Here is a 56,989-nt window from a genome sequence, read left to right as displayed (position 1 = left end):
GAGCGGTACGCCGGGCGGGCCGACGTCGACGTCGGCCCGCTGCACTGGCACGTGGCACTCGGCTGTTTCAAGCTCGCGGTGATCTGCGAGGGCATCCACTACCGGCACACGCTCGGGCAGACGCTGGGCGAGGGTTTCGACCGGATCGGCGACATGGTGGCGCCGCTCGTGGCACACGGGCTGCGCGCGGTGAGGGAGAGCTAGATGGAGTTCGCGTACGACGACAGGACGGTCGAGCTGCGGCAACGGCTGGAGGCGTTCCTCACCGAGTGCGTGTACCCGGCCGAGCCGGTGCACCACGAGCAGGTGGCCGCCGCCGGAGATCCGTGGGCCCGCCCGCCGGTGATGGAGGAGCTGAAGGCGCAGGCGCGGGAGCGCGGGCTGTGGAACCTGTTCCTGCCCGACGCCCGCTACGGCGCCGGGCTGACCAACCTCCAGTACGCGCCGCTGGCCGAGCTGACCGGCCGCAGCCCGCACCTGGCCCCGGAGGCGCTCAACTGCGCCGCACCGGACACCGGCAACATGGAGCTGCTGGCCGAGTTCGGCTCCGAGGCGCAGCGCAAGCAGTGGCTCATGCCGCTGCTGGCCGGCGAGATCAGGTCCGCGTTCTGCATGACCGAGCCGGAGGTGGCCTCCTCGGACGCGACGAACATCGCCACCCGGATCACCCGCGACGGCGACCACTACGTGATCAACGGCCGCAAGTGGTGGTCGTCCGGGGCGATGGACCCGCGCTGCGAGATCTTCATCGTGATGGGCAAGACCGACCCGGACGCCGACCGGCACCGCCAGCAGAGCATGATCCTGGTCCCCCGGGACACCCCCGGCGTGACGGTACGGCGCGGGATGCGGGTCTTCGGCTACAGCGACGCCCCGCACGGCGGCCACGCCGAGATCGACTTCTCAGACGTACGGGTGCCGGTGGACAACCTCGTCGGCGAGGAGGGCACCGGGTTCGCCATCGCCCAGGCCCGGCTCGGCCCCGGCCGGATCCACCACTGCATGCGCCTGGTCGGCATGGCCGAACGGGCCCTGGAGCTGCTCTGCCGGCGTGTGCTCGACCGGATCGCGTTCGGCCGCCCGCTCGCCGAGCAGGGCGTGGTCCGCGAGTGGATCGCCGAGTCGCGGGTCCGGATCGAGCAGGCCCGCCTGCTGGTGCTCAAGACCGCGTGGCTGATGGACACCGTCGGCAACAAGGGCGCGCACACCGAGATCCAGGCCATCAAGATCGCCACGCCGCTGATGGCCGAGTGGGTGATCGACAAGGCCATCCAGGCGTACGGCGGAGCCGGGGTAAGCCAGGACACCCCGCTGGCCGAGCTGTGGGCGGGGGCCCGCACGCTGCGCCTGGCCGACGGCCCCGACGAGGTGCACCGCGCCTCGCTGGCCCGCCGGGAGCTGCGCCGCTGGTCCTGACGGGCTCCCCCGCCGGACGGGTCAGGCGGAGGCCCGGTGGATGAGTTCGGTGTCCAGCAGCACGTGCGGGGAGGGAACATCCTCGCCGCGGATGCGGGACACCAGCAGCCGGGCCATCTGCCGGCCCATCTCCTCCACCGGCTGGAACACGGTGGTCAGCGGCGGCTCGGCCTGACGCGCGATCGGGGCGTCGTCGAAGCCGATCACCGCCACGTCCTCGGGCACCCGGCGGCCGGCCTCGCGCAACGCGCGCAGCGCGCCGAAGGCCATCAGGTCGGAGGCCACGAACACGGCGTCCAGCTCCGGGCAGACGTCGAGCAGCCGGCGCATGGCCGCGGTGCCGCTGCCCTCGCTGAAGTCCCCGTACGCGATCAGGCCCGGGTCGACCCGGCCGCCGGCCGCGCGCACGGCCTCCTGGTAGCCGGAGAGCCGGGCCAGGCCGGCGCCCATGTCCTGCGGGCCCGCGATGGTCGCGATCCGCCGGCGGCCCTGGCGGAACAGGTGCTCCACCGCCTGCCGCGCACCGCCGACGTTGTCCATGTCGACGAACCACGCCGGCTGCGCGTTCGGGTGCAGCATCCGCGCCGGACGGCCGCCGAGCACAGCCGGCAGGCCGCGCTCCTCCAGCAGCGTGGGCAGCGGGTCGGCGTCGTGCAGCGACAGCAGGAGTACGCCGTCCACGTGCTGGTTGGTCAGGTGGTGCTCGACCCGTTCCCGCTCGATCGGCGACTGCACCATGGCCAGCCAGAGCTGCATCGGCGTCTCCACCAGCCCCGAGCTGACGCCCCGGACGATGGCCGCGAAGAACGGCTCGGTGAAGACCCGCTCCCCCGACTCGGAGACGACCAGGGCCACCGAGTCGGTCCGCTGGGTGACCAGCGCACGGGCGGCGCGGTTCGGCACGTACCCCAGTTCGGCGATGGCCTGCTGGACGGCGGCCCGGGCCTCCGGGCTGACCTGCGGCGAGCCGTTGACCACGCGGGAGACCGTGCCGCGCCCGACGCCGGCGCGGGCCGCGACCGCGTCGAGGGTCGGACGCCCGAGCGAGCGGGTGCGCTGCGTTGTCATCGTTGTGCTCCTCCGACGGTCGGGCGGGCCCGGCACCGATTGAGGCGTCGGCGCCGGGCCGCCCGTTACTGGCTGGCCCAGCTTATTGTGCGGGCAGACCGTTGCGTCGGATCACGTCGGCGTACCACCTGGCGCTGGACTTCGCGATCCGGGCCTGGTTGTCGTAGTCGACATAGACCATGCCGAACCGCTTCGTGTAGCCCCAGGCCCACTCGAAGTTGTCCAGGAGCGACCAGGCGAAGTAGCCCTTGAGCGGCACGCCGGCCTCGATCGCGGCGTGCGCCGCGCGCAGGTGCGCGGCGAAGAAGGCCAGCCGGTCCGGGTCGTCCACCCGGCCGTCGACGAGTTCGTCGACGAACGCCGACCCGTTCTCGGTGACGTAGAGCGGCAGGTCGGTGTACTCCCGGTGGACTCGCTCCAGCGTCTCCACCAGGCCCGGGGCGTCGATCTCCCAGTTCATGTCCGTCACCGGGACACCGCGGGTGACGAACCGGACGTCCTCGCTGCCCGGCCAGCAGGACGGCGCCCGCCAGTAGGGCTCCGGCTCCGCGCCCTCGACCGGCGCGGCCACCACGTGCCGGCTGTAGTAGTTGATCCCGACCATGTCCAGCGGCGTGGAGATGGTCGCCAGGTCACCGTCGCGCACGTGCCCCATGTCGGTGACCTGACGCAGGTCCGCGACGAGGTCCGCCGGGTACACGCCGCGCAGCACCGGGTCGAGGAAGAACCGGTTCGCCAGCGCGTCGATCCGGCGGGCCGCGTCGGCATCCGCCGCCGACCCGGTCGCCGGGGTCACCGGGTACAGGTTGACGGTGATGCCGAGCTGCGCCTCCGGGCGGGCCGCCCGGACCGCCTGCACGGCCAGGCCGTGCCCGAGCATCAGGTGGTGCCCGGCCCGGACCGCGTCCGCGCCGTCGGAGCGGCCCGGCGCGTGCACGCCGGAACCGTAGCCGAGGAACGCCGAGCACCACGGCTCGTTCAGCGTGGTGAAGTACTTCACCCGGTCACCGAGCGCCTCGGCGACCAGGTGGGCGTACTCGGCGAAGCGGCCGGCGGTGTCCCGGGCCGGCCAGCCGCCCGCATCCTCCAGCGGCTGCGGCATGTCCCAGTGGTAGAGCGTCAGCCAGGGCTCGATGCCGTGGCCGAGCAGTTCGTCGACCAGCCGGCGGTAGAAGTCCATGCCCCCCTGGTTGATCCCGCCGGTGCCGCCCGGCTGCACCCGCGGCCAGCTCACCGAGAAGCGGTACGACCGCAGGCCCAGGTCGGCCATCAGGCGCACGTCGTCCGGCATCCGGTGGTAGTGGTCGCACGCCACGTCGCCGGTGTGCCCGGCCACCGTCCGGCCCTCGGTGTGGCTGAAGGTGTCCCAGATCGACGGGGTACGGCCGCCCTCAGTCGCCGCGCCCTCGATCTGGTACGCGGCGGTGGCCGCGCCCCAGAGGAAGCCGGGCGGGAAGGAGAGGGCCGGACCGGCGTCGAGGACGCCGACGGCGGGCGGGCTTGCTGGGTTGCTCACGACTTGACGGCGCCTTCCATGATGCCGCCGATGATCTGGCGGCCGAACAGAACGAACACGACGAACAGGGGCAGGGTCGCGATCAACGTACCGGCGAAGATCTGCGAGTTGTCGGCGAAGTAGGCGGTGTTGAGGCTGCGCAGCGAGATCTGGACGGTCGGGTTGGACGGGTCCGCCAGCACCACGAACGGCCAGAAGAACTGGTTCCACTGCTCCATGAAGGTCAGCAGGCCCAGCACCGCGGCGGCCGGACGCAGCGCGGGTGCCACCACGTGCCAGTACACCCGCCAGGTGGAGCAGCCGTCCACCCGGGCGGCCTCGATCAACTCGTTCGGTACCGCCTGCTCGGCGTACTGGCGCATCATGAAGATGCCGAAGCCGCCGATCAGGAACGGGACGGTCACCGACGGCATGGTGTTCAGCCAGTCGAGCTTCGCCATCAGGATGTAGAGCGGCAGCACGCCGAGCTGGATCGGCACCATCATCGAGGTGAGGATGATCAGCAGCAGCGCGTTCTTGCCCCGGAAGCGCAGCTTGGCGAACGCGAAGCCGGCCAGCGAGCCGAAGAACACGGTCGCGACGGTGATCGTCCCGGAGACCAGGAACGAGTTCATCAGGCCCTTGACGATGTTGGCGTCGCTGTTGGCGAGCACCCGCTCGATGTTCTCGCCGAGATTGCCGCCGGGCAGGAACGGCGGCGGCCAGGAGTTGGCCGCGTCGTTCGTCCGGCTGGCGATCACGATCATCCAGTAGAACGGGAACAGGGACAGCAGCACGCCGAAGATCAGGCCGATCATGGTGAGCGGGCTGGCCTTCCAGAGCCGCTCGGCCCGGTGGGCGGTCTTCACCGGCGGGCTCTGCCGGGTGGGCGGGCGGACGGCGGTGGTCGTCATCTCGTCACCTCACTTGTCGGAGCTGATGCGGCGGGCGAGCAGGTAGTTGATCGCCGACATCAACGCGATGAGCACGAAGAGCACGAGCGCGACCGCCCCGGCGTAGCCCCACCGGAAGCGCTGGTTCATCACGTCGAGCAGGTACATCGTGATGGTCTGGAACTGCCCCTCCGAACCACCGGAGAGACCGCCCGAGCCGCTGGTGAACAGCAGGGGCTCGGTGAACAGCTGGAGGCCGCCGATGGTGGAGATGATCAGCGTGAAGATGATCGTGGGACGCAGCTGCGGCACCGTGATGGACCAGAACTGGCGCCGCCGGGAGGCGCCGTCCAGCGCCGCGGCCTCGTACATGTCCTTGCTGATCGACTGCATGGCGGCCAGGTAGATCAGCGCGTTGTAGCCGACCCAGCGCCAGTCGACCATGGTGGAGATGGCGAACCAGGAGGCGAAGCGGTTCGCCCGCCAGTCGATCGGGTCCAGGCCGACGCTGTCGAGCAGCCAGTTGACCAGGCCGAAGTCCTTGGCGTAGATCATCGAGAAGATCAGCGCGACCACTGCGGTCGAGGTGATGATCGGCATCGCGATGGCCATCCGGAAGAACGTCTGCGCGCGCAGCTTCCGGTTCAGCGCGTTGGCGAGCATCAGCGCCAGCAGCAGCTGGGGCACCGTGGAGAGCAGGAACATGCCGAACGTGTTGACCACCGCGTTCCAGAACTGCGGGTCCTCGGTGATCAGTTCGACGAAGTTGTCCATCCCGACGAAGGAGATCGTCGAGTTCAGCGGCGACCGGTCGGTCAGCGCGATCCAGACCGTGTACGCGATCGGGTACACGCCGAACACGGCGAAGATCACGAAGAACGGCAGGACGTACAGGTACGGCGAGTACTTCAGGTCCAGGCGCGTCAGTGAGGCGGCACGGCGGCGCGTGTGACGGGCGGCCCGCGGCGGGCCGGGTTCGGGCGGCGCCGCGGCGTGCAGGTCGAGGCTCATGGGGAGTCCTTCTCCTCGGCCGGTGTCACCCGCCACACGGGCGACGCCGGACTCTGCGGGCACCGCGGGTGGCGCCGGCAGCCTGGGCTGCCGACGCCACCCGCGGGCGGCTCAACCGGTCACTTACCGGCGGCCGCACCGTTCTTCAGGGCCGTCTGCCACTGCTCTTCGGCCGACTTGCCCTGCTCCACGGCGCGCAGGCTGTTCTCCACCGCGGTGCGGACCGCGTTGTTCTTCGGGCCGAGGTAGACCGGCTTCAGGTCGGTGGCGCCGGCGGCGAAGATCTTGCCGACCGGGGCCTTGCTGAAGTAGTCGTTGGTCGAGTCGGCCACGGCCGGGTCGGTGAGCGCCTGCGGGTTCGAGGGCAGGTTGCCGACCGCCTTGTACGCGCCGATCTGACCCTTGGCGCTGGTCAGGAACTTGGCCAGCTCCGCGGCCTCCTTCTGGTGCTTGCTCGACTTCGGCACGCCGAGGAAGGAGCCGCCCCAGTTGCCACCGGCGCCCGGCGCCTTGGCGATGTCCCACTTGCCGGCCGCCGCGTCACCGGCCTGGCCCTTGATGACACCGGTCATCCAGGCGGGGCAGGCGATGGTGGCGAAGGTGCCGTTCTTGAAGCCGGCGTTCCACTCGTTGGAGAACGACTGGAGGTTGTTGGACAGCCCGGCGGCGATCATCTTGGTGGTGAGGTCGTACGCCGTCTTCACGTCCGGGTTCTGGTCGATGACCATCTTGTTGCTCTTGTCGTAGTACGTGTAGCCGGTGCCCTGGCCGGCGACCTGCATCAGCACGACGTTGTAGAAGTTGGTCGCCGAGTCGACGAACTTGTGCTTCTTGTCGGCGGCGGCGAACTTCTGGCCGGTGGCGATGAACTCGTCCCAGGTCGGCCAGAGCGCGCCGACCTGCTCACGGTCGGTGGGCAGCCCGGCGGCCTTGAACAGGTCGCTGCGGTAACACAGCGCCATCGAGCCCACGTCGGTGCCGAGGCCCAGCACCTTCCCGTCGGGGGTGGTGCCCTGCTCCCACTTCCACGGCAGGAAGTTGCCCTTGAGGTCGTTCGCGCCGTGGTCGGCGAGGTTCACGAACTTGTCGGCCTGGGCGTAGAACTGGACGATGGTGCCCTCTTCCAGGGCCACCACGTCGCCGGCGCCCGAGCCCGCGGTGATCTGCTGGGTGAGGCGGGTGTTGTAGTCACCGAGGCCGAGGCCCTTGCCCCGCTCCTGGATCTTGACGTTCGGGTGCTCCGCTTCGTACTGCTTGTACAGCTCTTCGTAGCCGAAGCCCTGGTCGCCGAAGACGTCGACGACCAGGGTGACCGGGCCGCCGTCGCTGCCGCTGTCGCCGCTGTCCGAGTCGTCGCCGCAGGCGGCGGTGGTGCCGAGCACGACGACGGACGCGAGCGCGATGGCCGCGAAGCGCCGACGACGGATTGGGACGCTCATCCGAGACCCCTCTTTCGGTGGTGAGGCGATATCTGCTGTGGTGGGGGGTGCGTCGCGCGGGCCGGAGCGGGCAGGAGGGAGATCCGCACCACTCTCGGGAGCGCTCCCATGAGGTTGCCGGGAGGTGACAGGGGTGTCAATAGACCGTTGGGAGCGTTCCCATTTCGTTACCGCGCCGACGGTCGGGCCCTGTCCGAGGCCGCTCGGTCAGCAGCGCGGGCGTCGCTTGATCAGCAATGCGGCGGTCGCTTCGGTCAGCGGCGCGGGCGTCGCTTGGTCAGCAGCGCGACGGTCGCTTCGGTCAGCAGCGCGGCGGTCGCTTCGGTCAGCAGCGCGGCGGTCGCTTTGGCAAGCGGCGCGGGGTCGCGCGGTCAGCAGCAGCGGCGCAGCAGGACGGTGGCGCGGTCCGGGTCGAAGGCGGCCGGGTCGAACGCCGCGCCGGCCCACTCCCGCATCGCCACGTGCTCCGGGTGCGCGGGGTCGGCGAGCGCGGCCAGCAGAACCGCGTAACCGGCCGGACCGCCCACGTCCTCCGGCGGGCAGGCCCGCTCCCCGTCCAGGCACAGCGGGTAGCGCTCGTCCGGATCGGCGGCGCAGCAGTCCTCCACCACCAGGTCGTGCTCCCACCAGTCACCGAAGTCGTACGTGTAGCGGAACCTGTCGCCCTTGCCCATGAGCGCGTCCAGCCGGACGTCCAGCTCGTCGCGCAGCGCCAGTTCGCCGCCCGGGTCGGGCTCGCCGTACTGCCGGCCGTCCACGTCGAACGAGTGCAGGTGACAGTCGCGCCAGCCCATCGCGTGCTGGATCACCCGGTGCAGCCGGTCCAGCGTGTAGCCGCCGGGCACCAGCACCCGCCGCCACACCGGCGGCCGGACGCCGGCCAGCGACACCATGAGCTGGAAGATCTGACGCGACACGACGTCCCATCCTTCCTGGGCATAGGCTGCGTGCATGATCTGCCGAGCCTGCCGGGAACGGCGGCACGACGACTGTCCTGGCCGGAAGTGGTGCGACTGCCAGCACCGTACCCCCGAACCCACCCCTCCGGTCACCGGTCCGGCCGGCGAATGAGCGTCGGAACCCCGATCGAACGGATCTGGCCCGCACCCGTCACCGGTGCGCTCACGGATCCGCAGCTCACCGCGCTCTACGGCCGGACCACCGGCCCGCACCTGCGGGTCAACTTCGTGGCCAGCGCCGACGGCGCGGTCACTCTGGACGGCTACTCCGCCGGGCTGTCCGGCGAGCCGGACAAGCGGGTCTTCGGGTTGCTGCGGATGCTCTGCGACGGCCTCGTGGTGGCCGCCGGCACGCTGCGGCACGAGCGCTACCGGGCGGTCCGGCTGAGCCCGGAGCGCCGGGCCTGGCGCCGCGAGCAGGGACTGGCCGAATTCCCGACGCTGGTGGTCGTCTCCGGCTCACTCGATCTCGACCCGGCGCAGGCCGCCTTCGCCGACGCACCGGTCCGGCCGGTGGTGCTCACCCACGGCGAGTCCGTCCCACCGCGCGGGCTGACCGACGTCGCCGACGTGGTCCGCTGCGGCACCGGCCGGGCCGACGCGACCGACCGGGCCGACGGCACCGACCGGGCCGACGACAGCAGGCGGGCCGGCGGCGCCGGGCGGGTCGATCTCGTCGCCGGACTGGCCGAGCTTCGCCGGCGCGGGCTGGACCAGCTGCTCTGCGAGGGCGGCCCGCACCTGTTCGGCGCGCTCACCGCCGCCGACCTGGTCGACGAATTGTGCCTGACGGTGGCGCCGCTGCTCGCCGGCGCCGGTCCGGGCCGGATCACCGCCGGGGACGCCAGCGTCCCGCGTCACCTGCCGCTGCGCCACGTGCTGGCCGCCGCCGACGGGGTGCTGGTGCTGCGTTATGCCCGCGACCTCGCCGAGACGCCGCCCGCCGGCTCCGCCCCCGCCGCCTGACGCGGCACGCGGCACGCGGCACGCGGCACGCGGCACGCGGCACGCGGCACGCGGCACGCGGCACGCGGCACGCGGCACGCGGCACGCGGCACGCGGCACGCGGCACGCGGCACGCGGCACGCGGCACGCGAGATCTTGGTACCAAACGGCCCCTATAGGGGCCCTTTCCTACCAAGATCTCTGCGTTGTCCTCACCAGTGGGACATGGTTCCCGCCTGCCGGGAGGGTACGGACAGGAAGCGGCGCGTTCCGCGTGGGCGGGCGGTGGGTGGGCCGCCATGGGTGTCATCGGCCCGCGGAGACACCCATCGTGTTCCATCGAACCGCCGGGCCCGACCGTACGGCGCCGGAGACCACCTCGACCACCTGACGGCACCGCCGCCGGCCACCGGGCGGACACCCCGGAACCCGGCGGCGGGCAGCGGGCGGCGGCGCAACACGGCACGGCCTGGCGGCGCGGCGCGGCGTGGCATCGGGAGGGGCGGACGTGGAGGAAACGCACGCATCGTGATCGGGCGGACCCGGGTGGCTACCGTTCGGCGCACGGGGGACGTGGCGTCCGCCGCGTCGCGTGGCAACCTGTCGCATCCCTCGGGCAGGATGCACGACGTGCACCGCCAACGGTACGACCAGCCGACCGGAGACCGCCGATGACCGACGACCAGCTCGACGGGCCCGGCGAGGGTGTCGGCCGGGTGCTCGGCACCGCTGACGCCACCCCGCTCACCTTCTGGACGGCTGTCGCGCCGGGCAGCTACCTGCAACTCGACGACGTGGTGGTGACCCGCCGCGACCTGCCCGACCGTGAGCCGGTGACGATCGCCGGGGTGGTGACCCAGGTGCGCGCCCGGCACGAGGGTGCGCAGTTCGACTCCGACGTCTTCGCCATCGCCGACGGCACGCTGCCGGCGCAGGTGCAGGAGGCGGCCGAGGTGACCACCACGCGGGTCGATCCGGAGTTCTACGTGCCGCCCACGCCGGGTGCCGTGGTGCACCGGGCCGAGGGTGACGCGCGGGCCCGGGCGCTGCACTTCGACCGGATGGAGCGGCGGATCCCGATGGGGATGGGCCGCGACGGCGTGCCGGTCTACCTCAACGCCGACTTCCTCGACGGCACCCGGGGCGCGCACGTGTCGATCTCCGGCATCTCCGGTGTCGCCACCAAGACGAGCTTCGCCACGTTCCTGCTCTACTCGGTGTTCCGCTCCGGCGTGCTGGGCGGCGACGCGGTGAACGCGAAGGCGCTGATCTTCAACGTCAAGGGCGAGGACCTGCTCTTCCTCGACCACCCGAACAGCCGGCTCGACGACCCGACCCGGGCGGCGTACGCGAAGCTGGGCCTGGACGCCGGCGCGTTCCCGGACGTGCGGGTGTACGCCCCGCCGCGGGTCGGCGACTCCTCCGGCACGCCGGACGTGAGCAGCCGGCTCACCGGCGTGGACAGCTTCTACTGGACGCTGAACGAGTTCTGCGCCGACCGGCTGCTGCCGTACGTGTTCGCCGACGCCGACGACGAGCGCCAGCAGTACACGATGGTGGTGCACTCGGTCGCCGCGCACCTGGCCCGCTACGCCCAGCCCGCCGACGGCGGGGTGAGCATCGACGGGGTGCGGCTCGGCTCGTACGCCGATCTGGTCGACCACGTGGTCGAGCAGCTCAACGACGACGAGACGCGCGGCGAGTGGGCGGGCAGCGCGGTCGGGCTGGGCACCGTGAACGCGTTCGCCCGCCGGCTCATCGGCAGCAAGAAGGACCTGGGCCGGCTGATCCGGGGTGATCTGGCGACCCGCCGCCCGCACTCGATCAACACGGCGGAGAGCGCCCAGGTGACCGTGGTCGACCTGCACAACCTGCCGGATCGCGCGCAGCGGTTCGTGGTCGGCGTGACGCTCAAGAGCGAGTTCGAGCGCAAGGAGAAGGCGGGCACGGCCAAGCCGCTGCTGTTCGTCGTGCTGGACGAGCTGAACAAGTACGCGCCGCGGGAGGGCTCGTCGCCGATCAAGGAGGTGCTGCTCGACATCGCCGAGCGGGGCCGCTCGCTGGGCGTGATCCTGGTCGGCGCGCAGCAGACCGCCAGCGAGGTGGAGCGGCGGATCGTCACCAACTCGGCGATCCGGGTGGTGGGCCGGCTCGACCCGGCCGAGGCGTCCCGCCCGGAGTACGGCTTCCTGCCGCCCGCCCAGCGGCAGCGGGCGCTGCTGGCCAAGCCGGGCACGATGTTCGTCAACCAGCCGGACATCCCGGTGCCGCTCTGCCTGGAGTTCCCGTTCCCGGCGTGGGCCACCCGGGTGTCGGAGGCGGGCCGCGCGCCCTCGGAGACGCTACGGTCGATCACCCAGGCCGCCGATCCGTTCGCGGTGGTCGGCTCCGGCTCCTCCGACGACGACATCCCGTTCTAGGCGGCACCCACATGAAGATCCTGCACACCTCCGACTGGCACGTCGGCAAGGTTCTCAAGGGGCAGTCCCGGGCCGAGGAGCACAAGCAGGTCCTCGCCCAGGTGATCGAGATCGCCCAGCGCGAACGGCCCGACCTGGTGATCGTCGCCGGTGACCTGTACGACACCGCGGCACCCACACCGGAGGCGACCCGGCTGGTCACCCGGGCCCTCACCGCGCTGCGGCGCACCGGGGCCGACGTGGTGGCGATCGGCGGCAACCACGACAACGGCGCGGCACTGGACGCGCTGCGGCCGTGGGCCGAGGCGGCCGGGATCACGCTGCGCGGCAGCGTCCGGGAGAACCCGGACGAGCACGTCGTCGACGGGGTCACCGCCGGCGGGGAGCGCTGGCGGCTCGCCGCGTTGCCGTTCCTGTCCCAGCGGTACGCGGTGCGCGCGGTGGAGATGTACACGCTCACCCCGGCCGAGGCGAACCAGACGTACGCCGACCACCTGGGCCGGGTGCTGGACCGGCTCGCCGAGGGCTTCACCGAGCCGGACCGGGTGCACCTGGTCACCGCGCACCTCACAGTGGTCGGGGCGAGCACCGGCGGCGGCGAGCGGGACGCCCACACCGTGCTCGGGTACGCGGTCCCGGCGACTGTCTTCCCCGGCAACGCGCACTACGTGGCGCTGGGCCACCTGCACCGCTCGCAGCGGGTCATCGGCCCGTGCCCGATCCGCTACAGCGGCAGCCCGCTCGCTGTCGACTTCGGCGAGCAGGAGAACGTCGGCTCGGTGACGATCGTGGAGGTGACCGCCACGACCGCCGCCCGCATCCGCGAGGTGCCGGTGCCGGGCGCGGTGCCGCTGCGCACGGTACGCGGCACGCTGGCGCAGCTCGCCGAGATCGAGCCGCCGGAGGGCTGGCTGCGCGTCTACGTCCGGGAGCAGCCCCGGGCCGGGCTGCGCGAGGAGGTGCAGGAGCTGCTGCCCCGGGCGCTGGAGATCCGGATCGACCCGGAGCTGATGCCCGCGCCGGGCAGCGGCACCCGGACCGCTCAGCGGGCCGGCCGGTCGCCGGGCGAGTTGTTCGGCGACTACCTGGACAGCCGCGGGCACGCCGACGAGGGTGTCCGGGAGCTCTTCGACGAGCTGCTCGAGGAGGTGGAGCACTGATGCGGCCGATGCGGCTGGACATGGCCGGGTTCACGGTGTTCCGCGACGAGACCACAGTCGACTTCACCGACGCCGACTTCTTCGCGCTGGTCGGGCCGACCGGTTCGGGCAAGTCGACGGTGCTCGACGCGATCTGCTTCGCGCTCTACGGCACGGTGCCGCGCTGGGGCGGGGCCCGGGGGCTGGCGAACGCGCTGGCGCCGTCGGCCACCGAGGCGCGGGTCCGGCTGGTCTTCGAGTCCGCCGGGGACCGCTACGTGGCGACCCGGGTGGTGCGCCGCGACGGCCGGGGCACTGTGAAGACGGCGAACGCCGGTCTCCAGCTCATGCCGCCGGGGTTCGACGTCACCAAGCTCGACACCGGGCTCAGCCCGGAGGATCTGGGCGAGGTGGTGGCGGGCACCCCGGCCGAGATGGAACAGGCGGTGCTGGACGCGGTGGGGCTGCCGTACGAGCAGTTCACCTCGTGCGTGGTGCTGCCGCAGGGGCAGTTCGCGGACTTCCTGCACGCCAAGCCGGCCACCCGCCAGCAGATCCTGGTGAACCTGCTCGGGCTGGGCGTCTACGAGTCGGTGCAGAAGAAGGCGGTCGAGCGGGCCGGGCAGGCCGAGGCGAAGCTGGAGGCGGTCGACAAGATGCTCGGCGGGCTCGCCGACGTCGACGACGAGAGTCTGACCGCCGCCCGGGAGCGGGTGGACGCGATGCGGGAACTGGCCGCAGCGGTCGCTGCCGCCGTACCCGAATGGGAGCGGGCCCGGGCCACGGCGGGTGAGCGGGCCGCGGCGCTGGCCGCCCTCGACGCCGAGCTGGGTGTGCTGGCCGGGGTGCGGCCGCCGGACGGCACCGCCGAGCTGGCGCGGGCGGTGGCGGCGGCCCGGGTGGCAGCCGACGAGGCGGCGGGCGCGGTCGGGCTGGCCGAGGAGCGCGAGGAGAAGCTGCGCGGGGAGCTGGCCGCCGCCGGTGACGAGAGCGCGGTGCGGCTGCACCTGAAGGCGTACGCGGACCGGGACCGGCTGACCGCGGAGGCGGCGACGGTCCGCGCGGCGGTGGACGCGGCGCGGACCGAGCACGACGCGGCGGTCGCGGCGCTGGCGGCGGCGCGGGCGGACGCGCAGCGCGCCGAGGCGGAGCTGGAGTCGGCGTTCCGCGCGCACGAGGAGGCGAAGGCCGCCGACCAGGCGGTGGCGCTGCGGGCGTACCTGGTCGGCGGCGCGCCGTGCCCGGTGTGCGAGCAGACGGTCGGCACGGTGCCGGCGGTGCCGAAGGGTTCGGCGGTGAGCCGGGCGATCGAGGCGGGCAAGGCCGCACGGGCGGCGAGCGAGGCGACCAAGCGGGTCGTGCAGGAACGCGACGCCGCGGCCCGTGACCTGGATCGGGTGCTGCTGCGCGCCCGGACCCAGCACGACCAGCTCGGCGCACGTCTGGCCGAGCTGGACGAGCAGCTCGCGGGCGCGCCCGCGCCGGAGCGGTTGCGTGAGTCGCTGGCCGAGCACGCGCGGCTGCGGACCGCGCTGGAGGAGGCGGCCGGCGCGGTGCGGGCCGGGCGGGAGGCGGCCCGGCGGGCGCGGGGCGCACTCGACGCCGCGCAGGAGCGGCTGCGCCGGGCCTGGCGTGACTTCGACGCGGTCCGCGACGGGCTGGCCCGGTTCGGGCCGCCGGCCGCCGACCGGGACGACGTCGCGGCGGCGTGGGCGGCGCTGGCCGGCTGGGCGGGCGAGCAGGCGCGGGCGCGGCGCGCGGAGCGGGACGGGTTGGCCGACTCGGTGGAGGCGGCGCAGCGGGCAGCGGCCGAGGTCGCCGACGGGATCGCCGCGTTGTTCGCCGCCGCCGGGCTGGACGCCCCGCGGGACGCGCCGCGCGACGTGGCGGTGGCGGTAGAGCGGGCCGAGGCGGAGTTGCGCCGCCTCGACGAGCGCCGGGAGCAGGCCGCCGGGCTGCGGGACCAGCGGGCCGGGCACGAGCACGAGGCGCGGGTGGCGCGGGCGCTCGCCTCGCACCTGCGGGCCAACAACTTCGAGCGCTGGCTGCTCACCGAGGCGCTGGACCTGCTCGTCGACGGCGCGTCGCGGATCCTGCGGGAGCTGTCCGGCGGGCAGTACGACCTGGTGCACGACAAGGGTGAGTTCTTCGTGGTCGACCACCACGACGCCGGGCTGCGGCGTGGGGTGCGCACGCTGTCCGGCGGGGAGACGTTCCAGGCGTCGCTGGCGCTCGCGCTGGCGCTGTCCGAGCAGCTCGCCGGCATGTCCACCACCGCCGCGAGCCTGGAGTCGATCGTCCTGGACGAGGGTTTCGGCACGCTGGACGCGGCGACACTGGACACGGTCGCGGCGACGCTGGAGAACCTGGCCGCCCGGGGTGACCGGATGGTCGGCGTGGTCACCCACGTGCCGGCGCTGGCCGAGCGCATCCCGGTCCGGTTCGAGGTCCGCAAGGACGCGCGGACGGCCCGCGTGGAACGGACCGGCCTGTGACCGGCACTGTCCGGCGGAGCGCCGCGTGACCGGGCCGTCGCCGGCGTTCTTCGTCGACGCCTGGGATCCGGCGTACGGCGCGTCGTTCGAGGCGGCGGGCGGGTCCGGGCCGGCCGCGCCGAGCAGCGCCCAGGTCGACGCCGACGTCGAGCTGCCGGCCACCGACTGGCGGGCGATCGGCCCCCGCGCGGGCGTGCGGGCGCCGGACGTGGTGCTGCTCGTCGACGGGGTACGCCGGATCGACGCCAGCGTCTGGACGGCGGAGGAGGACGGCGGGTCGTTTCCCGGCATCGCCGCCTCGTACGCGGCCGGTGTGGTCCGCTGCGACCTGGACCGGGGCGCCGCCGAGATGGCCGGTTCCCGGGTGGGCCGTGGCCTGTTCACGGCGAGCCCGTCGGCGCAGGACGTGGTCGCCGGCTCGGTCCGTTACCCGGTGCACCGGGTCAGCGGCACCGGTGAGCTGAGCAAGCTGCCCGCGGCGGTGCAGGCGCCGCTGACCGCGCTGGAGGTGGCCGTGTCCGACGCGGTACGCACCGACGGCGACCTGCTGGTGGTGGACGGCCCGCTGCGCAGCCGGCGGAACCTGCCGCGCACGCTCGGGTACATCAAGACGCAGCACAGCCAGTACCTCGACGCCCGGCTGACGGCTGTGGTGACCGGGCTGGCGCCGGGCGAGCGGTGCCCGGTGTTCCGGCTGGGCACGGCGTGGGGCGGCTGGTCGTGGTATCTGCGGCTGCCGGTGCGCGCCGGCGCGCCCTGGGCGGGCGTCGTCCGGGTGGAGTGCTCGGCCGACCTGACCGTGCCGGAGGCGATCGCGCTGGCCGACCTGTCGCTGGTGACGCTGCCCCGGTTCGCCTCCACCCCGTACAAGGATCCGCGCGCCCCGCAGAACCTGGTGCCGATCGCCGGGCTGGAACGCCGGCTGCGCGGGATGCTCGGCGACGCGCGGCTGCTGCACCGGGTGCTCACCGCCGCGGCGCGCGGGATGCGGCGCTGATGGGCCGGCGACGCGACTCCGACCGGGTGACGGCCGACGTCGACACCGGCCGGGCCGAGCTGGTGCCGGACGCCGATCGTCCGGGCTCGTGGACGCTGCTGCTGGACGGCGCGCCGCAGTCGCATGTGGACCTGACCGACCCGGCGCACCTGGAGTTCGAGTACGTCCGGCGGCTGGCCGCCGCACTGGACCTGGTGGCGCCCGCCGGGGCGCCACTGCGGGTGCTGCACCTGGGCGGCGGAGCGCTGACCCTGCCCCGCTACGTGCAGGCCACCCGGCCCGGTTCGGCGCAGCGGGTGTCCGAGGTGGACGGCGCGCTGGTCGAGCTGGTCCGCCGCGAACTGCCGTGGCCATCGGATCCGCGCCTGAAGGTCCGGGTGGCCGACGCGCGGGCGACGCTGACGTCGAGCCGGGACGGCGCGTACGACGTGATCGTGGCCGACGTGTTCGCCGGTGCCCGTACCCCCGCGCATCTGACCTCGGTGGAGTACGCCGCCGAGGTGGCCCGCGTGCTCGCGCCCGGCGGCAGCTACCTGGCGAACGTCGCCGACGGCCCGCCGCTGCGGCACGCGCGGGCGCAGGTCGCGACCGTGCGTACCGTGCTGCCGCGGGCCTGCCTGGTCGGCGACGCGGCGGTGCTGCGCGGCCGGCGCTACGGCAACCTGGTGCTGGTGGCGTCGCGGGTGGAGCCGCCGGTGCCGGAGCTGACCCGGCGGGCGGCGGGCGACTGGTTCCCCGGCCGGGTGCTGGCCGGCGCCGAGCTGGACCGGTTCACCGGCGGTGCGGCGGTGGTCCACGACGCGGACGCCGTCGACTCCTCTCCCCCGCCGCCGGGAATCTTTTCGGTCAAACGTTGATCCGATCGGCTGATCGCTGCGTATCACCGGGCGGCCATGCCCGTGGGGGGCCGGCTGATGTCATTGGACAGCGGAGGTCTGCATGCATGCGGTGGCGGCCGGCTGGCACGGCGAGGTGGCGCGGCCCGAGTGGATGTTCGCCCGGGCACAACCACACTCGCGCGCCTCGCGTTCGGGCCGGGGGGTCGACGCCCGGTCCACCGATCGCCAGAATGACCCGGTGCCGCCGCGACCCGCTCCCGGACGCCACCAGGCGACCTCCGCCGAGGCCAGCCACTCCGACCAGCTGATCCGCCTGCTGTACGCCGAGCACGCCGGCCCGCTGCTGATGTTCGTGATGCGGCTGACCGGCGGGGACCGGCAACGCGCCGAGGACATCGTGCAGGAGACGCTGCTGCGGGCCTGGCGCAACGCGCACCGGCTCGGTGTGCAGGGCCAGGGCTCGCTGCGCCCCTGGCTGGTCACGGTGGCCCGGCGGATCGCCATCGACGAGCACCGCAGTGAGCAGGCCCGCCCGCCCGAGACGTACGACCGGGATCTGACCATGTTCGCCGAGTCGGACAGCACCGACCGGGTGCTGCGCACGATGACCGTGGCGGACGCGCTGCGTACGCTGAGCCAGTCGCACCGGGAGATCCTGGTGGCGACGTACTTCCGGGGGCGCACCGTGCCGGAGGCGGCCGAGGAGCTGGGGCTCCCGCTCGGTACCGCCAAGTCACGGGTCTACTACGCGCTGCGCGCGCTGCGCACGGCTCTGCAGGAGAGGGGGGTGACCGAATGAGCCGGGCCGATCACATGGACGTCGCCGCGTACGCGCTCGGCGTGCTGGACGCGCAGGACGCGGAGCGCTTCGAGGAGCATCTGGCCACCTGCTGGGCCTGCGCGGCGGAACTGGAGACGATGGTCCCGGTGGTGGGGCTGCTCTCCGGCATCGACGGCGAGGCGATGGCCGCGCTGGAGCAGACGCACACCGATCCGGCGCTGCTGGACCGGACGCTGATGGCGGTACGGCGGGACCGCCGTCGTACCCGGGTGCGGCAGTTGCTGGCGACAGCGGCGGCCGTGGTGGTGTTCGGCGGCGTGAGCGCGGCGGCGGCCGGGATGCTCGGCGACGAGCCGGCGCCGCCGCAGGCGGTGCCGACGCCGGGCGCGCCGACGGTGGCGCCGAGCGGCGAGCCGGGCGACCCCAACGACCCGGGCGTCGGCGGGAAAGAGGGGATCGAGGGCGACCAGCACAACGCCACCGACCCGGCGACCGGCGTGCAGACCACGATGTGGCTGGCCCGCAAGGAGTACGGCACGCAGATCGCGGTGCAGCTCAGCCGCCTGCCGGGGCCGCGCACGTGCCGGCTGGTGGTGGTCCGCAAGAACGCCACGAGCGAGGTGATCTCCACCTGGTCGGTGCCGGTCGGCGGCTACGGGACGAACCAGAACCAGCTTCCGCTGGAGCTGAGCGCGTCCACCTCGGCCCCGCTGCGCGACATCGACAAGCTCCAGGTGCAGTCGGTCGACGCGAACGGCGTGGCGAGTCCGCTGGTGACGGTGGACGACATCTGACCGGGTGTGCCGACGGCGCCGGGTGGCTGGGCCACCCGGCGCCGTCGTGTCGTGTCCCGGCCGGCGGGCCCCCTCGTGCTGACGCACGCACGCCGACGCCCGTCGGTTCAATCGGTCCACTGTGAAATATGCCACCTTTTCGGGTTCAACCTTGACAGTGCCGCGCCCGTACTACTCGGCGAACTGCCAAGAACGAGGAGGGCACGTGGCACACCACAAGCGGACGACCGTCATCGTCGCGAGCGCGATGGTCGCACTTACGGCCTGCGCCCCCGCAGGCTACAACGGGGCGAACTCGGGCGCGGCCGAGCCGGTCGCCGTCGCCGCGGCCGAACCCACCGCGGCGGCCGAACCGGAGGCGTCGGCGGCACCCGAGGAGGCGCCGGTCGCGGACAAGGCGCCCCCGTCCGACGTGAAGATCACCGACGAACTGGTCGGCAAGAAGCTGCCCCGGATGGGCCGCGTCGTCACCGACCAGGACGGCTGGGTGCTGTACCGGTTCGACAAGGACTCCGACGACCCGCCGCAGTCCAACTGCGTGGACAAGTGCGCCGAGGTGTGGCCGCCGTCGCTCACCGACGGCAACCCGCAGCTGCGCGGCGTCTCCGACGACAAGGTCGGCACCATCACCCGCCAGGACGGCACCCGGCAGCTCACCATCGGCGGCTGGCCGGTCTACCGCTACATCGGCGACAAGAAGCCCGGCCAGTGGAAGGGCCAGGGCGTCGGCGGCACCTGGTTCGTGGTCGACCCGAACGGCAAGAAGAACCTGACCTGCCTGCCGACCGGCACGCCCAAGCCGGTCGCGCCGCCCGCCGCGGGCAGCTCGGACAGCTCCGGCGGCGGCTCGGACTACTCGTACTGACGCACCAGGGACACGGTGACCGGTCGCCGCCGGGGAGGGCGCGGCCGGTCACCGTCGCGAACCCCGGGAGGCGGGCCGCACCGGCATCGGCCCGCCTCCCGGCCAGGCGTGCCCGGCGTCACGGCCGGGCCGCGTGGCAGAGTGACCCCTGTGACCTCGCCCGACGCCCGCCGCACGCTGCGCCCGCCGGCCGGCTACCGCCTGGCCCCGTCGGTGCGGGCGCTCACGTTCAGCCCGTACGACCCGTGCGCGCGGATCGCCGCCGGCACCTTCTGGTGGGCCACCCGCACCCCGGACGGCCCGGCCACGCTGGCGCTGCGCCCGGAAGCCGGCGAGCTGCTCGCCGAGGGGTACGGCCCGGGCGCGGCCTGGGTGGTCGACCGGGCCGACCGGATCGCCGGGTTGCACGACGACCTGACCGGATTCGCCGCGCTCGCCGCCGCGCATCCGCTGGTGGCCCGGCTGGCGCACACCCACCACGGGCTGCGGATGCCCGCCACCGGCCAGATCTTCCCCCGGCTGCTGCGGGCGGTCTTCGAGCAGAAGGTCACCGGCAAGGAGGCGTACCGGGCGTACGCGGCGACCGTCCGGCACTTCCGTGAGCCCGCGCCCGGCCCGCTGCAACCACTGCTGCTGCCGCCGGAGCCCGCCGCGGTGGCGGCCACGCCGTACTGGGTGTTCCACCCGTTCGGCGTCGAGCAGCGGCGCGCCGACACGCTGCGTCGCGCGGCAGCCGTCGCGGACCGGCTGGAACGCTGCGCCGACTCGGCGGAGGCGACCCGGCGGCTCACCGCGATCCCCGGCATCGGGCCGTGGACCGCCGCCGAGGTGGTGCGGATCGCGTACGGGGATCCGGACGCGGTCAGCGTCGGCGACTACCACGTGCCGAACACCGTGGCCTGGGCGCTGGCCGGGGAGCCGCGCGGCGACGACGCCCGGATGCTGGCGCTGCTGGAGCCGTTCCGGGGGCACCGCGGCCGGGTGTGCGTGCTGCTGGAGGCGGCAGGCGTGCAGGCCCCGAAGTACGGCCCGCGCGCCCCGATCCGTTCCTTCGCCCGCTACTGACCGCTCAGCGCCGCCGGCACAGCCGCCGCAGCGTCCGCCCCAGCCACCAGGCGTACGCCCGCTGGAAGCCGAGCACGACCGGCCCGCCGGCCCGCACGTACCAGTGGGCCGGGCGGCTGAACGCGGTCACCTCGAACCAGACGCCGTCGGCGCCCCTGGTCACCACGAACGCCTCCTCACCGACCTCCGGGTGCCCGGGAAGCGTGCCGTAGCCGAACCCGGCCCGGTCCGGCTCGTCCACCGTCCAGACCACCTCGGTCGGCCCCCACAGCCGCAGCGGGCCGGCACCGAGCCCCGGCGTGACACGTACCCCGGGCGCGGCACGCGGCGCGTCCGTCCGCATCACCACGCCGGCCGCGCGGTGCAGCCGCCAGCCGAGCACCGCGTCCGCCGCCACCGGGAAACCGCCGTCCGGCAACCGGACCCGGTGGCGCAGGTGGTGGTAACCGGCCGGCAGGCCGCCGTCGCGGGTCGCGCCCACCTCCGGGTACGTCAGCTCCGGCACGCCGGTCACCTCCTCGGTCACGGGAACACCCCTGCCAGGGTACGGCCGCCCGGGAGCGCTGTGGTGAGCTGAGCCGGTGACCGACGTGACCATCGCTCCCGCCGACCTCGCCGACGCCGGGGAGATCCTCACCGTGCAGCGTGCCGCGTACCTGGTGGAGGCGCAGCGCTACCGGGACGTGTTCCTGCCCCCGCTGACCGAGACGCTGGACGAGGTACGGGCGGCGCTGGCCGGGCCGGACGTGGTGCTCGCCGCCCGGAGCGGCACCCGCCTGGTCGGCTCGGTCCGCGCCCGCCTCGACGGCGAGACCGCCCACGTGGGCCGCCTCTCGGTCGCGCCCGACCAGCAGGGCCGGGGCGTCGGCGGGCGGCTGCTGGACGCCGTCGAGCACGCCTGCGCGCACCGGGTGACCCGGTTCGCGCTGTTCACCGGCGCGGACAGCGCGGCGAACCTGTCCCTGTACGCGGGCCGCGGCTACCGGGTCGTGTCGCACCGGCCGGACGAGAACGGCAACCGCCTCGCCGTGCTGGAGAAGACAGCCCCCGGGTCTCCCGGCGGAGCCTGAGCGTCCGCTCCGGCGCCGGTCAGCGGGCCTCGCAGCGGCGCCTGAGCCCGTCCGCCTCCTGCCGCAGGTAGCGGCGCATCATCGACCCGGCCAGCAACCCGATCAGCCCGGCCAGCGGCCCGGTCTGCACCAGGGCCAGCTCGGCCCGGGTGCGCCCGTCCGCCAGCGGCACCAGCCGGTGCTCACCCCGGCTGCGCACACCGGGGCCCGCCGACTCCCAGACGAACGAGTGCGGCGGCTCGATCTCGGTGACCCGCCACACCGCCGGACGCAGGCGCGGCTGCTCCAGCCGGGCGGTCGACCCGAGCGCCAGCGGACCGGGTTCCAGGCGGCGGGCGGCGGTGACCGACGGTGTCCACTCGGGCCAGCTGTCGACGTCGCTCTGCACCTCCCAGACCCGGTCGACGTCGGCGGCGATCTCGACGGACTCGACGAACCGCATTCGCGTTCCTCCCCCGTGGACGGTCCGCCCAGGCTAACCCCGAGCCCCGCTCCGCCACCGCCCCGCGCCCCGTCCCTCACCCCGCGCGCCCTCGCCCGTCGATCTGTGAGTGGGGTTGTCAAGGGCTCCCGGCTCCGAGAGATCTTGGTACCAAACGGCCCCCATAGGGGCCCTTTCCTACCAAGATCTCCACCGATCCCACCTCGCGGAACGCCGGTCTCGCCCGATGGGCGGCGCTCGACGCAGCAACAAGCCGAACGAGGAGCTCCCGCCCGCGCCGCCCCGAAACCTCTGCGACCTTGGAGTTGTGGCGCCCAGGATGTCCGGCTCGCCGCCTTTGCGCGGCAACACAACTCCAAGATCGGCGGTTCGCAGGGCGGCGGAGACGCCTGGGCTGGTGGCCCGGCCGCCCGGCCGTCGGCCAGCCCGGGTCAGGCGGCGCGGGGGTCAGCCGGCGCGGGGGGTCAGGCGGCGCGGGGGGTCAGGCGGCTTCGCGGAGGTCGGCCAGGGTGACCGGGGCGTACCGCTTCAGCAGGCGTTCCAGCTCGGTGACCGAGCCGACCTCGCCGAGGACGTTCGCCCCGCCGCCGCGCTCGGGCGGGTAGCGGTGCGCCAGCCGGTAGCGGTACCGGCCACGGATCAGCTCGACGCTGACCCGCCAGCGCCCGCAGCATCCGCAACTCCACTCCGGCACGCCGCGACGGTAGCTCTGACCTGCGGTTCCACCATTCGGGCGGCGGTGACGTACGCGGCCGGGACGGGACACGCCACCCGGCCACCGGCGGTGATCTGCCTCACCACTGTCGGTGGGGTCTGGTTGACTGGTCGCCGTGGACCTGCCGATCAACCCTCCGGTCGAGCCGATGCTGGCCAAGAGCGTGTCCGAGCTGCCCACCGATCACGGCCTGACCTACGAGCCGAAGTGGGACGGTTTCCGCTGCATCGTCTTCCGCGACGGCGACGAGGTCGAGCTGGCCAGCCGGGGCGGCAAGTCGATGACACGCTACTTCCCGGAGGTGGTCGAGCAGGCCCGCCGGCAGCTCCCGCCCCGGTGCGCGGTCGACGGCGAGCTGATCGTGATCCGCCGGGACGGCCCGGGTGGCCAGCCGCGGCTCGACTTCGAGCTGCTGGCCCAGCGGATCCATCCGGCCGCCTCCCGGGTGAAGCTGCTGGCCGAGACCACCCCGGCCGACTTCGTCGCGTTCGACCTGCTGGCGATCGACGACGAACTGCTCGTCGATCAGCCCTACCCCCGGCGCCGGGAGCGGCTGGAGCAGGCGTTGTCCGGGGTGCGCCCGCCGGTGCACGTCACGCAGGTGACCACCGACCCGGAGACGGCCCGCCGCTGGTTCGACGTGTTCGAGGGAGCCGGGCTGGACGGGCTGATCGTCAAGCCGGCCGACCTGCCGTACGAGCCGGGCAAGCGGCTCATGTCCAAGGTCAAGCACGCGCGCACGATGGACGCGGTGGTGGCCGGTTTCCGCTGGCACAAGTCCGGTCCGGTGGTCGGCTCGCTGCTGCTCGGCCTCTACGACGACGACGGCGTGCTGCACCACATCGGCGTCAGCTCCTCGTTCACCATGGCCCGCCGCAAGGAGCTGCTCGACGAGCTGGAGCCCTACCGCGACGTCGGCGGCGAGCACCCGTGGGTGCACGGCGACCACGAGCGGGGTCAGCGCATCCCGGGCGGGGTGAGCCGGTGGACCGGCGGCAAGAACCTGGAGTGGGAGCCGCTGCGTCCGGCGCTGGTGGTCGAGGTGGCGTACGACGCCATGGAGGGCGACCGGCTGCGGCACACCGCCCGGTTCCTGCGCTGGCGACCCGACCGCGATCCCCGCTCCTGCGCCTACGGCCAGCTCGACCGCCCGATCCGCTACGACGTCGACGAGGTGCTGCGCGGCGATCCGGCGGCGACGGCCGGTGACACCCGCGGCCGGGCGTAGCCTGACGGTCGACACGATCATGGAGGGCGCCCGCGTGACCCGCTTCCCCGACCGGCCCCGCCGGTTCCGGCCCGTCCTGGCCGCGTTCGTCGCGGCGGTGGTGCTCACCGCCGGGTGCACGCTGCCGGCGTTCGCCCCGCGCGCCGAGAGCGAGGGCGAGGCCGCTCCGCCGGGCACCGCCCCGCAGTGGCGGGCCTGCCCGGAGGTGCCCGACGAGCTGGTCGGCCGGGGCGCGGCGGACATGCGTTACGACTGCGCCCGGATCGCCGTACCGCGCAACTGGGGCAGCGGGGCCACCACCGGCGCGACCGCCGGGCCGGGCACCGGGGAGACGTTCGAGATCGCGCTGATCCGGGCCCGCTCGACCAAGCAGCGTGACCGGATCGGCTCGCTGGTGATCAACCCGGGCGGTCCGGGGGCATCAGGCGTCGACACCGCCGTCTACCTGTCCTTCGGGCCGGCGTTCGGCGGCCTGCCGACGGCGATCACCGACCGGTTCGACATCGTCGGCTTCGACCCGCGCGGGGTGGCCCGGTCCAGCCCGGTCAAATGCATCTCCGACGCCGACCTGGACGCCAGCTTCGGCTACGACCCCGACCCGGAGAGCCAGGCGTCGTTCGACGGCTTCGTCGGCCTCAACCGGCGCATCGGCGAGCGGTGCGGCGCGAAGTACGGCGACCAGCTCCAGCTCTACGGCACCGAGCAGGCGGCGCGGGACATGGACGCGGTCCGCGCGGCGGTCGGCGACGACAAGCTGACCTACCTCGGCTACTCCTACGGGACGCTGCTCGGCGCCACCTACGCGCAGCTCTACCCGCAGCGCGTGCGCGCCCTGGTGCTCGACGGCGCGGTCGACCCGCGGCAGAAGCTGATCGCCGGGTCGGAGAGCCAGGCCAAGGGCTTCGAGCGGGCGTTCGACAACTTCGCCAGGTGGTGCGCGGCGAACGCGGGTCGCTGCCCGATCGCCCCGGACGCCCGGGGCGCGGTCACCGATGCGATCGCCAAGGCGAAGGCCTCCCCGGTACGCGCGCAGGACGGCCGCGAGGCCACCGCCGGATGGGTCTTCTACGCGGTGATCTCGTCGCTCTACACCGAGCAGGGCTGGCAGGAGCTGGCCCGGGCGATCGACGACCTGCAGAGCGGCGACCCGGACGGCGTGTTCAAGCTGGCCGACGCGTACGCGGGACGCGAGCCCGACGGGCACTACTCGAACCTGTTCGACGCCAACCTGGCGGTCAACTGCGCCGACGAGACCGAGAAGCCGACCCGCGAGCAGGTCCGCTCGTTGCAGTCGCAGTGGCGGCAGAAGTACCCGCTGTTCGGTCCCGCGCTGGCGGTGGGGATGCTGGGCTGCGTGGAGTGGCCCGGCGAGCGGGATCCCTACCCGACCGGCCGGGCGGACGGCGCCCCGCCGATCCTGGTGGTCGGCACGACCGGTGACCCGGCCACGCCGTACGAGCAGACCCCCGCGCTCGCGTCCATGCTCGGTGTCGGGCGCGTGCTGACCTGGGAGGGCGAGGGGCACACCGCCTACCCGCAGACCTCGTGCGTGACGTCGGCCGTCGACGCGTACCTGATCTCGCTGACCGTCCCCCGGGAGGGGCTGCGCTGCCCCGCCCGGTGACGGCGCGGCCGGGTCCAGGCGCCGGTGACGGCGCGCGGGCGGCGGGGCGGGACGCCGCCCCGGCCACAGCGGGGCGAGGCGCTGTGCCAGGCTGGCCGGGTGACCGAGGTGATCTTCCGGGAGGCGGTTCGCGCCGACCTGCCCGCCGTGCTCGCGCTGCTCGCCGACGACGTGCTGGGCCGCACCCGCGACCTGCCCGAGGTGGACGAGGCGTACGAGCGGGCCTTCGCCGACCTGGACGCCGACCCGCGCAACCAGATGATCGTCGCCGACGACGGCGGGGAGCTGGTCGGCTGCTTCCAGCTCACGTACATCCCGGGGCTGGGCCGGCACGGCGCGCAACGGTGCCTGATCGAGGCGGTGCGGGTCCGCTCCGACCGGCGCGGCCGCGGGCTGGGCCGGACGATGATGCGCTGGGCGATCGACCAGGCCCGGGAGCGCGGCTGCGCCCTGGTGCAGCTCACCACCGACAAGCAGCGCGCCGACGCGCACCGGTTCTACCGCGACCTGGGCTTCGTCGCCAGCCACGAGGGCATGAAGCTGGCGCTCTGACCCGGCAGCCACCCAGCGCCGAGCACCGGGCCACCATCCGGCCCCGGTGACCGGGCCGCCGCCGGCGACAGCGACGGCGACGGCGACGGCGACGGCGACAGCCCGGTCACCGGGATCAGTCCTCCGGCACCAGCCGGCCGTCGCGCAGCGTGAGCGTACGGTCGGCCAGCTCGATGAGCGCCGGGTCGTGCGTGGCGACCAGCGCGGTCATGCCCCGGGCGTGCACCACCGCCCGGAGCAGGTCCATGATCGACCGCCCGGTCTCGGAGTCGAGCTGACCGGTCGGCTCGTCGGCGATCAGCAGGTCCGGCTCGTTCGCCAGCGCCCGGGCCACCGCCACGCGCTGCTGCTGGCCGCCGGACAGCTCGTACGGGCGCTGCGCCGCATGCCCGCCCAGCCCCACCAGTTCCAGCAGCACCGCGACCCGCTGCTCCCGCTCGGCCGCCGGCACCTTGGCCAGCCGCAGCGGCACCCCGACGTTCTCCGCCGCGGACAGGATCGGCACCAGGCCGAACGTCTGGAACACGAACCCGATGGTGCCCCGCCGCAACGACAGCAGCTCCCGCTCACCGGCGGCGGTGACGTCGTGCCCGGCCACCCGGATCCGCCCGGCGTCCGGCCGGTCCAGGCCGCCGATCAGGTTCAGCAGCGTGGTCTTGCCGGCGCCGGAGCGGCCCCGGACGGCGACCAACTCGCCGCGTCCCGCCGTGAACGAGACGTCCCGCACGGCGTGGACGGCGTGCTCCCCCTTGCCGAAGGTGCGGCTCACTCCCTCGACCCGGACCACGTCCTCGACGGCCGCCGCCGGCACGGCCGACAGCGCCACTGTCTGGTCGGTCATCACTCACTCTCCTCGCCGTGCGCCCGGTCGCCGGGGCGCACCTCGACGTGGTCGGGTGCCAGGTTGAGCCGGACCCGGTCGCGCAGGGACAGCGCCTCCACGAACTGCGCCGGCAGCTGCATCCGGCCGGTGCGGTCCAGCACCGCGTACTCCTCGCTGACCATCTCGGTGCCGCCGTCGGCGGTGACGCGCGCGGTCCGGCGTACCTCGGAGGCGGTCCGGCCGTCGCGGATCGCGACGGTACGGCGGACCTGCCCGGCCACGGCCTGGTCGTGGGTGACCACCACGATGGTGACCCCCAGTTCGGCGTTGATGGTGCGCAGCGCGGCGAAGACCTCGGCGCCGGTGGCCTCGTCCAGCTCGCCCGTCGGCTCGTCGGCGAAGAGGATCTCCGGATCGTTGGCGACCGCCACGGCGACCGCGCAGCGCTGCTGCTCGCCGCCGCTCATCTGGCCCGGCCGGCGGTCCGCGCAGTAGCCGACGCCCACCATGTCCAGCAGCTCACGGGCCCGTTCCCGCCGCTTGCGCCCGCCGCCGGCCCGTCCGGCCAGCTTCATCGGCAGTTCCACGTTTTCCAGCGCGGTCAGGTACGGCAGCAGGTTGCGGCCGGTCTGCTGCCAGATGAACCCGACCACGTCGCGCCGGTACGCGAGCCGCCGCTTGTTCGACAGCGACAGCAGGTCGTAGTCGGCGACCCGGGCGATACCGGCGGTCGGGGTGTCCAGGCCGGAGAGGATGTTCAGCAGCGTCGACTTGCCGGAGCCGGAGGCGCCGACGATCGCGACCAGCTCGCCCCGGTCGATCACCAGGTCGAGGCCCTGGAGCGCGACGACCTCGACGCCCTCGGTCTTGAAGATGCGCACCAGGCCGTCGCAGACGATGTGCCCGCGCAGCCGGTCGCGCCCGCCGGCCCGTTCGGCGGCGCGCTGGGCGGCCCGCTGTTGCAGCGACGCCAGATCCGGCACGGCGGGCGACGGTTCGCCGCCCGGCGTGAGACGCGCCGGGCCCGGATGGCCGGAAGCGGTCGCGGTCATGTCAGCTCTCCTCTCCGAGCCGCAGCACCTCACCGAGGCGCAACCGGCGGTTGTTCACGGCTTCCACGGTGATCGCGAAGCCGAGGGCCAGCATGGCCAGGACCGACACCCCGGCCACCAGGCCGGGTTCGAAACCGGGGCGTACGTCCACGCCCCCGGTGAAGGCGGGCAGGCCGAGCACCGGCGTGAGCAGCAGCGGCAGCAACGCGCCGACCACCGCTCCGGTGAGCACCGACACCAGCACCAGCGGTGTCAGCTCCACCATCAGCAGTCCGCGCCACTGCCGGCGGGACAGGCCCATGGTGCGCAGCCGGGACAGCACCTGCCCGCGCGAGCGGGCCCCGGCGAGCACCGCGAGCGCGAGCCCGAGCAGCCCCAGCGCGGCACCGCCCCCCGCGCCGAGCACAAAGCCGAACACCAGCAGGCCGTTCACGCCGGTGCCGCCCAGGTCGGCGCGCACCGCCGAACGGGTCGTCACCTCCGGCGCGCGGGCCTTGTCCCCGGCGTCGACCCCGCCGATGCGCAGGTACCGCCGCTGCCCGTCCCGCGCCACCCGGTCCACCTCGGCCGCGTCCACACCGGACCCGGCGAGCACGAAACCGGTGGGCGCGAGCTGGTGCGGGGCGTCGGCCGGCAACGCCGGCCACGGCAGCACCACGAATCGGCGTACGCCCTCGCCCACGAGCGCGAAGTCGTCGACTGTGGCGGCGGTCCGCACCGGCAGCCGGTTGCCCTGCACGTCCAGCCAGGCGGGCCGGTCACCCTGCGCGTCGGCGAGCCCGGCGTCGGCCAGTTCCCCGGCCACCGCCGGGGACACCAGCGCCGGCAGCGGCGTGCTCCCGTCGGCGCGGGCCCGCAACGGGCCGGGCACGCTCACCGGTACGCCCGCCTGCCGTGCCACGTCGGCGAACCGCTCGCCGTCCACGAGCACCACGCGCATCTCGGTGATCGGGGCGGGGCGGCCGGCCCGGTCGGCGTACGGGCGTTCGGCCGGAATGGTCAGCACCGGCGCGACTGCGCGTACCCCGGGCAGCGCGGCCAACTGGTCCGCCGTGTCCGGCGTGAAGCGCTCCCCGCGTACCAGCAGGTCACCCGGCACGGCCTGGGCGGCGGCGGTGTCCCGGCCGGTCTCGATGCCGGTCGCCACCACGCCGCAGAACGCGGCGGTGGCGACGGCCAGCACCACGACGACCAGCGGCCCGGTGCTCGCGGCCCGGCCCGCACGGGCGGTGCCGAGAAACGCGACGCTGCCGCGCGCCCGGGCGGCGAGGCGGCTGACCAGCCGCAACGGCCAGGGGTACGCGCGCAGCGCCAGCAGCGCCGCCGCGATCGACAGCAGCACCGGCACGGAGACCAGCAGCGGGTCCACCGAACCGGCGGTGAGCCCGCGGCGGCGCAGCAGGAACGCGCCGAGCACGGCGAGCCCGAGCACTACCACCTCGACGGTGAGCCGGACGGCGGGCGACCGGCCGCCCAGGTCGGAGCGGCCACCGGCGCGGCGGCCGGCCGCGAGCGCGGCGAGCGGCGGCAGCAGCGTGGCCAGGAGCCCGGCGATCAGCACCCAGCGCCACGACGCCCCGGAGCCGGGCAGCAACCCGCCGAGCAGCCAGCCGACCCCGGCCGCGGCCGGCAGTACCAGCAGCGACTCGGCCAGGCCGCGGCGCAGCACCGCGCCGGTCGAGCCGCCGCGCGCCCGGATCAGGTGGAACTCGGCGCGGCGGCGGCGCGCGGCCAGCCGGGCGGCCAGCAGCGTCAGCCCGGCCAGCGTGGCGAGCAGCCCGGCCGCGATGACCGCGAGCAGGGTCTGCGCGGCGGCCAGCGAGTCGGCGAAGCGCCGCAGCGGGATGTCCACGCCCTGGCTGAGCGTCGCCGCGGCGGGACGGCTGCGATCCAGCCCGTCGAGACCGGCGATCAGCTCGTCGAGCCGGCGCGCTTCGAGCCGTTCCGGGGCGACCCGGTACCGCCAGCCGAAGCTCACCGGCCAGCCGGTCGCGACGGCGTCGTCGACCCCGCCGGCGGCGGTGTAGGCGACGCCCACGAACGGTTCGCCGTCGCCCTCCGGCGGGGTGAGCTTCAGCATCGACGGCAGTGTGTCCCAGGCTCCGTCGGCCGCGTCGTTCGGCCGCCACACGCCGACCAGTTCGACCGGGCGGGACTTCAGCACGTTGTCGTCCTGGTCGAGGATCAGGAGCTGGAACCGGTCGCCGGTCTGCACGCCGAGCGTGCCGGCGATCGTCTCGGCGAGCGTCACCTCGATCGCGCCGGCCCGGGTGGTCCCGCTCTCCGGCCACCGCCCGCCGACCAGGGTGGCCGCCTCCTCGAGGCCGGTACCGGTGCGCAGGTGGACGTCGATGAGCCCCTTCTCGGGGGCCAGCGTCGGGCCGCGCAGCCGTCCGGCCACCGTCTGGGCGACGTACCAGCGCTGGCCGATGTTGTCCCGGACGACGCCGGGCATCGCATCTTCGATCCGCGTCAGCTCGGCCGCCTGATCGGTCACCGCGGTCCTGGTCGACGGCGGGAACACGGTCGGCGCGGTGCTGTACCTGAGGTCGCGGCGGGCCACCGGCTGCCCGGCGACGTACTCGGTGAGCCCCTGCCCGGTCAGCCGGTCGGCGACCCGCGGCACCCCGGTGATCAGCAGCGCGGTCACCAGGGTCAGGACGGCGAGCAGCAGGAACTGCCCCCCGTATGCGCGGACCCGGCGCGCGGCACCAGGAAGGCTCATCGTTCTCCTCCGATCCGGAGCTGCACGGCGGCGACCCGCTGGCGGATGCCGGTGGTGATGAGAGCGGCGAAGGCGAGCGCGGCGAGCAGCAGCCCGGCGGCTGTCGTCCCGATCGGCACCCACGGGACGGTGAAGGCCGCCTCGGGCACCGGCCGTCCGGCGGCCGGGGTGAGGATCACCAGCGGCACCATGGTGGCCGCGACGAGGGCGCCGACGAGCAACCCGACGCCGACGCCGATCGCGGCCAGGAACGTCTGCTCGGCGAGGTACGCGCGGGCCAGCAGCCGGGTGTTCGCGCCGAGCGTGTTGAGCACGGCCAGTTCGGTGAGCCGGCGCCGGGTGGTGGCCCAGACGTCGACCGCCAGGCCGACCAGGGCCAGCAGCACCGAGCCGAGCGCGGCGGCCAGCAGGCCGGTGCGCGCACCCTGCCAGTACGGATCCTCGGCCGCCTCCGCGGCCACCGCCCGCCGGTCCAGCAGGACAGTGCCGCCGGTCGAGGCGAGCGCATCGGCTGCGGCGGTGTGCCCGCCGGGGGTGGTGTCCAGCCACCATTCGGCGACCGGCCGGACGCCGCCGCTGCGTTCCAGCAGCTGCGTGGTGGCGGTGGGCAGGTCCAGCAGCACGCCGTCGCCGGTGGTGCCGGGGATCGCGGCGACCTGGCCGGCCACCGTGACCTCCAGGGTCACCTCGGCGACGGACAGCTTGACGGTGTCACCGGTCTGCACGCTCAGCGCGGCGGCGACCCCCGGCGTGATCAGCACCGGCACCGGCCGATCCTCGGTCCGGGGCACCACGGCGAACCGGGACGAGGGTGTGCTGGCGAACTGCAACAGCCCTTCGGGCACATCGAAGCTCTGCGTCGCGTCCACCCGGGTGGGGGTCGCCCGCGCGTCCCGGCGCGGGCCGCTGCCCGGGTCGATCACCCGCCAGGCCCCCTCCACCGGCACCGGCAGGGCCGCTCCGGAGGCGTCGGTGAGCCGCAACTCGTCCAGCAGCAGCCGGTAGGAGCTGCCGGTCGCGTCGCCGCCGTCGGCCTCGAAGCCGGCCAGGCGCAGCGGGACGCCGCCGGTGTCCGGCAGCGGCACGGAGAAGCGCACCGGCCGTCCCTCGCCGCCGGCCTCGGCCAGCCGGACCCGCCAGGTGGCCCCCGCGTCGGTGGTGAGCAGCGCGGTCACCACCACCCGGGGCGTGTCGAACATGCTCTCGACCGGCGTACGGACGGTGCCCGACAGCGTCTTCGCCCCGGCGGGCAGGACACCGCCGACCGGCGCGGCCCGGCCCTCGGCGAGCCGGTCCAGCAGGGCCCCGGTGGACGCGCCGCTGTCGGCGTCGTCCAGCCGGATCATGCCTTTCGCGGCGGCGGCGTCCACCGCCACCACCGTCGCCTGCCGGGCCTCGCGGCCCAGGCGCGCGTCGTCGCGCCAGGCGGGCAGCACCCGGTCCAGGCCGGGCACGGCGGCGAGCGCGGCGGCCCGGTCGGCCGGGGCGGCGCCGTTGCGCTCGATCAGCCGCAGGTCCGCACCGACCGTGTGCTGGGCCTGGTCGCGCTGCGAGCGTTCCCAGGAGGCGACCAGCGACCAGGCGAGCGTGCTGCCGCCGACGGCGAGCGCGAGCAGCAGCACCGGCCCGGCGTGCGGGCGGCGGCCCGCCTGCCACATGCCGAACATGGTGGCGTTCCACGTCCGCCGGTCGACGAAGCGTTCCGCGATCCGGGTGGTCGGGGGCAGCAGCCGCAGCGCGATCACCGCACCGGCCAGCACGCCGATGGTGGGCGCGGCGGCGAGCAGCGGGTCGATGCCGAGGCTGCCGTTCGCGCCGGCCAGCGGCGAGGAGTACTGCCGCAGCTGGGTCCAGGCGAGCACGGCGAGCGCCACCAGCGCCACGTCCACGCTCGCCTGCTGCACCGCCGCCCCGCGCGAGGGGCGGGACCGGGCGGCCATGTCCGCGACGTACGTGCCGGCCCGGCGCATCGCCGGCAGCACCATGGCGAGCAGGCAGCCCACCGCCGCGCCGACCGCGACCGCCCACACCCGGGCGAGGTCGCCGCCGGCCAGCCCCAGGTCCGCGCCCAGGTAGTGGATCGCCTGCCCGGTCAGCGCCGGGGCCAGCAGCAGCGCCGGCGCCACCACGAGCGTCGCCTCGCGTACGGCCAGCCCGGCGATCTGCCCCCGGGCGGCGCCCCGGGCCCGTAGCAGCGCGGTCTGCGCCCGCCGGTCCTCGTTGAGCAGCGCGGCCACCAGCACCAGCGCGTACCCGCCGAGCACCACGATCAGCAGCAGCGGGGTGAGCAGCGCGGACCGGCCCACCAGGTCGGCCCGGCTGAGCCGGTCGACGAGCCGGTCCAGGTGGCTGACCTGCTGGGTGGAGGAGCCCAGGCCGGTGGCCTCGGGCAGCTTCCCGGTGATCTCGTCCAGCGCCGTGGTCACGGCGGGCAGCCGGGCCGGTTCGACCGCCACCAGGTCGGGGTCGACCACCCAGGCCGCCGAGGTGGAGCCCGGGAAGGTGCGGGCGAAGTCGGCCGGGTCGAGCGCGAACGGCCCGTACGAGGTGATCTCCGCGTCGCCCTGGCTCTCCCCCACCCCGGGGGCGAGACGCCAGTACGCCTCGGACGCGTCCCGTGGGCGCCACGTGCCGACGACCGCCACGGTGCCGGCGCGTTCCGCGCCCCGGTCGTACAGCGGCACCCGCTCCCCGACCTCCAGGCTGAGCTGCGCGGCCACCTTCTCCGGCACCGTCACCTGCAACGGGTTGCTGCCGGGCACCGGCCACGCCCCGGCGGCCAGTTCGGCGTGCGCCGGAAGGTCGTCGAGCGTGGCCAGGTTGGCGAACATCGGGTCGTCGTCGGTACGGGCGGCGCCCACGTCACCGGTCAGCTCCCGCCCGATCCCGGAGCGGGTCGCGGCCACGGTGACCGGGGCGCCGCCGAGCCCGTTCGCGAACTGGTCCCGTACCGCCCGGTCCCGCTCGGCGAACGCGGCGGCATCGGCGCCACCGGAGCCGCTGATAAGCAGGCTGCGCTCCTCGGCCGGGGCGGCGTCGAGCACGGCGCGGGCGCCCGCGGAGACCGCCCGGCGGTTGTAGTCGGAGAGCCCGGTGACGAGCGCGACCGCGACGAGTGCCGCGACAGCGGCGGCGAGCAGCAGCCCACGGGCCTCCGTCGCCCGCCTCCACACCAGCTTCATCCGACGTCCTCCCCTGGCCCCGGCGGGCCGATGCCGAGAGAGAGCAGTGACGCCTGGCAAAAGGTTCGCGCCCGTTACATGATCGTTATCGGTCCCTCGACAACCCCGGAACCGGGAGGCACCACGTCGTGACCGTTGGCTACTCGGAAAACCCCTCGCAAGAAGCCGTAGGCTGACTCCGCGCGGCCACGAAAGACGCGCATGTCTGATCTTGACGAGATCCCCCGAGGATGCCGCCGGGAGGCCGGACTTCGCAAGGCGTCGAAGGCGCTGCTGAATCTCGATCAGGAGATCAGTGGTCGAAGCGCACGGTGTCCATGACTGCGGCTGTAACGATCTCGCGCGGGTGCTGGACACGGCCGCACCCAACCTGGAAATCGCCCGTAAGGACCTGTTTCAGGGCGCCTACTTCTCGGGGGATTCGCCAAGACTTTCCTGACGAGTACGGCGTGGCCGCGCCTCCGCTGAGGTGCCCGAGCCAGCAGCACCGCGCGGCCTTCTGCACCGGCTAGATGCCCCCACGTGCGCGGGGAGGACCGCGGTCTCGAGTCCGGCAGCCTCGCCATCACCGGAGCACCCCAGGTGCCCAGGGAGGACCGACGAGCCGTACTACGCCGAAGGACTGAACGGACGCCCAGCAGAGCAGGCCGCCTGCGATGTGTCCATCATGAGCGCAAGGCCGGCAGCCTGCGCGTTGAACACGAAACGGGGCGGCCGGTACACCAAGAACACCAGCCACCCCGTCCCTTGAACTAGCTAGACCACTCCGCGTAGTTCAAACCACAGCCCAGGCATCGGGGATCGTCCTCGTCCAACGGCGGCCAGTTGTGCTCACAGCGCTCCGGGTCGCTCTGGAAGAAGACCTCCTTGCTGAACTCAGCCCAGATTTCGTTGTACTCGTCGGCGGCCCGACCCCAGAGGTACACCGGGTCCGCGACTGCGTTCAGGTTGGCGTTGGAAGGCTCGGCCGACGAGGCCAGCAACGCGGCGTCCGGCGAACCTTCGGATCGATAGGTGGACATGTCGAAGTTCCCTTCCGCCCGTCCACCTAGATCCGACAGCTGTACGTGCGATCCCTGGTCAGCCACCTGAAGGTGGCACAGGATGCGCGTACTGTTGTACGGTGTTGCACACATGCAACAAGGTGCGCTGCGGCGCACGGACGTGAACCGCAGCCACCAAGTGCATGTGCGCCCGGATGGACGGGCTGCTGAGCCCAACAGGATCAACTTTTCTCAGGAGCGGTCCTGCGGGTTCGGATTTTGTTGGCGATGGCGCAGTGGTGAGCAAGCTTACTGCTGCGCCATCGCGCTTCTTCTAGGGGCTTGCGCTAGCATTGCCCCGTTGATCATGCAATGGCGACCGCCCGGACGGGTCGACGTGCCACACGCCAACCACATACCTGGTGCAACGGTCACCCATCCTGGAGCCCGCTAGCTCCAGGGCGTTCCTGGTGGGAGCACCGCCGTGAAACCACCCCCCCTGAACTCGACATTCGGCCCCCCAGGGACCAGATCGACTGATCATCCCACCCATCGCGCGCGCTCTGCAACTCCCCTTCGCGTGGCTGCGGAACGGGGTCCGGAGGTTCCTGCGCGTTTCCTGCGTTGATCCACTACATCCGACCGGTTACTGTGTCAAGGTGACACAACAACCCCACGGATCCGCCGGATACGATACGGACAGTTTCGCCGAGATCGCTCCCCGTAGTCGCGGCCTGCATTCAGACCGAATTGCTTCGTGGGCCGCAGAGACGAACCAAACTATCGCTACACAGATTCGCAACTGGCGGAATGTGCGCGGCCTTAGCGCCCAACAGCTATCCGAGCGTTGCGCATCCATTGGCTACCCGATCCCTCGAAATATCATTGCCAACATTGAAACTGGCAGGCGAGGCAGCATTACGGTGCCGGAGGTAATCATTATCGCAATGGCATTGAACGTGCCGCCCATTCTCTTGATCTACCCGGTCGGTAAGGAACTTGCGGTACGCACTTCACCTCGACAAGACTGCGGCACCTTTTACGCCGCCAGATGGTTCATGGGGGATACGCGACCCACACCCGACATGGCTGGGCTTGATGAGCCCGATGACTACAAGAGTGCAGTCCTGGAGTGGGAATCAGCGCGCGACATAGTCCAGACTTACCAGCGTCATGGAACATTAGTACGGCGCTACAGATACGTTCGGGAAGATGTCATGGCACAATTGACGCGAATAGCAGACCCAGCAGCCGCCGATGAAGAGCCAGAAGTCCGCAGGATACATAAACGCCGCACGGATGTCCTTGTCAGTAACCTATCACGAGCAGGCGAAGCTTTGAGGAATCACCGCACCCTGATGAAAAAGCTGAGCCTTGCCCTACCAGCACTGCCACCAGACATCGAGCTCACGGATGACCCGGATGCCTACGAGGCAGATTCCTCTTGACACTCAAGCTCATCCGATAGCTCTCGTATAACCAATTCCCAATCATCCATCTGTGATGCCGAAAGGCGCGTGGTGGCCCGTCGACCATGAAGTAGGTCGCATAGCTGCTTATATACCGCAACGGCCCGCCAAACAATGAGCACCCGCCGAATTCGCCTGTCATCGTCAAGGCCTGGCTCCCCGATGGACAAGAAGAGTCGACTCGATGCACTGGTGATATCGGGTTGACCCGCAATGACCGTGGACGGCAGTGAAGCCACGATCTGCTCAATCTGCACTCGAAGCACAAGTGCCCTTAGTAGACACTTGTCATGGATCGGGGAAGGCCATGCCTCGTAGGCCGAGGCAAGGTCGGCCACTGCCGCCACAGGCCAGCGCGCATCCGCCACTACTCAGCCCTCAACACTCGCGATGATTTGCAGCATCTGCCTGGTTTGCTTGACCCACTGCTTGCGCCTTCCGCCGCCTGCGGCCTTCGGCATTCGACCGTGGGCGGCTGAACTGAGCGTGTCAATCACCCACTTAAATTGCTGTAGATCCACCGGCGGCGCACCCAACTCAGAAAGAATACTATTAAGGAGACCTAGTTGTTTACGCGTGTTATTCGCCTTGTCCCGAGCAGCTGCGATCCGGTCCCCCGCCCAACCCGCACGCCGTCCGAGGACTTCCACCCACTCTCCAATTTCGGTGTCGAGCGCTTGCCGACACATCGTCAGGGCAAGGATCGTTCGTGCGGCCTCCGAGCCTACTGGTCGCTTCTCCTCGGTAGCGAGCACCCTTTCCAACTCTTCAATGAAGCCCATGCCCGGTGAGGTGACATCAACTACTTGGACAGTCGATGCAGGATCAGATAGACGGGCGAGCCGAAGATGCCGCGTGTGCTTTCCAAGCGCCCGCAATTCATGCCACAAGCGCTCATCATGCGTCAGCACTACAATCTGAAAGTTCTCCGAAAGCGCTACGAGTGCCCGCGCGAGGTACTGCACGCGCTCGCTGTCGAATGCATGGATCGGGTCGTCTAGCACCAGGAATCGGAAAGGGCTTTCCATCTGAGTTGCTCGGGGCAGATATGTCGCAAGTGCCAGCGCGTTCCGTTGGCCGGTACTCAACACCTTAGGAGCGTCGGGACCGGGAGAAACGCTCGTCCCTCCTACGGCGAGAGAGATACTGACCTTGCCGGCTTGACGCGTGCCGCCGGCAAGCTTCAGCTCAGTCACGTCGAGATCGCCATCTCGGTTCAGCTCCTTCCAGTATTCAGTGACCTTTTTGGCGATTGGTTTGAAGAGGCTCGCACGAGTGTCTTTGATCCAAAGTTCAACCGCCTTGCCGAGCTTGTCCGCAGCGGTACCACGCACGCAGGCGTGACGCTGCCGTTCCACGGAGTCAAGCCATTGCTCGATCTGCCGTTCCCCCAGCGCCGTGCCACTGATCGTGCTCTCGTACTCCGAGACGATCTTGCCCCGCACGTCCGCGTACCACTCGCCAACCTGCTCCGCCTCCTCGAAAAGTTCGGTAAGAACTTCTCTCGAAGCTGCGTGCACCTTGAGCCCTGATACCCGACTGGATAGCTGCTCCCAGCGATCAATGAACTCCGCATCATCCGGAAACATGCGTCGCAGCAGCTCGCGAGTCTCTGCGGGGAGTGGTTCCGGGAAGGCCGTCGAAAGGAGCCGTTGCCACTGCTCGTCAGCCGCATGCTCTGCCGTGTTCAGTGCCTTTAGCTCGTTGGCCAGGCGCTCCGCCACGGCACGAGCCGTTGCGAGCCACCCCACCCCGGTTGTGCCACACACGGGGCAGACATCGTTGACCCGGAGATGCTCAAGGTGCTCGCCCTCGCTTCGGACGAGCTTCTCTAGTGCCTCCCGAGCCGCGTCCGCCCCTGGCACCACTGCCGCCCGTGCCTCGTGCACCGCCTTGAGCGCATCCTTGAGCCGTTCGGCAGCTTCTCTATCGACGGCCCAGATACGAGCCAGGTTCGGTCGGCGTACAGCCCGGGGCAAGGCGGCGGACAGTGCCCTGATCTCGGCCGCTTGCTCCGAGGAGGGAAGAGGCCCGCTCTCCTGCACCAGGCCCACTAGTGATTCAGCCCCAGACAGCTTGGCAACCATCCCCAAAGCCACGCTGTGCTCACGCTCAACCACCCCCTTGGCAGTACGACCTTCAGTCCGCACGCCATCAACGAGCTTCAGGAGTTCCATCAGGACGTCGAGTGGCAAGCCCCCCTTGAGAAAGTCATGCAAGCGGTCAGGCTTCTCGATGACCGGCGCGATCTCCGGATACAGCAGGACCGGACTGAACTGTGCGTAGGCCGTTTTCCAGCCCTCGGGGAGGGGTCCTGCGGTACCGTCCGGCTGCTGCCACCGCGCCGCGCCGACCCCGCTGCAACTGATCTTGACATCGTGCTGCCCATTCGTGACGGCTGCTTGGATCAACCGGTCTTCATAGTGGAGGTTCGCCTCGGCAAGCTCGTACTTGCGGGCAACTCGATCACTTAGAAGGTGGCGAAGCGCATCCGCAGCGCTGGTCTTGCCAGTGCCGTTTGGCGCTGATATCACCACGATGCCGGGCTTGGGTGGAAGCTTCAGAGCAAGTGGGGTTTCCCCAATACCGACATGCCCCTGCACCTCAAGGCTGCGAAGAAACCAGGGTCCGGGCAGCTCACCCGAGCCGCTAGCTCTATTGCTTGAGCTGTACTCCTCGACTAGCTCCTGCAGAAGAGCCCGGGGCCCTTCGTCAAGATCTTCCCCTGCTGCCTCGACATCACTCCACGACAGCACGACCCGAGGTTCCCTGTTCCTCGCCACGAAGCCCCTTCCGTCAACTTCCGCCCCAGTAGGGGCTTCACTGGACAATCAAGATCGATTACTTGTGTTGATCAGATCGAGCGCGTAATGGTTTGAATACGCTACCGGACACACACCTAAAGGTGGTTCTTTGGAGAGGCTTCAGCGAGTCGTGCTCGCGTTCCGGCAAGGACTAGCCGCCTCGACCCCTTCTCCCAAGATCACGAACGTCTGACTTAGCTCCGGCTGACGCACACGTGCCCGATGGTCGGCGGCCCGCCTCACGTGGGTGTGCTCCGCAGCCGTGCCTAACGCTGCTGCCTTACCGCTTCCGATCGCTCGGCCGGGGCGGGCCAACGGCGGGCGGGTCTGGTGCCAGACAACTCGGCACCAGACCCGCCCGCGCATCAAGTTCAGACCAGGTCTTTCAGCCGTCCCCCGCGAACCGCCCCGACGAATCGGGTCCAGGCCCTCGGGTCGAAGCTCAACGCCGGCCCCTGCCGATCCTTGGTGTCCCGCACATCGACCGAATTGGCGAAACCGGCCACCTCGACACAGTTGCCCTCACCACCGGACCGGGACGACTTGCGCCACACCCCGTCACGTCCCATCGGTCATCTCCTTCGCGATCGTCGTCATCAGCTCACGAGACCCGTCGGCGTCGAGCGCTCGCTCACCGAGCGAGCGCCAGGCGTCCTCGTGAGTCTGGATCTCGTGGGCTCTGTCAAGGTAGGCGGCACCGCACGGGCCGTCCATATAGATGGTGGTCGGCTCCGGCTCACGCACTTCGGTCGGGAAGTCGAGCATCGTGAAGGTTCCAGCCGACGCCCAGCGGTAGAGACCAGCGCTGAGTGGGAGCACCCGGATACGGATGTTGTGCTGTTGGCTCGCCACCACCAGGGCATCGATTTGCCTACCCATCGCCGACAGATCGCGCAGCGGTCGACGTAGCACCGCCTCATTCAGGATCACGTCTAGGTAGGGAGCCCGAGGCACCGCACGCACCAGCAGCCGCTGCCGCCGCAGTCGAACCTCGGCCTTGGCCTGCCGCTCGTGCTCACTCAACTGCGGGCTGTCGGTGGCGATGACCTCGGTCATGTACTCGACCGTTTGCAACAGGCCTGGCACCAGATTCGTTTCGTAGTGGCGGATCTTAGTCGCTGCGGCCTCCAGGCCCACGTACAGCTTGAACCAGTCCTTGATTGCCTCCCCGTAGCTGTGCCACCAACCGTGCGCCTTGGTTTCCCGGGCCAGAGAGCGCATGGTTTCGATGGTTTCTCGCGACGCGCCGTAAACGCGGCACATGGCTTCCACGTCGTTCGGGTGCATCGGCACCTGACCCGTTTCGTAACGCCAGATCCGGGGCGCCGACCATTCGAGTTCCTTGGCCGCCGCGGTCACCGTGACGTGCGCGCCTTCGCGAAGTTCTCTCAGATATCTGCCGAGCTGCCTACGCGGGACGGTGCTTCCCGAGTCGTCCACGTCATCTCCTTTGGTGTTGTCGCGTAAGGCACCTCATCCCTTGGTCTGCATTCTGCCGCGAAAGATTGTCTCGGGCCAGAGGTGAATTGACCATTGTGGTGCCCGCCGGGGACGCGGCGGGTTCGCGGGGACGGATGCCTTTCCCCGAAACCTCATCCCGGCATCCGTCCCCGCACCTGGCGCCGATCCACAAAGGAGAGTCATGGACTCGATCGATCGCATCCTGGGCGACATTCCGCTTCCGCCCTACGTCACCGCCGAGGATGTCATCTTCGCGGTCCGGGCGATCACCGTGCACGCCCCCGAGCAGTGGCCCGAGGGTCCGCGCTGCCGCAACGACCGGGCACCCCACCCGTGCCGGCTGCACCGCTGGGGCCGACGGGTGCTCGACCTGCGCGGGCTCACCGACCGGCAGGTCCACACCCTCGTCGCCGAGCAGACGGCGCCCGTGCGGTGATCTACGTGACCGGGGAACGCCTGCTCCCGCACCAGGTCCGCGCCGCCTTCTTCGACCGGCGCTGGCGCGGCCTCGACCCGGCCCAGGTACGCGACCACCTCGACCGGGTGGCCGACGAACTCGAACGTCTGAGCTGTGAGCTGGTCACCACGCGGACCGAGGCCGAGCGCGTCCGCCAGGCGCTGCGGCAGTGGCAGTCCCAGCATCGCGCCTGCCGTCTCCGTGACCCGGACGCCCCGCCGGGCGGGTGGCCACGATGACCGAGCAACGCTGGATCATTCACCTGCCCACCACGCTGACCAGCGCCGACGAGGCAGCCGCCCTCGCGGTGACGCTGCGCGAGTCGCTCGGCCATGTCACTGTCATCGACTTCGGCGAGACCACGCTGAGCGAGGAGGACAGCCAGTTCGTGCGTACCCGGGTCTGGTGCGACGCCCGGCTCAGCGGTGCCGGCCGCCGATGCGGCCACCGCAACGACCACGGCGGTCCGTGCGGCGGGTGACCCGGCGCCCGCGCGCTGGGTCTTTCGGAATGACGTGCCGTCGGTAGCATCCGGGGATGGGCAGGTTCCTTGCACTCTTCAACGGCGCCGCTGACGAGGCCGGCAAGGCCGACCTCACCGAACAGCAGCAGACCGACTTCATGAACGCCTGGGCGGTATGGGCGCAGGCCAACGAGAACACCCTCGTCGACCCCGGCGCTCCGCTGTACGCGAAAAAGCTGGTCACGACGCGGGGCGTCGAGGACATCACGGACAACCTGATCGCCTACGCGATCGTGGAGGCGGACTCTCACGACGAGGCGGTCCGGATCTTCTCCGGGCACCCACACCTGGGGCTGTTCGCCGGGAACTCGATCGCCGTGCTGGAGTGCCCGCCTCCGCCCGCCTGACCGCTGCTGGGCGGCGTCAGGGGCGCGGGCGGTCGCGGTCCTTGGACGGCTGGACCCGCTTCGGCTCGCCCGGCATCTTCGGGTATTCCGGCGGGTACGGCATGTCGCCCAGCCCGTCGGCGGCGTCCCGCTCGGCCCACTCCAGCAGCGGTGTGATGTCCCACGGGGCGTCGTCGATGCCGGCGTGCGGGTCGCCGCGCTCGGCGAACCGGGCGGGCACCGTCCCGAGGTGGAAGTCGTCCGGGTCGGCCTCCGGCAGTTCGTCCCAGTCGACCGGGGTGGAGACGGTGGCGCGGGCGTTGGCGCGCAGCGAGTACGCGCAGGCGATGGTGCGGTCCCGCGCCATCTGGTTGAAGTCGACGGAGACCCGCCGGCCCCGCTCCTCCTTCCACCAGGCGGTGGTCACCAGCTCGGGGCGGCGGCGTTCCAGCTCGCGGGCCAGCGCGATGGTGGCGCGGCGGACCTCCACGAACGTCCAGCGCGGCTGGATGCGCAGGTAGACGTGCACGCCCCGGCCGCCGGAGGTCTTCGGCCAGCCGGGCACGCCCAGCTCGTCGAGCAGCCCGCGCAGCTCACCGGCGGCGGTCACCGCGTCGGCGAAGTCGGTGCCGGGCTGCGGATCGAGGTCGACGCGCAGCTCGTCCGGGCGGTCGGTGTCGGCCGCGCGTACCGGCCACGGATGGAACACGACGGTGCCCATCTGCGCCGCCCAGGCCACGTGCGCCAGGTCGGCCGGGCACAGCTCGTCGGCCTTGCGCCCGCTCGGGAACGCGATCTGCGCGGTGCGGACCCACGGGGGCACGCCCCGCTGCGGCACCCGCTTCTGGAAGAACATCTCGCCCTCGATGCCCTCGGGAAAGCGCTGAAGCGTCGTGGGCCGGTCGCGCAGGGCGCGCATGATCCCGTCGCCGACTGCGAGGTAGTAGCGGAAGACATCCGCCTTGGTGAAGCCGCGCTGGGGAAAGATCACCCGATCGGGGCTGCTCAGCCGCACCGTGTGCCCGGCTACCTCGATCTCCTCGACCGCGCCCTTGCCCGCCATCACGCGACCATATGCGATGCCACCGACACCCGACGTACCGTGGAACGGTGAGTCTTTCCGACAGCGAACTGCCCCGTACCGAGGACGAATGGCGCGTCCGGCTGAGCCCCGAGGAGTTCCGGGTGCTCCGCGAGGCCGGCACCGAGGCGCCCTGGACCGGCGAGTACGTCGACACCAAGACCCCCGGCGTCTACCACTGCCGGGCCTGCGGGCTGGAACTGTTCCGCAGCCAGGACAAGTTCGACTCGCACTGCGGCTGGCCGAGCTTCGACGACGCCATCCCGGGCGCGGTCAAGGAGATCCCGGACAACACGCTCGGGATGCGGCGCGTAGAGATCCGCTGCGCGCGTTGCGACAGCCACCTCGGGCACGTCTTCGAGGGCGAGGGCTTCACCCCGAAGGACACCCGGCACTGCGTCAACTCGATCTCGGTGCGGCTGGAGCCCAGCGCCGGCTGACGGCGGCGTCACAGCCGCAGCAGGCCGCCGGCCTCGTCCACCTGGTCGGCGGCCTCGTCGTCCAGCCAGACCCCGCCCGTGGCGAGGTAGCGGAAGCGGTACTCCCCCGGCTTCAGCCGGACCGTCACGGTACGGGTGCCGTCGCGGCGCGGCACCAGTTCGTGCCGGCCGGGCTCCCAGCCGTTGAAGCAGCCGACCACGCTGACCGTGCCGGCCGGGGTGTCCCGGGGCAGCGAGAACGTCACCCGGGTCTGGTTGCCGAAGAGCTTGTTGCGCTTGATCACGAATCCTCCGGGGATTTTCGGCGGTCACAGGAGTCAACGCGCGACACGCCGGGAGCGACTCGCCGTGGGGCCGGATCAGGTTCGCCGGTTCCGGTTGCTCGAAGGTGTCGTCTGCGCGACTCTCGGATGACAGGTCCGTTTTCGGGGGGTTTCGTATGGCTGCCTGCGAGGTTTGCGGTAACGACTACTGGATGGCGTTCGAGGTGCGCACCGTCGACGGGTCGCGGCACACGTTCGACTGCTTCGAGTGCGCGGTGCACAAGATGGCGCCGATCTGCGAGCACTGCCAGATCAAGATCGTCGGGCACGGCGTCGAGGTCTCCGGCCGCTTCTTCTGCTGCGCCCACTGCGCCCGCGCCGTCGAGGGTGAGCAGGGCGCCGAGGTACGCGACGCGGTCGGCGCCCGCCCCGCCTGACGGCGGCGCGATCTCGGGGGCACCACCGGCGTCGATCTCCGTCTAGCATCCCTCCGGTGTCCCGACGCTTGATCATCGCGGCGACCCTGGCCGCCGTCCTCGCCGGCTGTGGCTCCGCCACCGGGCCCGGCGCCGCCACCGCCCCCGCGCCGACCCTCGTCGCGCCCTCACCCACCGACGGCGGCGCCGCCGCCGCGGCGCTGCGCGACCGGTACGCCGCGACCGGCAGCCTGGCCGGGCTGGCCGAGACGCCCGAGCACGCGAGCGAGCGGCTCGACTCCGACGGTGTGGCCTGCGGTCGTCCACTGCCCCTGCTCGACCGGCGGCTGGCCGTGTCCACCCGGGTCTTCGTCACGCCGGAGGGCACCCCGGCAGGCGAGTTCGTCGAGATCGCCCAGGAGACCGTGGTCTACCCGGACGAGACGGCCGCCGCGGACGCGGTGCGGCAGATCTTCGGCGTGCTGGAGGCGTGCGAACGCGACGAGGAGGACGGCCAGGTGACCACCGGGCACACCGCCGGGGACCTGCCCGCCGGGCTGGGCGTGCCGGGCCGGGTGGTGTCGGCGACCATGACGGTTCCCGACGGCACCCGCTTCCCGCACCGCTACGGCTGCCTGCACCGGGGGCGGGTGACCCAGTGCGTGGCGATCTGGACCCGCTCGGCGGCGGACGCCGGCACCTGGTTCACGCGCGCCGTCAGCGCCACCGCCGCCGGGCTCCGCACGTCGAAGGGCTGAACCGGCGCACCGGACCGCGCCGGCCCGGCACCCCGCTCGGCACGGCACCCGGTCGCGGTGCCGGCACACGTCGAGAGATAGGGAGACACCGGATTCGGCGGCGCGCCGGACGGCCTAGCTTCGGCGCATGACCAGACGTGGCAACGTGACGGAGCGTGGCGGCGGCAACCGCACACCTGGTGGGACGCGAGGGAGGTTCGGCGGCGTCGCGGCACTGACGTGTCTCGTGGTGCTGACCGCCGGATGCGGCCTGGTCCGGTCCGGCGGCTCCGAGGCGGCCGGAAGCCGGTACGGGTACGGCCCGGAGCGGGACGCGTCAGTGGTCTATCAGCCGGATGTCGTGCTCGTGTCCGGGGGCAGCGGTGCCATCCGTTCGGTGAGTGGGGACGGGTTCACCTATGTGATCGACGGCGACGCCGAGGGTGTTTCCGACCTCGTACCCGGAAAGATCATGTTCGCGACGAGCGAGGCGCTCGGCCGGGTGGTGCGGATCGAGCCGGTGGGCGGCGACCGGGCGGTGACCCTGGCACCCGTGGAGCTGACCGACGTGGTGCGGGACGGCCACTTCACGATCGACCAGGCACTGGACGTCGAGTCACAGACGTTCGGGGAGTTGCCCGATCTGCTCGGGGAGGTCGTCGACGAGGGCCCCGCGACGCCGGTCCTGCCTGATCCCGCGGAGGCGGCGGGCCTGGGCGTGAACGCCATCGGGGCGTCCGGGATCCGGCTCGTCGCCCCGCCTGTCGTCCTCGGCCCGGCGCGCGGGCCGGGGCCCGGGGAGGCCGGCCGCGTCCAGCGGAACATCGGCGACTGGGGCGTGACGGCGTACAAGGACAGCACGAAGCTGGGACTGACCGCCCAGCACTCGACGGCCGCCGCCGGCCTCAAGGTCGACTTCGACATCCAGCTGCTGGTCCGGAACCTTCGCGTCCAGGGTGACATCCGGGTCACCAACGGCGTCGTCCCGCACCCGTCGTTCCGCGTCGACGGGGTCGAGGGTCTCGCCGTCACCGTCGCCGCGGGCGCGGCGGGAGGGCTGAGCGACAACAAGAAGGCGAAGGTCGAGTTTCCCATCGAGATCAAGCAACCGATCGTCATCGGCGGCTTCCCCGCGGTGCTGAAGCAGACGTTCAAGTTCCTCGTGTCGACGGCGTTCTCGGCGAAGAACGGCAACCTGTCGGCCACCGGCCAGTGGGGGCTCCACGGGCCGATCGGCTACGTCAACTCGTCGTTCCTGACGCCCACCTTCTCGGTCGAGAAGAGCATCGTGCAGTCCATCCGCGGTGTGTCGATCGGCGTCGAGGGAATAGTCGTGGCCGCGGAGTTCCGGTTCGGGTTCATGATCGGCCTGCCGGTCGCGGGCGCCGGGGCCTTCGTCGGTGTCGTGGCCTCGATCGGACTCACAAACGGCTCGGCGGCCGGCCGGGTGGGGCTGCCGCTCGCCGGACCCGCCGTCAAGTGCCGGGGCTCGACACTGGTCCTGACGGTACGGGCCGGTGAGGGCCTCAGCGTGTCGGAGCCACTGGCCAAGGCGATCGAGACGGTGCTGAAGGTTCCGATCCCGAACGAGGTGGACTTCCTCAAGAAGGACATCGTCAACCGGACGGTCGTCGAACCGGACGTGCCGCTGTGCCGCGGCTGAGGTGACCGGGCGCCGGCGGCGCGCCGAGCCGACGGGCCGTGCCGGGGGGAGCACAGCCGGCCGGAGACGCGCCGCCTAACCTGGGCCGATGCCCGTCGAGTCCCACCTGGCCGGCTTCGCCGACCTGGACGCCCGCACCTTCCACGACCTGCTCCGGCTGCGCATCGACGTGTTCGTCGTCGAGCAGTCCTGCCCGTACCCGGAACTGGACGGCCGGGACGTCGAACCCGGCACCCGCCACCTGTGGCTGAGCAGCGACGGCGCCGTGGTCGCGTACCTGCGGATCCTGGCCGACCCCGGCGGCGTGGCACGGATCGGGCGGGTGGTGGTGGCGCCGGCCGCCCGCGGCGCGGGCCTGGCCGGCGCGCTGATGACCGAGGCGCTCGCGGTGGTGGGTGACCGGCCGTGCGTGCTCGACGCGCAGACGCACCTGGTCGGCTTCTATTCGGGCTTCGGCTTCACGGAGAGCGGACCCGGCTACGTCGAGGACGGCATCCCGCACACCCCGATGCGCCGCGACCCAACTCATTGACGTTTGTCGCTTTTTATGACAGCGTGCGGGCGGAGCCGCCACGCGGGAGAGGGCAACTCCCGACGGTCCGGGCGTCGTGCACCGACACCCATCCCGGAGGCTTCCCATGTCCACTCCGTACCGCCGCCCCTTACCGCTCGCGGCGGCGATCCTCGGCGTCTGCGCGGTCGTCGCGGCGCTGCTCACCACCGCGTTCTCCGGCCCGGCCTCGGCGCACGGGGCCGTGGTCGACCCGGCGACGCGCAACTACGGCTGCTGGCAGCGCTGGGGCGGCGACTTCCAGAACCCGGCGATGGCCACCCAGGACCCGATGTGCTGGCAGGCGTGGCAGGCCGACCCGAACGCCATGTGGAACTGGAACGGCCTGTTCCGTGAGGGCGTGGCCGGCAACCACCAGGGCGCCATCCCCGACGGGCAGCTGTGCAGCGGCGGACGCACCCAGAGCGGCCGCTACAACGCCCTCGACACGGTCGGTGCCTGGAAGACCACGCCGGTCTCCAACAGCTTCCGGGTCAAGCTGTTCGACCAGGCCAGCCACGGCGCCGACTACATCCGGGTGTACGTGAGCAGGCAGGGCTACAACGCGCTCACCTCGCCGCTGCGCTGGAGCGACCTGGAACTGGTCGGCCAGATCGGCAACACCCCGGCCGGCCAGTGGACGCGTGAGGTGGACGGCGTGTCCATCGAGATCCCGGCGAACGCGCCGGGGCGCACCGGCCGGCACGTCGTCTACACCATCTGGCAGGCCAGCCACCTGGACCAGTCGTACTACCTGTGCAGCGACGTGGACTTCGGCGGGGCCGGCCCGTCGCCGACGACGTCCCCGACCACCCCGCCGACCAGTACGCCGCCGACGAGCACCCCGCCGAGCACGCCGAACCCGGCCGGCGGCTGCACCGCGACGTACGCGATCACCGGTTCGTGGGGCGGCGGCTTCCAGGCCGACGTGAAGGTGACGAACGGCGGCGGTTCGCCGATCCGCGGCTGGTCGGTGAGCTGGACCTATCAGAACGGCCAGCAGGTCAACTCGGCGTGGAATGCCACTGTCACCACGAGCGGAACGCTCGTCACGGCACGCAACGTGGCCTACAACGGCTCGCTCGCGCCGGGTGCGAGCACCTCGTTCGGCTTCACCGGCTCGGCCGGTGCGACGAACCCGGTGCCCAGCATCGTGTCCTGCACGGCGACCGCCTGACAGTTGCCGCCCAGGCTGGGGCCCTGCTCGACGCCGCGGGTGTTAAGCAGGGCCCCTTCCTCTACCCCAGGCGTTAAGAAGGGGCCCTTCCTTTCACGCCAGGCAGTTGACGATGTCGGCGACCGGGCGGCGGCGGCCGGTGTAGAACGGGATCTCCTCCCGCACGTGCCGGCGCGCGCCGGAGGCCCGCAGGTCGCGCATCAGGTCCACGATCCGGTGCAGCTCGTCGGCCTCGAACGCCAGCATCCACTCGTAGTCGCCGAGCGCGAACGAGGCCACCGTGTTGGCCCGCACGTCCGGGTAGCCCCGGGCCATCCTGCCGTGCTCGGCCAGCAGCTCACGCCGCTCGGCGTCGGGCAGCAGGTACCACTCGTACGAGCGAACGAACGGGTAGACGCACAGGTAGGCGCGCGGCTGCTCGTCGGCCAGGAACGCCGGGATGTGGCTCTTGTTGAACTCGGCCGGGCGGTGCAGCGCCATCTGCGACCAGACCGGGGTCAGCGCCCGGCCCAGCGTGGTGCGGCGGAACCGCAGGTACGCGTCCTGCAGCGCGTCGCTCGACGACGAGTGCCACCAGATCATCACGTCGGCGTCGGCGCGCAGCCCGGCCACGTCGTACGTGCCCCGGACCGTGACGTCCTTGCCGGCCAGCTCGGTGAAGAGCGACTCGACCTCGTCGACGACGTTCTCCCGCAGCGACGGCAGCGGGCCGGTGGCCCGGTACACCGACCACATGGTGTAGCGGATGGTCTCGTTGAGCTCCCGCAGCCGCGCCGCGTTGGTCTGCTCGGTCATGCTGCCGATCCTTCCAGTGCCGTGATGATCTCCTCGGCCGCCGTCTCGCCGGAGCGGACGCACACCGGGATGCCGACGCCGTCGTACCCGGCCCCGGCCACTGCCAGCGTCGGGCAGGCGGCGCGCAGCGCCGCCCGGACCGCCGCCACCCGGGCGGTGTGCCCGGGCGTGTACTGCGGCAACGCGCCGCCCCACCGCTGCACGTGCCGGGCCACCGGGACCGGCAGCGGCGCGCCGAGCACCGCCGACAACTCCCGGTGCACCGTGTCCGCCAGGTCGTCGTCGGTGAGCTGGAGCGACGTCTCGTCGCCGTACCGGCCCACCGAGGCGCGCACCAGCGCCAGCCCGTCCGGCCGCCGCAGGTGCCCCCACTTGGTGGTGAAGAACGTGGACGCCTTGATCAGCAGCCCCTCACCGGCCGGCACCAGGAAACCGGACAGCTCCGGCAGGGCCGGGCCGGGCAGCGCCAGCGTGATCAGGGCGACACTCGCGTAGTCGAGCGCGCCCACCGTGCCGGCCGCCTCGGGCGCGACGGCGGCGAGCAGCCGGGCGGCCGGGCGGGCCGGCACCGCGAGCAGCACCGCGTCGGCCTCGACGTGCTCGGCGTCGCGGGTAGGCCCGACGGTGAGCCGCCAGCCGGCCGGGGTGCGGCGCAGCTCGCGGACCGCCGTGCCCCGGCGGATCGTCGCCCCGCTCGCCGTCGCCGCCGCATCGACGAGGGTGCTCAGCCCGCCGTCGAGGGTGCCGAAGACCGGTGCGCCCGGCGCGCGCGGAGCGGCGGCCTGCGCGGCGCGTACCGCACCGACCAGCGTGTGCTCGGCGCGTGCCGCGCGGGCCAGCGCCGGCATCGTGGTGACCAGCGACAGGTCGTCGGCCCGCCCGGCGTACACGCCGCCGAGCATCGGGTCGACCAGCCGCTCCACCACCGCGTCACCGAGACGCTTGCGGACCAGCTCACCGACCGAGGTGTCCTCGCCGTCGGCCAGCAGCGGGTGGCCCGCGTCGCGGTCGGCGTCCGCGGCCGGCGGCGCGACCGCCGCCACCTTGTCCAGATCCCCGGGTACGCCGACGAGCGTGCCGCCCGGCACCGGGCGCAACGTGCCGTCGACCAGCAGGGCGGCCTGCCCGACTGTGGGGTGCACGATCGAGGCGTCCAGGCCGAGGCGGCGGGCCAGCGTCACCGCCGCCGACTCGCCACCGGCCGGGTCGCGCATCAGGAACGACTCCGCGCCGAACTCGACCGGCCCGCCGGCCAGCTCACCGGTGTGCAGCTTGCCGCCGAGGCGGCCGGACTGCTCGTACACGGTGATCTCGGTGCCGTCGGGGGCCCGGTCGCGCAACCGGACGGCGGCGGCCAGCCCGGTGATCCCGCCACCGACGATCGCCACCCGCCACGGTCGCACCACAGTCGCCTCCTAGCGCTCCGGTCGCGCGGTCAGCTCGTGCACCAGCGCGACCACCCGGGTCAGCACCTCGGGGTCGGTCTCCGGCAGGACGCCGTGACCGAGGTTGAACACGTGGCCGGGCGCGGCCCGGCCCTGCTCGACGATGCGCCGCACCTCGGTCTCCACCACCGGCCAGGGTGCGAGCAGCACGGTCGGGTCGAGGTTGCCCTGCACCGCCTTGTCCGGCCCGATCCGGCCGGTGGCGACGTCCAGCGGCGTCCGCCAGTCCACGCCCACCACGTCGGCACCGGCCTCGCCCATCGCGCCGAGCAGCTCGCCGGTGCCCACCCCGAAGTGGATCCGCGGCACACCGGCGCCGGCGAGCCCGCCCAGCACGTACGTCGAGTGCGGCAGCACGAAACGGCGGTAGTCCGCCTCGGAGAGCGCGCCGGCCCACGAGTCGAACAGCTGGACCGCTGAGACCCCGGCGTCGATCTGCACCTGGAGGAACGCCAGCGTCACCTCGGCCAGCCGGGCGCACAGCGCGTGCCACAGGTCCGGGTCGCCGTACATCAGCGCCTTGGTCTTGGCGTGCGTACGCGACGGGCCGCCCTCGACCAGGTAGCTGGCGAGCGTGAACGGGGCGCCGGCGAAGCCGATCAGCGGGGTGTCGCCCAGCTCGACGACGAGCCGGCGCACCGCCTCGTCCACGTACGACACGTCGTCGCGGCCGATCGGGGAGATCCGCTCGACGTCGGCGGCGGTACGGACCGGCTCGGCCACCACCGGCCCGGTGCCGGGCACGATGTCCAGGTCGACGCCGGCCGCGGCGACCGGCACCACGATGTCGCTGAACAGGATCGCCGCGTCCACGCCGTGCCGGCGCACCGGCTGGAGTGTGATCTCGGTGACCAGCTCGGGCCGGCGGCAGGACTCCAGCATCGGCACGCTGGCCCGGATCTCCCGGTACTCCGGCAGCGACCGGCCGGCCTGGCGCATGAACCAGACCGGGGTGTGCGGGCCCGGCTCGCGCCGGCAGGCGCGGACGAAGGGCGAGTCGGCCGGCCCGCCGCGGCGGGGTTCTCCGTCTCGGGCGGCAGTGCCCGTGGTGTCGGTGGTCATCGCGGCAATCGTGCCACGCGCCCCGTCGGCGCCCACGCTCACCGTCCGCATTTGTGACGGAGAAGGAAGGGCCCCCGCTTAACGCCTCCGGTAGCGGAAGGGCCCCTTCTTAACCGTCGATCACCCGGCGCGCCGTCACGCGCCGCGCGGTGAGCGCGGCATAGGCTGCCCGCATGGCCCCCCCGATCGCGCTCCCGGAAACGTTCGCTCGCGCGGTCGCGGGGCTGCGGTCGGTCACACCCCGCCCGGAGATCGTCCTGGAGGAGGTCGGCGCGCCGCAGCGGCTGGCCCCGTACGCGTTCGCGCTCTCCGCCGCCGTGATGCGCGACGACGACGAGGTGGCCACCGGCCGGCTGATCCTGCTGCACGACCCGGCCGGGCACGAGGCGTGGCAGGGCACGCTGCGGCTGGTCACGTACGTCACCGCCGAGCTGGAGGTCGACCTCGCCAGCGACCCGCTGCTACCCGGCGTCGGCTGGACCTGGCTGACCGACGCGCTCGACGTGCAGGGCGCCGGGCACCGGGCGATCGGCGGCACCGTCACCCAGACGCTCTCCACCCGCTTCGGCGAGCTGGCCGGGCCGCCCGCCGCCGGTGACATCGAGATCCGCGCCTCCTGGACGCCGCTGCGCGCCGACCTGGGTCCGCACCTGCTGGGCTGGTGCACGCTGCTGGCCTCCACGGCCGGCCTGCCGCCGCCCGGCGTCACCGCGCTGCCCACCCGCCGCTCCGCCGGCGCCGCCTGACGCCGCTGCGCCGGCCGGGACCGGACACCCGCCGGTTCACCGCCACCGGCTCGCGGTGGGCGTACCCCTGCCGTCCAATGCGCGAAGGCCGCCCCGGGCGGGCCGGGGCGGCCTTCGGACGGACGCCGGTCAGAGGTAGTTCTCGGCCTCGTCGCAGACCTTGTCCAGGCCCTTGTTGGCCGCCTCGAAGGCGGCCCGGTCGCCGCGCGACGCCGCCGCGATGGCGGTGGTCAGCTTGTCCAGGCAGCTCGCGATGACCTTCTTCTGCCGGGCCTGCTCGTCCCGGTCGTTCTTGGTGCCGGTCAGGTCCTGCTGGGTGTCCGACAGCCGCTCCTGGACCGTCTTCAGCTCACCCTTGAGCTTCTCCATCTCCTGCTGGTTCGCCGAGATCGTGCCGTCCCGCTGGCTGACCGTCTGCCGGGACTCGTTCAGCTCGCCGTTCGTGGAGACGTACAGGAACGTCATCACGCCGCCGAAGACCAACAGCAACGCGGCGACGAGGCCGAGCACCAGCGCGGCCCACCGCTTGCCGCCGCCGGTCGCCGGCGCGGCACCCGCCGGACCGTACGGGCCGGGCGGCCCGGACATCGGCGGCGGCCCGAAGCCGGGACCGGACACCGGCGGGGCCGACGCGGGCGGGACCGACATCGGCTGCACGTAGCCGGGTCCGGAGACCGGCGGGACGGAGACCGGCGGCGCCGACATCGGCTGCCCCGGCGGGGGCACCGGGGCGGCGCCCGGCGCGTATCCCGGCTGTCCCGGCGCGGCGGGCTGGTATCCGCCGTACCCGGGGGCGCCGTCCGAGACGGTGGGCTGGTGCAGGGTCGGCGCGGGCTGGTTCGGGTCGTACTGCTGGGGCGCGGGCGGGCTGCCGTACGGGTTGCCGTAGACCGTGCCCCCCGGCGCCGGGGGCGGGTTGTCGCCCCCGGCCGGTGGGTAGGACATGTCGTTCCTCCAGATGTGCTGGTCCCCCGCGGGGTGGCCCGACGGGCCGGGGTCGATGGGTGCGGCCGGGCCGGTGTGGCCAGCGGTCAGCAGAGCCGGAACCGGTCGCAGGCGGTCTTGATCGGCACCGCGAGCCCGATGCCCTCGGCGTTGCGGGCCTTGGCCGTGGCGATGCCGACGACCTCCTTCGAACCGTTGATCACCGGGCCGCCTGAGTTGCCCGGGTTGATCGGCGCGTCGAACTGGATCACCGGACCGCCGCCGCGCTCGTCCTCGCGGAACGCGCTGACCACGCCCGTGGTGACGCTGTCCTGCAACCCGAGCGGCGCGCCGACCACGATGATCTGCTGGCCGGACCGCACCGGGTTGCGGGCGGCGACCAGCCCGGTGAACTTCGCAGTGGTCCGCAGCTGCGCCAGGTCCTTGTCCTTGTCGGTGGCGATGATCGTCGCCTCGAACCGCTGGTCCTTGCGCTCCAGGAACACCTTGCGCTCACCCGCGGTGAAGACCGCCTCGACCACGTGGAAGTTCGTCAGCAGCGTGGTGCCGCCGCCCGACGGGGCCTTGCCGACGGCGAACGCCGTACCGGTGAACTGCCCGGCCCGCACCCGGAACACGCTCGGCAGCACGGCGCTGGCCACCGCCTCCGGGTTGAAGGCGGCATCGGCCTGCTTCTCCAGGCTGCCGGCGCGCTCCTCCAGGCCGTCGAGCCGGCTGGCGTCCGCGCCCTGCCCCTCGGCCATCCGCTTGTCGGCGGCGGCGAGCCGGTCGTCGAGCCGGTAGATCTGGTACGCCTGCACGCCGGTGACCACCGTCAGCACCGCGGCCAGGGCCAGCGCCACCGCCGCCACCCGGCTGCGCCGGGACGCCGGGCCGGCCGCCGGTGCGCCGAAGCCGCCGATGGGCGCGGGCTGACCGGGGTACGCGGGGCCCGGCTGGGACGGCCCGGACACGGGCTGACCCGGGTACGCAGGCCCGGACACGGGCTGCCCCGGATACGCGGGCGCGGACACGGGCTGGCCCGGATACGCCGGACCGCTGCCGGACGAGCCCGGATACGACGGCGATCCCGGCCCGCCCGGATGGGACGGCGACGCGGAGACCGGCCCGCCCGGATAGGACGGCGAAGCGGCCGGCTGTCCCGGGTACGCCGCGGCGGCGGGCCGGGAGGTCTGCGCCGGCACGGCGCCGGAGGACGGCGGCTGGGCCGGCGCGAAGCCGTATGACGACCGGCCCGGCTCGGCCGGCGCGGCGCCGTAGGACGGCTGACCGGGCGCGGCGCCGTAGGACGGCTGGCCGGACGCACCGCCGTAGGACGGCTGACCGGGCGCGGCGCCGTAGGACGACGGCTGGGCTGGGGCGGGCGGGGTCGCGACGCCGGACGAGGCCGCGTAGGGCGTCGGCGGCGGCCCGCCGACCGGGTCCGGTCGGCCCGGGTAGCCGGCGGGCGGTTGGACGGCGGCTCGCGCCGGGTGGCCGGGCGTACCGCCCCACTCGGATCCAGCGGGGAACGATCCCGGTGCCGGGGCCGCACCGCCGGGCGGGGCGAAGCGCGGCGGCAGCGGCCCCGGCCGGTCGGCTGCCGTGTCGCCGCCGCCGTGCCCCGGCACGTCGTCGCCGGTTCCGTACCCGCCTGTCATGCTCGACCGTCCTCCCCGTCGGCTTCGCCGACGCCCCCCGACCCGCTGCGGCACCCGTACGCCGTTCGCGGCTCGATGGACCGTACCGGCGGGAACGGGCTTTGTCTTCCCCCTTGTCCGACCCTTTCACGGCCCCGCAACCCGCACCTTTGCGGTCGCCTGACGGCCATCGCGCCGACACGCGCCCGACCGGCTGCGCACACCGGATCGTCCGGCCTACTAGGGTTGTCAGGTGACCGACGAACCACCCCTGCGCCGTCGGGCCGCCGAAAGCCGTACCGGAGAGGCGTCCGCCCGTCCGACGTCGGCCCTGCCGGAGCCGGCGGACGCGGGGACCGAGACCGACCCGGGCGCGGCCGTCCCCCTGACCGCGCCGCGCGACGGCACGCCCGCCCCGGTGGCCACATCCGCCGAGCTGGACGAGGTAGTGGCCCGCTTCGCGGCCGGCACCGGCCCGGTGGCCCTCGATGCCGAACGTGCCTCCGGCTACCGCTACAGCCAGCGCGCCTACCTGGTGCAGCTGCGCCGCGGCGGTGCCGGCACGGCGCTCATCGACCCGCTGCCGCTGCCCGACCTGTCCGCCCTGGACGCGGCGATCGCCGAGACCGAGTGGGTGCTGCACGCGGCCAGCCAGGACCTCGCCTGCCTGGCCGAGGTGGGGCTGCGCCCGCGCCGGCTGTTCGACACCGAACTGGCCGCCCGGCTGGCCGGGTTCGAGCGGGTCGGCCTGGCCGCGCTGACCGAACAGCTGCTCGGATTCAGCCTGGAGAAGCACCACTCCGCCGCCGACTGGTCCAGCCGGCCGCTGCCTGAGTCCTGGCTGACGTACGCGGCACTGGACGTGGAACTGCTCGTGGACCTGCGCGACGCGCTGGACGAGGAGTTGCAGCGGCAGGGCAAGTCCGGCTGGGCGGCGGAGGAGTTCGACGCCCTCGTCCGCAACGGCGCCCGCCCGCCGCGCGTCCGCGCCGAGCCGTGGCGGCGCACGTCCGGCATCCACCGGGTGCGCGGCGCGCGCGCCCAGGCCCGGGTGCGTTCCCTCTGGTACGCGCGGGACCAGATCGCCGCCCGCCGGGACGCCGCGCCGGGCCGGGTGCTGCCCGACTCGGCCATCGTGGCCGCCGCCGAGCTGGACCCGAAGGACGAGAAGGCCCTGCTCACGCTCCCCGGGTTCGGCGGGCGGTCGGTGCGCCGGCTGGCGCGTACCTGGCTCGCGGCGCTCGATGACGCGCGCCAGTTGCCGGACGACGCGCTGCCGGTCAGCCCGGCCGTGGAGGGGCCGCCTCCGCCGCACCGGTGGGCCGAGCGCGACCCGGTGGCGGCCGGGCGGCTGGCCCGGGCCCGGGAGGTGGTGGTCGGCACCGCCGGGGCACACCGGCTGCCGGCGGAGAACCTGATCGCGCCGGACTCGATCCGCCGGCTGGCGTGGCAGCCGCCCGCGGAGGTCACCGACGAGACGGTCGCGGAGACGCTGCGCGGGTTCGGCGCCCGCGAGTGGCAGATCGGGCTGCTGCTGCCGGCTCTTACCGAGGCGCTGCGCACTCCCCAGCAGTAACGTCGGCGGCAGGTGTGAGGTGGGCCACGCGGGGGGTGGTGCCGCGTTTGGTTACTGGCGAGTAGCATCCGGGGAAATGCCCGTGCCGAGGGAGGCTCCAAGTGCCCCGTGAAGTCCGGGATGTCGTCTTCGTCGACGGCGTCCGTACCCCGTTCGGCAAGGCGGGTGGGATGTACGCCAACACCCGCGCCGACGATCTGGTGATCCGCTGCATCCGCGAGCTGATGCGCCGCAATCCGCAACTGCCGCCGGAGAAGGTGGAGGAGGTGGCCATCGCCGCCACCACCCAGATCGGTGACCAGGGCCTGACCATCGGCCGCACCGCCGCCCTGCTGGCCGGCCTGCCCAAGACCGTGCCCGGCTTCGCCATCGACCGGATGTGCGCCGGCGCGATGACCGCCGTCACCACAGTGGCCG

54 protein-coding genes (2 of these 54 running past the window's edge) are annotated in these 56,989 nt (G+C 72.7%); 30 read left to right on the top strand and 24 right to left on the bottom strand.

All coding sequences use genetic code 11. The annotated features are described in order from the left end of the window. Nucleotides 1–204, top strand: the 3' portion of a protein-coding gene (locus KSK32_RS20945) for a phosphotransferase family protein (protein WP_216932727.1). The gene continues 870 nt to the left of window position 1, outside the view; 204 of the gene's 1,074 nt are visible here — the last part of the coding sequence; its start codon lies off the left edge, out of view; it ends in the stop codon at nt 202–204. After that, entirely contained in the window at nt 205–1,416 is a 1,212-nt protein-coding gene (locus tag KSK32_RS20940; RefSeq protein WP_216932726.1) for an acyl-CoA dehydrogenase family protein, read from the top strand. It abuts the gene before it with no gap. A gap of 21 nt (nt 1,417–1,437) precedes the next feature. Here KSK32_RS20940 and KSK32_RS20935 read toward each other — a convergent pair whose 3' ends face one another. The 6 genes from KSK32_RS20935 to KSK32_RS20910 all read right to left on the bottom strand — a co-directional run bounded on the left by KSK32_RS20935 (nt 1,438) and on the right by KSK32_RS20910 (nt 8,239). Further along, a complete protein-coding gene (locus KSK32_RS20935; RefSeq protein ID WP_216932725.1) occupies nt 1,438–2,484 on the bottom strand; it encodes a LacI family DNA-binding transcriptional regulator in 1,047 nt (348 codons plus the stop codon). An 82-nt stretch (nt 2,485–2,566) separates the two neighbouring features. Next, nucleotides 2,567–4,000, bottom strand: coding sequence for a GH1 family beta-glucosidase (locus KSK32_RS20930; protein WP_216932724.1), 1,434 nt, complete (start codon nt 3,998–4,000; stop codon nt 2,567–2,569). Beyond that, the gene (locus KSK32_RS20925) at nt 3,997–4,797 is read right to left on the bottom strand and encodes a carbohydrate ABC transporter permease (RefSeq protein WP_196806780.1); all 801 of its coding nucleotides are present in this window, start codon (nt 4,795–4,797) and stop codon (nt 3,997–3,999) included. Before KSK32_RS20925 ends, KSK32_RS20930 begins: the two co-directional genes overlap by 4 nt. Nucleotides 4,798–4,902: 105 nt before the next feature. Further along, entirely contained in the window at nt 4,903–5,883 is a 981-nt protein-coding gene (locus KSK32_RS20920) for a carbohydrate ABC transporter permease (protein WP_216932723.1), read from the bottom strand. 119 nt (nt 5,884–6,002) lie between these two features. Then, nucleotides 6,003–7,322: an ABC transporter substrate-binding protein gene (locus tag KSK32_RS20915; RefSeq protein WP_216932722.1), complete on the bottom strand. Its 1,320-nt coding sequence runs from the start codon at nt 7,320–7,322 to the stop codon at nt 6,003–6,005. 371 nt (nt 7,323–7,693) lie between these two features. Further along, nucleotides 7,694–8,239, bottom strand: coding sequence for a plasmid pRiA4b ORF-3 family protein (locus KSK32_RS20910; RefSeq protein WP_216932721.1), 546 nt, complete (start codon nt 8,237–8,239; stop codon nt 7,694–7,696). A gap of 150 nt (nt 8,240–8,389) precedes the next feature. Here KSK32_RS20910 and KSK32_RS20905 point away from each other — a divergent pair, with 150 nt between their 5' ends. From KSK32_RS20905 to KSK32_RS20860, 10 genes are all read left to right on the top strand, one after another. Continuing rightward, nucleotides 8,390–9,247 (top strand): pyrimidine reductase family protein, encoded by an 858-nt coding sequence (locus KSK32_RS20905; protein ID WP_216932720.1) that lies wholly within the window; start codon nt 8,390–8,392, stop codon nt 9,245–9,247. 650 nt (nt 9,248–9,897) lie between these two features. Then, entirely contained in the window at nt 9,898–11,646 is a 1,749-nt protein-coding gene (locus KSK32_RS20900) for an ATP-binding protein (protein WP_216932719.1), read from the top strand. Between the two features lie 11 nt (nt 11,647–11,657). Further along, complete coding sequence (locus tag KSK32_RS20895; protein WP_216932718.1) at nt 11,658–12,806, top strand: exonuclease SbcCD subunit D; 1,149 nt, start codon at nt 11,658–11,660, stop codon at nt 12,804–12,806. Continuing rightward, entirely contained in the window at nt 12,806–15,280 is a 2,475-nt protein-coding gene (locus KSK32_RS20890) for an AAA family ATPase (RefSeq protein ID WP_216932717.1), read from the top strand. The genes KSK32_RS20895 and KSK32_RS20890 overlap by 1 nt, the downstream gene beginning before the upstream one ends. 25 nt (nt 15,281–15,305) lie before the next feature. Then, a complete protein-coding gene (locus KSK32_RS20885) occupies nt 15,306–16,277 on the top strand; it encodes a hypothetical protein (RefSeq protein ID WP_216932716.1) in 972 nt (323 codons plus the stop codon). Then, entirely contained in the window at nt 16,277–17,134 is an 858-nt protein-coding gene (locus KSK32_RS20880) for a spermidine synthase (protein WP_216932715.1), read from the top strand. Before KSK32_RS20885 ends, KSK32_RS20880 begins: the two co-directional genes overlap by 1 nt. An 82-nt stretch (nt 17,135–17,216) precedes the next feature. Next, on the top strand, nt 17,217–17,915 hold the full coding sequence (locus KSK32_RS20875; RefSeq protein WP_013284847.1) for a sigma-70 family RNA polymerase sigma factor: 699 nt from the start codon (nt 17,217–17,219) through the stop codon (nt 17,913–17,915). Then, a complete protein-coding gene (locus KSK32_RS20870) occupies nt 17,912–18,691 on the top strand; it encodes an anti-sigma factor (protein WP_216932714.1) in 780 nt (259 codons plus the stop codon). Before KSK32_RS20875 ends, KSK32_RS20870 begins: the two co-directional genes overlap by 4 nt. A gap of 205 nt (nt 18,692–18,896) precedes the next feature. Continuing rightward, complete coding sequence (locus KSK32_RS20865) at nt 18,897–19,556, top strand: hypothetical protein (protein WP_216932713.1); 660 nt, start codon at nt 18,897–18,899, stop codon at nt 19,554–19,556. Nucleotides 19,557–19,706: 150 nt separating this feature from the next. Beyond that, the gene (locus tag KSK32_RS20860; RefSeq protein WP_216932712.1) at nt 19,707–20,621 is read left to right on the top strand and encodes a DNA-3-methyladenine glycosylase; all 915 of its coding nucleotides are present in this window, start codon (nt 19,707–19,709) and stop codon (nt 20,619–20,621) included. Between the two features lie 4 nt (nt 20,622–20,625). Here the strand turns inward: KSK32_RS20860 and KSK32_RS20855 are convergent, their stop codons facing one another. Beyond that, nucleotides 20,626–21,147 (bottom strand): DUF1990 family protein, encoded by a 522-nt coding sequence (locus KSK32_RS20855; protein ID WP_216932711.1) that lies wholly within the window; start codon nt 21,145–21,147, stop codon nt 20,626–20,628. A 55-nt stretch (nt 21,148–21,202) separates the two neighbouring features. Between KSK32_RS20855 and KSK32_RS20850 the strand changes: the two genes are divergently transcribed. Beyond that, nucleotides 21,203–21,691 carry a GNAT family N-acetyltransferase gene (locus tag KSK32_RS20850; RefSeq protein WP_216932710.1) on the top strand — a complete coding sequence of 163 codons (489 nt, stop codon included), beginning with the start codon at nt 21,203–21,205 and terminating at the stop codon, nt 21,689–21,691. A 19-nt stretch (nt 21,692–21,710) separates the two neighbouring features. On the opposite strand, the gene KSK32_RS20845 is transcribed toward KSK32_RS20850, so the two are convergent. Together KSK32_RS20845 and KSK32_RS20840 are read right to left on the bottom strand one after the other, a co-directional pair. Continuing rightward, complete coding sequence (locus tag KSK32_RS20845) at nt 21,711–22,133, bottom strand: SRPBCC family protein (protein WP_216932709.1); 423 nt, start codon at nt 22,131–22,133, stop codon at nt 21,711–21,713. A 481-nt stretch (nt 22,134–22,614) separates the two neighbouring features. Beyond that, nucleotides 22,615–22,827: a hypothetical protein gene (locus KSK32_RS20840; protein WP_216932708.1), complete on the bottom strand. Its 213-nt coding sequence runs from the start codon at nt 22,825–22,827 to the stop codon at nt 22,615–22,617. 136 nt (nt 22,828–22,963) lie between these two features. On the opposite strand from KSK32_RS20840, the gene KSK32_RS20835 reads away from it, so the two are divergent. The 3 genes from KSK32_RS20835 (at nt 22,964) to KSK32_RS20825 (ending at nt 26,252) form a co-directional block, all read left to right on the top strand. Beyond that, complete coding sequence (locus tag KSK32_RS20835; RefSeq protein WP_216932707.1) at nt 22,964–24,076, top strand: ATP-dependent DNA ligase; 1,113 nt, start codon at nt 22,964–22,966, stop codon at nt 24,074–24,076. A 34-nt stretch (nt 24,077–24,110) separates the two neighbouring features. After that, a complete protein-coding gene (locus KSK32_RS20830) occupies nt 24,111–25,700 on the top strand; it encodes an alpha/beta hydrolase (protein ID WP_308163690.1) in 1,590 nt (529 codons plus the stop codon). A gap of 99 nt (nt 25,701–25,799) precedes the next feature. Then, the gene (locus KSK32_RS20825) at nt 25,800–26,252 is read left to right on the top strand and encodes a GNAT family N-acetyltransferase (protein WP_216932705.1); all 453 of its coding nucleotides are present in this window, start codon (nt 25,800–25,802) and stop codon (nt 26,250–26,252) included. A gap of 115 nt (nt 26,253–26,367) precedes the next feature. On the opposite strand, the gene KSK32_RS20820 is transcribed toward KSK32_RS20825, so the two are convergent. From KSK32_RS20820 to KSK32_RS20800, 5 genes are all read right to left on the bottom strand, one after another. Next, entirely contained in the window at nt 26,368–27,093 is a 726-nt protein-coding gene (locus KSK32_RS20820; protein WP_216932704.1) for an ABC transporter ATP-binding protein, read from the bottom strand. Beyond that, complete coding sequence (locus tag KSK32_RS20815; protein ID WP_216932703.1) at nt 27,093–28,127, bottom strand: ABC transporter ATP-binding protein; 1,035 nt, start codon at nt 28,125–28,127, stop codon at nt 27,093–27,095. Before KSK32_RS20815 ends, KSK32_RS20820 begins: the two co-directional genes overlap by 1 nt. A gap of 1 nt (nt 28,128) precedes the next feature. Then, nucleotides 28,129–30,852, bottom strand: a complete 2,724-nt coding sequence (locus KSK32_RS20810; RefSeq protein WP_216932702.1) for an FtsX-like permease family protein — start codon at nt 30,850–30,852, stop codon at nt 28,129–28,131. Then, on the bottom strand, nt 30,849–34,034 hold the full coding sequence (locus KSK32_RS20805) for an FtsX-like permease family protein (protein WP_216932701.1): 3,186 nt from the start codon (nt 34,032–34,034) through the stop codon (nt 30,849–30,851). The genes KSK32_RS20810 and KSK32_RS20805 overlap by 4 nt, the downstream gene beginning before the upstream one ends. Nucleotides 34,035–34,786: 752 nt before the next feature. Beyond that, nucleotides 34,787–35,056 (bottom strand): hypothetical protein, encoded by a 270-nt coding sequence (locus tag KSK32_RS20800; RefSeq protein WP_216932700.1) that lies wholly within the window; start codon nt 35,054–35,056, stop codon nt 34,787–34,789. 620 nt (nt 35,057–35,676) lie between these two features. Here KSK32_RS20800 and KSK32_RS20795 point away from each other — a divergent pair. Then, the gene (locus tag KSK32_RS20795) at nt 35,677–36,465 is read left to right on the top strand and encodes a helix-turn-helix domain-containing protein (RefSeq protein ID WP_216932699.1); all 789 of its coding nucleotides are present in this window, start codon (nt 35,677–35,679) and stop codon (nt 36,463–36,465) included. A 392-nt stretch (nt 36,466–36,857) separates the two neighbouring features. Here the strand turns inward: KSK32_RS20795 and KSK32_RS20790 are convergent, their stop codons facing one another. From KSK32_RS20790 to KSK32_RS20780, 3 genes are all read right to left on the bottom strand, one after another. Continuing rightward, a complete protein-coding gene (locus KSK32_RS20790; RefSeq protein ID WP_216932698.1) occupies nt 36,858–39,242 on the bottom strand; it encodes a hypothetical protein in 2,385 nt (794 codons plus the stop codon). A 419-nt stretch (nt 39,243–39,661) separates the two neighbouring features. Continuing rightward, on the bottom strand, nt 39,662–39,844 hold the full coding sequence (locus KSK32_RS20785; protein WP_216936262.1) for a DUF397 domain-containing protein: 183 nt from the start codon (nt 39,842–39,844) through the stop codon (nt 39,662–39,664). A gap of 4 nt (nt 39,845–39,848) precedes the next feature. After that, nucleotides 39,849–40,730, bottom strand: coding sequence for a helix-turn-helix transcriptional regulator (locus tag KSK32_RS20780; RefSeq protein ID WP_216932697.1), 882 nt, complete (start codon nt 40,728–40,730; stop codon nt 39,849–39,851). 202 nt (nt 40,731–40,932) lie between these two features. On the opposite strand from KSK32_RS20780, the gene KSK32_RS20775 reads away from it, so the two are divergent. From KSK32_RS20775 to KSK32_RS20760, 4 genes are read left to right on the top strand one after another with little or no spacing between them, the layout of a single operon-like run. Continuing rightward, nucleotides 40,933–41,187: a hypothetical protein gene (locus KSK32_RS20775; protein ID WP_216932696.1), complete on the top strand. Its 255-nt coding sequence runs from the start codon at nt 40,933–40,935 to the stop codon at nt 41,185–41,187. Beyond that, nucleotides 41,184–41,447: a DivIVA domain-containing protein gene (locus tag KSK32_RS20770; protein ID WP_216932695.1), complete on the top strand. Its 264-nt coding sequence runs from the start codon at nt 41,184–41,186 to the stop codon at nt 41,445–41,447. The genes KSK32_RS20775 and KSK32_RS20770 overlap by 4 nt, the downstream gene beginning before the upstream one ends. Beyond that, nucleotides 41,444–41,689, top strand: coding sequence for a hypothetical protein (locus KSK32_RS20765; RefSeq protein WP_254187135.1), 246 nt, complete (start codon nt 41,444–41,446; stop codon nt 41,687–41,689). Before KSK32_RS20770 ends, KSK32_RS20765 begins: the two co-directional genes overlap by 4 nt. Before the next feature lie 56 nt (nt 41,690–41,745). Beyond that, a complete protein-coding gene (locus KSK32_RS20760) occupies nt 41,746–42,078 on the top strand; it encodes a hypothetical protein (protein ID WP_216932693.1) in 333 nt (110 codons plus the stop codon). Nucleotides 42,079–42,094: 16 nt separating this feature from the next. On the opposite strand, the gene ligD is transcribed toward KSK32_RS20760, so the two are convergent. Next, a complete protein-coding gene (ligD, locus tag KSK32_RS20755; RefSeq protein WP_216932692.1) occupies nt 42,095–43,120 on the bottom strand; it encodes a non-homologous end-joining DNA ligase in 1,026 nt (341 codons plus the stop codon). Between the two features lie 47 nt (nt 43,121–43,167). Here ligD and msrB point away from each other — a divergent pair, with 47 nt between their 5' ends. After that, nucleotides 43,168–43,578 carry a peptide-methionine (R)-S-oxide reductase MsrB gene (gene msrB, locus KSK32_RS20750; RefSeq protein WP_216932691.1) on the top strand — a complete coding sequence of 137 codons (411 nt, stop codon included), beginning with the start codon at nt 43,168–43,170 and terminating at the stop codon, nt 43,576–43,578. An 8-nt stretch (nt 43,579–43,586) separates the two neighbouring features. Here msrB and KSK32_RS20745 read toward each other — a convergent pair whose 3' ends face one another. After that, on the bottom strand, nt 43,587–43,862 hold the full coding sequence (locus KSK32_RS20745) for an isoamylase early set domain-containing protein (RefSeq protein ID WP_013284827.1): 276 nt from the start codon (nt 43,860–43,862) through the stop codon (nt 43,587–43,589). Between the two features lie 155 nt (nt 43,863–44,017). Here KSK32_RS20745 and KSK32_RS20740 point away from each other — a divergent pair, with 155 nt between their 5' ends. From KSK32_RS20740 to KSK32_RS20720, 5 genes are all read left to right on the top strand, one after another. Beyond that, nucleotides 44,018–44,278 carry a hypothetical protein gene (locus KSK32_RS20740; protein ID WP_013284826.1) on the top strand — a complete coding sequence of 87 codons (261 nt, stop codon included), beginning with the start codon at nt 44,018–44,020 and terminating at the stop codon, nt 44,276–44,278. Nucleotides 44,279–44,334: 56 nt separating this feature from the next. Continuing rightward, on the top strand, nt 44,335–45,015 hold the full coding sequence (locus KSK32_RS20735) for a hypothetical protein (RefSeq protein WP_216932690.1): 681 nt from the start codon (nt 44,335–44,337) through the stop codon (nt 45,013–45,015). Nucleotides 45,016–45,142: 127 nt separating this feature from the next. After that, nucleotides 45,143–46,657: a hypothetical protein gene (locus tag KSK32_RS20730; protein WP_254187133.1), complete on the top strand. Its 1,515-nt coding sequence runs from the start codon at nt 45,143–45,145 to the stop codon at nt 46,655–46,657. 88 nt (nt 46,658–46,745) lie between these two features. Further along, complete coding sequence (locus KSK32_RS20725) at nt 46,746–47,189, top strand: GNAT family N-acetyltransferase (protein ID WP_216932689.1); 444 nt, start codon at nt 46,746–46,748, stop codon at nt 47,187–47,189. 106 nt (nt 47,190–47,295) lie between these two features. Beyond that, nucleotides 47,296–48,384: a lytic polysaccharide monooxygenase gene (locus KSK32_RS20720; protein WP_216932688.1), complete on the top strand. Its 1,089-nt coding sequence runs from the start codon at nt 47,296–47,298 to the stop codon at nt 48,382–48,384. Nucleotides 48,385–48,477: 93 nt separating this feature from the next. Here the strand turns inward: KSK32_RS20720 and hemQ are convergent, their stop codons facing one another. Genes hemQ through hemE form a run of 3 tightly spaced genes read right to left on the bottom strand, consistent with a single transcriptional unit; the run spans nt 48,478 to nt 51,686 of the window. After that, a complete protein-coding gene (hemQ, locus tag KSK32_RS20715) occupies nt 48,478–49,179 on the bottom strand; it encodes a hydrogen peroxide-dependent heme synthase (RefSeq protein ID WP_216932687.1) in 702 nt (233 codons plus the stop codon). Further along, the gene (gene hemG, locus KSK32_RS20710) at nt 49,176–50,585 is read right to left on the bottom strand and encodes a protoporphyrinogen oxidase (protein WP_216932686.1); all 1,410 of its coding nucleotides are present in this window, start codon (nt 50,583–50,585) and stop codon (nt 49,176–49,178) included. The genes hemQ and hemG overlap by 4 nt, the downstream gene beginning before the upstream one ends. A 9-nt stretch (nt 50,586–50,594) precedes the next feature. Beyond that, nucleotides 50,595–51,686 carry a uroporphyrinogen decarboxylase gene (gene hemE, locus KSK32_RS20705; RefSeq protein WP_216932685.1) on the bottom strand — a complete coding sequence of 364 codons (1,092 nt, stop codon included), beginning with the start codon at nt 51,684–51,686 and terminating at the stop codon, nt 50,595–50,597. 173 nt (nt 51,687–51,859) lie between these two features. On the opposite strand from hemE, the gene KSK32_RS20700 reads away from it, so the two are divergent. Then, a complete protein-coding gene (locus tag KSK32_RS20700; protein WP_120571001.1) occupies nt 51,860–52,432 on the top strand; it encodes a DUF3000 domain-containing protein in 573 nt (190 codons plus the stop codon). A gap of 129 nt (nt 52,433–52,561) precedes the next feature. Here KSK32_RS20700 and KSK32_RS20695 read toward each other — a convergent pair whose 3' ends face one another. Both KSK32_RS20695 and KSK32_RS20690 read right to left on the bottom strand, forming a co-directional pair. Next, nucleotides 52,562–53,377, bottom strand: coding sequence for a hypothetical protein (locus KSK32_RS20695; protein ID WP_216932684.1), 816 nt, complete (start codon nt 53,375–53,377; stop codon nt 52,562–52,564). A gap of 86 nt (nt 53,378–53,463) precedes the next feature. Further along, nucleotides 53,464–55,017: a S1C family serine protease gene (locus KSK32_RS20690; protein WP_216932683.1), complete on the bottom strand. Its 1,554-nt coding sequence runs from the start codon at nt 55,015–55,017 to the stop codon at nt 53,464–53,466. Nucleotides 55,018–55,249: 232 nt separating this feature from the next. On the opposite strand from KSK32_RS20690, the gene KSK32_RS20685 reads away from it, so the two are divergent. After that, the gene (locus tag KSK32_RS20685; RefSeq protein ID WP_216932682.1) at nt 55,250–56,572 is read left to right on the top strand and encodes a ribonuclease D; all 1,323 of its coding nucleotides are present in this window, start codon (nt 55,250–55,252) and stop codon (nt 56,570–56,572) included. Nucleotides 56,573–56,673: 101 nt separating this feature from the next. After that, nucleotides 56,674–56,989 carry the beginning of a thiolase family protein gene (locus KSK32_RS20680; RefSeq protein WP_216932681.1) on the top strand. It continues 881 nt past the right edge of the window, so 316 of the gene's 1,197 nt are visible here — the first part of the coding sequence; its start codon is at nt 56,674–56,676; its stop codon lies off the right edge, out of view.

It is taken from the genome of Micromonospora sp. WMMB482, from assembly GCF_019038635.1.
In the GTDB taxonomy this organism is placed as follows: domain Bacteria; phylum Actinomycetota; class Actinomycetes; order Mycobacteriales; family Micromonosporaceae; genus Micromonospora; species Micromonospora marina.
The sequence above is the reverse complement of the archived record's forward strand: the minus strand, read 5'-3'. Positions and strand labels throughout refer to the sequence as shown.

Bases quoted from the DNA above. Each gene is read 5' to 3' on its own strand.
- KSK32_RS20940 (WP_216932726.1), top strand. From the start codon at position 205: ATGGAGTTCGCGTACGACGACAGGACGGTCGAGCTGCGGCAACGGCTG.
- KSK32_RS20935 (WP_216932725.1), bottom strand. From the start codon at position 2,484: ATGACAACGCAGCGCACCCGCTCGCTCGGGCGTCCGACCCTCGACGCG.
- KSK32_RS20925 (WP_196806780.1), bottom strand. From the start codon at position 4,797: ATGATCGGCCTGATCTTCGGCGTGCTGCTGTCCCTGTTCCCGTTCTAC.
- KSK32_RS20920 (WP_216932723.1), bottom strand. From the start codon at position 5,883: ATGAGCCTCGACCTGCACGCCGCGGCGCCGCCCGAACCCGGCCCGCCG.
- KSK32_RS20915 (WP_216932722.1), bottom strand. From the start codon at position 7,322: ATGAGCGTCCCAATCCGTCGTCGGCGCTTCGCGGCCATCGCGCTCGCG.
- KSK32_RS20905 (WP_216932720.1), top strand. From the start codon at position 8,390: ATGAGCGTCGGAACCCCGATCGAACGGATCTGGCCCGCACCCGTCACC.
- KSK32_RS20900 (WP_216932719.1), top strand. From the start codon at position 9,898: ATGACCGACGACCAGCTCGACGGGCCCGGCGAGGGTGTCGGCCGGGTG.
- KSK32_RS20895 (WP_216932718.1), top strand. From the start codon at position 11,658: ATGAAGATCCTGCACACCTCCGACTGGCACGTCGGCAAGGTTCTCAAG.
- KSK32_RS20890 (WP_216932717.1), top strand. From the start codon at position 12,806: ATGCGGCCGATGCGGCTGGACATGGCCGGGTTCACGGTGTTCCGCGAC.
- KSK32_RS20880 (WP_216932715.1), top strand. From the start codon at position 16,277: ATGGGCCGGCGACGCGACTCCGACCGGGTGACGGCCGACGTCGACACC.
- KSK32_RS20875 (WP_013284847.1), top strand. From the start codon at position 17,217: ATGCATGCGGTGGCGGCCGGCTGGCACGGCGAGGTGGCGCGGCCCGAG.
- KSK32_RS20870 (WP_216932714.1), top strand. From the start codon at position 17,912: ATGAGCCGGGCCGATCACATGGACGTCGCCGCGTACGCGCTCGGCGTG.
- KSK32_RS20845 (WP_216932709.1), bottom strand. From the start codon at position 22,133: ATGCGGTTCGTCGAGTCCGTCGAGATCGCCGCCGACGTCGACCGGGTC.
- KSK32_RS20820 (WP_216932704.1), bottom strand. From the start codon at position 27,093: ATGACCGACCAGACAGTGGCGCTGTCGGCCGTGCCGGCGGCGGCCGTC.
- KSK32_RS20815 (WP_216932703.1), bottom strand. From the start codon at position 28,127: ATGACCGCGACCGCTTCCGGCCATCCGGGCCCGGCGCGTCTCACGCCG.
- KSK32_RS20810 (WP_216932702.1), bottom strand. From the start codon at position 30,852: ATGAGCCTTCCTGGTGCCGCGCGCCGGGTCCGCGCATACGGGGGGCAG.
- KSK32_RS20805 (WP_216932701.1), bottom strand. From the start codon at position 34,034: ATGAAGCTGGTGTGGAGGCGGGCGACGGAGGCCCGTGGGCTGCTGCTC.
- KSK32_RS20800 (WP_216932700.1), bottom strand. From the start codon at position 35,056: ATGTCCACCTATCGATCCGAAGGTTCGCCGGACGCCGCGTTGCTGGCC.
- KSK32_RS20775 (WP_216932696.1), top strand. From the start codon at position 40,933: ATGGACTCGATCGATCGCATCCTGGGCGACATTCCGCTTCCGCCCTAC.
- KSK32_RS20765 (WP_254187135.1), top strand. From the start codon at position 41,444: ATGACCGAGCAACGCTGGATCATTCACCTGCCCACCACGCTGACCAGC.
- KSK32_RS20760 (WP_216932693.1), top strand. From the start codon at position 41,746: ATGGGCAGGTTCCTTGCACTCTTCAACGGCGCCGCTGACGAGGCCGGC.
- ligD (WP_216932692.1), bottom strand. From the start codon at position 43,120: ATGGCGGGCAAGGGCGCGGTCGAGGAGATCGAGGTAGCCGGGCACACG.
- KSK32_RS20740 (WP_013284826.1), top strand. From the start codon at position 44,018: ATGGCTGCCTGCGAGGTTTGCGGTAACGACTACTGGATGGCGTTCGAG.
- KSK32_RS20730 (WP_254187133.1), top strand. From the start codon at position 45,143: ATGACCAGACGTGGCAACGTGACGGAGCGTGGCGGCGGCAACCGCACA.
- KSK32_RS20725 (WP_216932689.1), top strand. From the start codon at position 46,746: ATGCCCGTCGAGTCCCACCTGGCCGGCTTCGCCGACCTGGACGCCCGC.
- KSK32_RS20720 (WP_216932688.1), top strand. From the start codon at position 47,296: ATGTCCACTCCGTACCGCCGCCCCTTACCGCTCGCGGCGGCGATCCTC.
- hemQ (WP_216932687.1), bottom strand. From the start codon at position 49,179: ATGACCGAGCAGACCAACGCGGCGCGGCTGCGGGAGCTCAACGAGACC.
- hemE (WP_216932685.1), bottom strand. From the start codon at position 51,686: ATGACCACCGACACCACGGGCACTGCCGCCCGAGACGGAGAACCCCGC.
- KSK32_RS20700 (WP_120571001.1), top strand. From the start codon at position 51,860: ATGGCCCCCCCGATCGCGCTCCCGGAAACGTTCGCTCGCGCGGTCGCG.
- KSK32_RS20695 (WP_216932684.1), bottom strand. From the start codon at position 53,377: ATGTCCTACCCACCGGCCGGGGGCGACAACCCGCCCCCGGCGCCGGGG.
- KSK32_RS20690 (WP_216932683.1), bottom strand. From the start codon at position 55,017: ATGACAGGCGGGTACGGAACCGGCGACGACGTGCCGGGGCACGGCGGC.